Here is a 42,327-nt window from a genome sequence, read left to right as displayed (position 1 = left end):
ACACCCCCCCGCCCCCGCCACAAAACACCGGCGCCCCCCCCCCCCCCGCGGCCGCCCCGGCCACCGCCGCGGCCCCGGGCCGGGCTACCGTTCGCTGTGGAATAGGACGCGGCCGCCGTATTTCTTGTGCACGGCCTGCTTGCTCACGCCGAGCGCGGTGGCGATCTCGGCCCAGGTGCCGCCCTGGGCGCGGGCGCGGCGAACCTGCACCGCTTCCAGGCGTTCGAGTTCGCGGCGGGCGGCGGCGGTGGCGGCGAGAGCCCTTTTCGGATCGTCGTCGCCGGCTACCTTGACCAGGCTCATCAGCTCGTCAGCCTCCATGCCCGACAGTCTGGGCAGACTCCGGGAGTCCGTCAACTTTGGTTGATAAGTCAACGGTAGTTGACGTCCGAAAGGCTGTCAATGAGAGTTGACGTCCGGCCGTGTCAGCTAGCGGGCGTCGAGTTCGGCGACCAGACCCTTCGGCGCGATCACCCGGTAGGCGTCCTCGCACAGCTCGGCGATCTCGGTCCAGTCCACGTCGCCGTCGAGGCGTACGCCGAGCCAACCCCGGTGACCGACGTAGGGCGGGCGGAAGAACCGCTCCGGCTCGGCCGCGATCAGCTCCTCCTGCGCGCCCGCCGGCGCCGCGCACCACAGGTGCGGGAACTGGTTCCGGTGATGGCCGGTCTCGTGCAGCGTCACGAAGGTGCTCTTGCCGCGCACGAACCAGGTCGGTGTGCCGTGGCTCAGTCGCTCGGTGACCTCGGGAAACCCGAGACAGATCTTGCGTACGCCCGCCAGCAGGTCCATCCGTCCGCCCCCTCCGTAGCCGGTCCGGTCAGGCTACGGCGGGGGTCGGACGGAAACCGGGTGATCCGTGGGGCGGTCCGGCCGGTCGGGCCGGCACGGTCAGGCCGGCACGGTCAGGTGGTCGTGGAACCAGGTCGCGGCCTCGTCGGCCACCTGTTCCAGCGCGCCGGGCTCCTCGAAGAGGTGGGTGGCGCCGGGGATGATCCGCAGCTCGGTGCCGGCGCACAGCATCTTGGCGGCCTGCCGGTTCAGTTCGAGTACGTCGTGGTCCAGCTCGCCGACCAGCAGCAGGACCGGTGCCCGTACGTCGCCGAGCGCCGGGCCGGCGAGGTCGGGCCGGCCGCCACGCGACACCACCGCCCGGATGTGGTCGCGTGCCGCGGCGGCGGCGACCAGGGCGGCGGCCCCGCCGGTGCTGGCGCCGAACAGCCCGATCGGCAGCGGCGGCGTGGCCCGGCTGTCGCCCAGCCAGTCCACGATGTTGACCAGCCGGTCGGCGAGCAGCCCGATGTCGAACCGCAGCTCGGCGGTCTGCAGGTCGGTCTGCTCCTCCTCGGGCGTGAGCAGGTCGACGAGCAGGGTGGCCAGGTGGCGTTCGTTGAACACGGCGGCCACCGCCCGGTTGCGCGGGCTGTGCCGGGAGCTGCCGCTCCCGTGGGCGAATACGACCAGGCCCTCGGCGTCGGGCGGCACCACCAGGTCGGCGTCGAGGCGTATCTGGCCGATCTTGATCTGGGTTTCGGTTGTCTGGACGTTCACGACATACCCTCCGGTTCCGCCGATGACGGTCCCGAAGGACGTACCCGGTCCACCGCCGGACTATCCCGTGATCTTCCGGCGGTGGACCGGAACCGGGTCAGAAGGCGTGGGTGACGGTCAGCGTGACGTTGGAGCAGCCGGCGGCGCGACTGGTCAGGGCGTTCTTCTCGGCGGTGTCGACGGTGAGACGCCAGCGGGTCTTCACCGCGGTCCACTCGCCGATGTAGCGGCACAGGTCGCGCGACGGCGTCCACTCGGCCGGGTCCTTGTCGCCCTTCGAGCGGTTGCTGCTGGCGGTGACGGCGACCAGGGACCGGGCGTCGCCGAGGTCGTTGGCGAACGACTGCCGGCGCGAGTTGGTCCAGTTGCGGGCGCCGGAGTCCCACGCCTCGGCCAGCGGCACCATGTGGTCGATGTCGAAACCGCTGGGCGCGGTGGTGGAGACACCGTCGTAGTACGAGTACCAGCGGCCGCCGGACAGCGTGCAGCCGGAACCGACGGAGGGTCGGGTGGTCGCCTCGGCGATGAGCACCTCGTAACGGGTGTTGCAGCCGTTGCTGTTCGCGTCGATCCAGTGCGGGAAGAGGTCCCGGTTGTAACCCGTACGGACCTCGCTGGCGACGGGCAGGTTGGCAATCATCGTACGTAGTGGCTGGGAGATGGTGGCGGCCTGAGCGGGGGCGGCGACGCCGAGTACGGCGACGGTGCTGCCGGCCAGTAGGGCGGCAGCCCAACGGAGGGTCCGTGACATGTCGACTCCATCCACGTCGAGAGATAAATCGTCTGACGCAGATATAGACATACGCGGTTCCCTTGGGGGAAGGGATCTTGCGTAAACAGTGGGAGAAGGTGAGCCGGCCAACCGACGATCATGGCGGTCCCGCCGGTCGCAAGCTGAGGCTATGGTCAGAAATCTGACCGGAGGTCACCCGTTGTGCGGGTGATCCAGGGTGGTTAAGCTCATGCGTGCGCGCCCCAATCGCCCGCTTCCCCCGTGGCAGGCGATCGGGGCGCGCACCTTTTTGCGCCAGATCCGCCTGGTAGGTGCGCCTGATCCTGCCTGTTTGTCGCGCCTGAGCCTGCCGCCTGTCGTGCCTGATGCTGCCGGCCGTTGTGCCTGATCAGCCCGGTGTCAAGCCGGGCGGGGCCGCAGCCCACCGGGCCGGCACGCCGCGGTGGAACCCGTGGCGCCCCGGCCGGTCGACCCGATCAGATCCAGCGACTGCCCAGCCACATCCGCGCCGACCACTCGGCATAGGGCAACAGCTTCCCGACGAACACCGGGTGGAAGTACGCGAAACAGACCGCCACCAGCAGGACGTACACGCCGGCGATGACCGCGCCGACCAGCCGGCGGTCGGAACTACCCGACGACGCCGGCTCCGGCTCGGTGGTCGTCGACTTCTCGCCAACCACGACCACGTCGGAACCCTCAGCCGGCGCGACGCCAGCCGCTTCCGACCCGGGCGGCGGCTCGCTCGGCCGCCCCAACCCCGGGCCGGCGACGCTCTCCGGCGGGCCGGCGTCCGGCGGTCCGCCGGTGTCGCCCGGCTGTGCCGGGGACGCGTCGGCACCGCCGGCCGGCACCGCCGGCCGGGTCTGGCCGATGATCGCCCCGAGCACGTAGACCACCGCCAGCACCAGGAAGGGCTGGGCCGGCGCGGTGTAGAAGTTGAACATCGTGCGGCTGTCGAGCGCGTAGTAGAACCAGGGCAGCAGGCCGGCGGCCAGGGCGAGCAGGATCGTGCCGGCCCGCCAGTCCCGCCGGGCGATGCCGAGCCAGGCCACCGCCACGATCGCCGGCAGGAACGACCACCAGAGCAGCGGCGTGCCGAGCAGCAGGATCTCGGCCGCACAGCTCGCCGCCCCGCAGGCCCCGTCGGTCGACCAGTAGAAGGCCACCGGGCGGCCGAGCAGCAGCCACTGCCACGGCCACGACTGGTAGGTGTGCGGCCGGTCCAGGGTGCTGTGGAAGTTGTACGCCTCGGAGTGGTAGTGCGCCAGGTTGAGCAGCGCCCCGATGATCGGCGGCTCGGACATGCCGGAGTCGGCCCGCCAGTGCCGGTAGTAGCCCTCGTCGCTGAGGAACCAGCCGGTCCAGGTCGCCAGGTAGGTGAGCACCAGCACCAGGGCACCCAGGGCCAGCCAGCCGGTCTCGTCGAGCAGCGTGTCGCGCCACGGCCGCCGTACGCCGGCCGAACGGCGAGCTCCGGCCTCCCACCACACGATCATCAGCACGAAGACCGGTACGAAGGCGAGCGCGCTCCATTTCACCGCGACGGCGCAGCCCATCAGCACGAAGGCGAGCAGCCGCCACCACGGGATCCCGGTACGCCAGTCGAACGCGGGCCGGCCGGCCCGTCCGGGGCGGCTCGGGTCGAGACCCGTCTCCATCGCGTTCAGCCAGCGGCGGCGCCGTACGTCACGGTCGACGACCAGGGCGGCGAACGCGGCGAAGACGAAGAACATGATGAAGATGTCGAGCAGGGCGGTGCGCGACAGTACGAGGTGGAAGCCGTCGAGGGCGACCAGCAGGCCGGCGGCGCAACCGAGCACGGTGGAGTGGAAGAGCCGGCGGGCCGTACGCACCATGATGAGCACGGACAGGGTGCCGATGACCGCCGCCGAGATCCGCCAGCCGACCTCCGGCGAGAGGGTCGCGATGTTGCCGGCGACCGAGATGTTCTGCTCGGTGTCGGCGTAGCCGAAGGCCCACTGGCCGAGCCCGATCAGCCACTTGCCGAGCGGCGGATGCACCACGTAGGAGGCGACGTTGTCCGTGTAGTTCCACTCGACGCCCTTGGTGACCAGGCCCCACGCGTCGCGGGCGTAGTAGATCTCGTCGAAGATCTTGCCCGGCGGATGTCCCAGCCCGACCAGGCGCAGGATCGCGGCGATCGCCACGACGACGCCGGTCGCGACCCAGGACCACGGGTCGAGGCGTGCGTCGAAGGGCGCCAGGCGGCGCCGTACGATCGCCGGGATGCCGCGCGCCGGGCCGTCGTCCGGTCCGTCGCCGGACGCGGTGGGCACCGATTCGTCCGGTTGTTCGCGGACGGTCTGCGCGCTGTCGATGCGCTTCTGCGCTGTCGCCGCCGGGGTCACCCCGCGATCGTAGGCTGCGGAGGCGTAAAACGACGTCCGTTGTCCAACTGTTGTAAGTCACGCGTGTCGATGAAGGGCTCGATTGGTGGGAAATTTGTCCGCAAAAGGGCGACTGGTGCTTGTTGGTGCACCGCTCGGGAACCCCGCCGACGCCTCCAGCCGGCTGCGGGACACGCTCGCCGCCGCCGACATCGTCGCCGCCGAGGACACCAGACGCCTCACCCGGCTGGCCCGCGACCTCGACATCACCGTCGCCGGCCGCATCGTGTCGTACTTCGAGGGCAACGAGGAACGCCGCACCGCCGACCTGGTCCGGGCCATCGTGGACGGCGCGCTGGTCGCGCTGGTCACCGACGGCGGCATGCCGAGCGTCTCCGACCCCGGCTACCGCCTCGTCCGGGCCACCCTCGACGCCGGGGCACCGGTCACCGCCGCCCCCGGCCCGAGCGCCGTCACCACCGCGCTCGCCGTCTCCGGCCTGCCCAGCGACCGGTTCTGCTTCGAGGGCTTCCTGCCCCGCACCGGTGGCCCGCGCCGCGCCCGGCTGCGCGCCCTCGCCACCGAGGAACGCACCCTGATCTTCTTCGAGTCGCCGCACCGGATCGCCGGCGCGCTCGCCGACCTCGCGACCACCTTCGGCCCCGACCGGCCGGCCGCCGTCTGCCGCGAGCTGACCAAGACGTACGAGGAGGTGCTGCGCCAGCCGCTCGGCAAACTGGCCACCTGGGCCGCCGACGGCGAACCGCGTGGCGAGATCACCCTGGTCGTGGCCGGGGCGCCGGCCGGCCCGCCGCCGCGCCCGACCGACGCCGAGCTACGGGCCGAGGTGGCCGGCCACGAGGCCGCCGGTATGACCCGCCGCGACGCCATCGAAGCGGTGGCGACCACCCACGCGCTCCGCCGACGCGACGTCTACCAGATCGTCCACGCCCCGGCCTGACCGTCAAGATCCGCGTGACCAGGGAGTTCGCACCCCGCTGCGCCGACCTGCTCCCTGATCACCAGGATCATGCGGGGCGGGCGGTCAGAACGTCGCGGCCAGGAAGCCGATCGTCAGCAGCAGCGGGGCGGCCAGGCTGGTCAGGGTCGCCAGGCGCCGGGACCGCCGGTCGGTCAGGCGCAGCGCGCCGGTCGCCCAGACGATGCCGACCCCGCACAGCAGCACCAGCGTCAGCCCGAGCGCCCACCGCAGATGCAGCGTCGCCGTGTCACCGGCCACGTACGCCGTACCGCTGTCCGAGCCGACCATCCGCGCCGACACCTGCGTACCGGCACTCCGCTGCTCCTGTGCCACCCCGAGCAGCCGTACCGACCCGCTGGTGAACGTCCCGCCCGCCGACGTGAACGCACCCTCGCAGCGCTGGCCGACACCGTCGCCGGCACAGTTCGTCACGGTCGCCGTACCGGCGCTGCCGCGCCCCAGCGCGAGCCACAGCGGCTCGGCACTCACCCACGCGAAGAACGTCGCCACCAGCGCCAACAGCACCAGCGACGCCAGGCCGGCGATCGGGCGGCGCGGCGGCCGGGGCACCTTGCCCCGTCGCGGCGCGGCCGTCGCCGGCTGCCGCCGGCCGGCCCGCATCCGCTGCCCCGGCCACTCCGGCCCCTCACCGGGCACGTCCTCGGTCGGCAACCAGAACGGTTCGCCGTCCGCCGGGGCCGTCCGCGCGGGCTCCGCGGCGCGCGCGGCAGGGACCGCCGCCCGGGCCGTCGCCCGGCCACCCCCATCCGGTACGGCGGGCACCGGCCGCGCCACCACGACCGGTTGCGCCGGCAGTTCGAGCTGGGCGGACTCCACTCCGATCGTCGGCTCGACCCCGTCGCGCCGGCTGCCGGCGCCGCTGTCACCGTCGACGACGGCCGGCACGGGGGCGGGTTCGGCGCGGACGCCCTCGGGGGTGCCGGCCGGGTCGGGTTTCGTCGCGGGGGTGGAGTCCTCAGCCGGGGGCGGCTCCAGGGCGGCCACGGGTTCGTGCACCGGCTCGTGCACCAGTTCGGGTCCGTGTGCCGGTTCGGGTGCCGGTTCGGGTGCCGGTTCGGGGTCGCCGACCTGCTCGGGCCTTTCGGCGGCCTCGGGTTCCTTGGCCGTCCCCGCTCCGCCAGCCGACCCCTCGTCGGCTGGTTCGGGTTCCGTGGCGGGCTCGGGTGTCTTGCCTGCTTCAGGGGCACCGGCCGGCTCGGGCTCGTCGGCGGCGTCGGGCGCGGCGACGGGTGCACTCGTCATGGCCGGCTCGGTCGGCTCGGTCGTGGCGGTCGGTGCCTCGTCCGGATCCGGGGTGTCCGTGGCCGCCGGGATCGGGGCGGCCGTCCGGGGGGCCGGGAGGTCGGTGCCGGGCCGGGTGGTCGCGTCCGTGGGCGCGGGTGCCGGCTTGACGAACTCGGCGGCTCGGGGCGCGTCGTCGGGCGGTGCCGGCGGATCCGCCGGTACTACAGGGGCGGGTTCGGCCGGAGCCGCAACCCGGCCGGGGACCGCCGCACCCGGGGCGGCCGGACCGGGCGCGACGGGCGTCGGCATCGGGTCCGGCTCGACGGGCTCCCGCACCGGACCGGGCCGGTCGGCCTCCGTCTCGGTGGGTGGCGCGGTCCGGGCCTCCGGCGTCAGGCTGACGGTCGGGGCCGGCGGGACGGCCGGTTCGGATGCCGGTACCGGAGCGAACCTGGCCGCCGTGGCGGCCGGATCGCCTCGCCACCAGGCGGCGTCCGGACCCGTTTCCGCCCAGGGGCCGGCACCGCTGCCGCCCCGGCCGGTCCCGGGTCGGGCCGTCGTGGCCGGTGTGCTGTCGGTGCTGTCGCCCGGCCGCGCCGCCGTAGATTCGCCCGTCACAACCTTCATTGGACTACGCCCCGGTCGGATGGTGGCGCAGCCGGCCGCGCGTGTCGGCCGACAAAGCGGACAAGTCGCCCGGCTGGCGTGAAGAAGGTCGGGAGTCGGTCGGCTCGGCTATCCGTTCGCGTCGTCCCGTACCCGGTCACTAGGCTTGTCCGCCATGAGTCACGTTCTCGCCGCGGTCGCCTGGCCCTACGCCAACGGCCCGCGCCACATCGGCCATGTCTCCGGCTTCGGAGTGCCCTCCGACGTATTCAGCCGGTACATGCGGATGGCCGGGCACGACGTACTCATGGTCTCCGGCACCGACGAGCACGGCACCCCGATCCAGGTCCAGGCCGACAAGGAGGGGGTGACCCCGCGCGAGCTGGCCGACCGCTACAACCGGGTCATCGTCGAGGATCTGCACGGCCTCGGGCTGTCGTACGACCTTTTCACCCGGACCACGACCGGCAACCACTACGCGGTCGTGCAGCAGATCTTCGAGGGGCTGTACGCCAACGGCTACATCGTGCCCAAGGTCGCCATGGGCGCCATCTCGCCGTCGACCGGCCGCACCCTGCCCGACCGCTACATCGAGGGCACCTGCCCGATCTGCGGTTACGACGGCGCCCGCGGCGACCAGTGCGACAACTGCGGCAACCAGCTCGACCCGGTCGACCTGATCAACCCGCGCTCGAAGATCAACGGCGAGACGCCGAAGTTCGTCGAGACCGAGCACTTCTTCCTCGACCTGCCCGCCTTCGCCCAGGCGCTCGGCAAGTGGCTCGACACCCGCGAGGGCTGGCGCACCAACGTGTTGCGGTTCTCCAAGAACCTGCTCGACGACCTCCAGCCGAGGGCGATCACCCGCGACCTGGAGTGGGGGGTGCCGATCCCGCTCGACGGCTGGCGCGACCGTAGCGACAAGCGGATCTACGTCTGGTTCGATGCGGTCATCGGCTACCTGTCCGCCTCCATCGAATGGGCCCGCCGCTCCGGCGACCCCGACGCCTGGCGCCGGTGGTGGGCCGCCGACGGCGAGGGCAGGGACGCCCGCGGCTACTACTTCATGGGCAAGGACAACATCGTCTTCCACTCGGTGATCTGGCCGGCGCTGCTCCTCGGCTACTCCGGCGAGGGCGACCGCGACGGCAACCCCGGCGAACTGGGTCGGCTCAACCTGCCGACCGAGGTCGTCTCCAGCGAGTTCCTGACCATGGAGGGCCGCAAGTTCTCGTCGTCGCGCCAGGTCGTCATCTACGTACGCGACTTCCTGGCCCGCTACGACGCCGACGCCCTGCGCTACTTCATCGCGGTCGCCGGCCCGGAGAGCAACGACACCGACTTCACCTGGGCCGAATTCCGCCGCCGCAACAACGACGAACTCGTCGCCGGCTGGGGCAACCTGGTCAACCGGTCGATCTCACTGGCGGCGAAGAACTTCGGTGCCGTCCCGCCGGTCGACCCGGCCGGGCTCACCCCCGCCGACGAGGCGCTGCTCGCCACCGCCCGCGCCGGCTTCGACACCGTCGGCGACCTGATCGGCCGGCACCGGCAGAAGCAGGCGATCGGGGAGGCGATGCGGGTCGTCGCCGAGGCCAACCGCTACCTGTCCGACCAGGCGCCGTGGAAGCTCAAGGGCGACGACGACAAGCCCCGGATGGGGACCATCCTGCACGTCGCGCTCCAGGTGGTCAGCGACGCGAACACGCTGCTCACCCCGTTCCTGCCGCACTCGGCGCAGAAGGTGCACGAGCTGCTCGGCGGCACCGGCGTACACGCCCCGATGCCGTCGATCGTCGAGGTCGAGGACCTGGACGGCGGGCCGGCCTACCCGGTGCTGACCGGCGACTACACCGTCGGCACCCGCTGGGAGTCGGTGCCGCTGCCGGCCGGCCGTCCGCTGGCCGTGCCGAAGCCGGTCTTCCGCAAGCTCGACCCCTCGATCGTCGACGAGGAACTGGCCCGCCTGGCGGAGTGAACGCCGACGAACTGAGCGCCAGCGGGGTTTCCCAGCCGCGACAACCCCGCTGGCGCTCAGTCCGTGCCGAGGTGTGCAGCGGCGGGGAGGGAGCGGGCGGGTGACGGCGGTGTGTGATGCTGGCGGCGATGACTGAGTCGACCGAGACCCGCCGCCAGCGCGCGGCCCGGCGGGCCGGTGAGTTCCCGCCCGCGCCCGAGCCGCTGCCCCGGCCGGTGATCGACAGCCACACCCACCTCGACATCACGATCACCGAGGCGGGCACGCCCGGCGGATCCGGCACCGCCACCCCGCCGACCGGCGGCGACCCCGTCGCCACCGCGATCGCCGTCGCCGCGCAGGCCGGCGTCGACCGGCTGGTGCAGGTCGGCGTCGACGTGGCGTCGTCCCGGTGGGGCGTCGAGACGGCCGCGAAGCATCCGGCGGTGGTGGCGACCGTCGCGCTGCACCCCAACGAGGCGCCCCGGCTGGCCGACCTCGACGAGGCGCTGCGCGAGATCGAGACGCTGGCCGCCGACGACCGCGTACGCGGCATCGGCGAGACCGGCCTGGACTTCTTCCGCACCGGAGAGGACGGCCGGGCGGCCCAGGAGCGCAGCTTCCGGGCGCACATCGCCATCGCCAAGCGCTTCGGCAAGGCACTGGTCATCCACGACCGGGACGCGCACGCCGACGTACTGCGGGTGCTCGACGACGAAGGGACGCCGGAGACCGTCGTACTGCACTGCTTTTCCGGCGACGCCGAGTTCGCCGCCGAGTGCGTACGCCGGGGCTACGTGCTCAGCTTCGCCGGCACCGTGACGTTCGGCAGCGCCACCGCGCTGCGCGACGCCGCGAAGATCACCCCGCTGGACCAGCTGCTGGTCGAGACCGACGCGCCCTACCTGACGCCGATGCCGCACCGAGGCCGCCCCAACGCGTCGTACCTGATCCCGCTGACCGTGCGGGCACTCGCCGAGACGACCGGCGCCGACCTCGACGAACTCTGCGCGGCCATCTCCGCCACCGGCGACCGCGTCTTCGGCCCCTGGTAACGGGGCAGCGGTCGGGCCCTGGCCCGGCGTACGCTGCCAGGCGAGCATCAGGTGGATCACCGAAGGGCACGCGGATGAGGGCTGACCAGACGGGGCGTCGCCGGCTGCTCCGTGTCGCGCCGTCACACCTGCTGGCCGTGGTGATCTTCGGCCTGGTCGCGGCTGCCGGCGGCAACGGGATCAGCGCGGGCGTGACCGGAATCGGCCTGCCGTGGCTGATCGCCGGACTGGGCGGCGTCGTCGGCTCGCTGACGATCCTGGTGACCGCGCTGCTCGTCAGCCACCCACCGACCCGCGGCGCGGCTGTCCCGACCGGGTCGGCGGGTTCCGTCGCGCCTGGCGTGCCGGTGACCATCGCCCGCTACCTCATGCTGGCCGCCGCACTTGCCACGGCGGTGGCCGGGATCATGTCGGCGCCCGCCGCCACCCACCCCGATCGCCCGCTGGTGATCAGCGTGACCGTCGGCCTCGGCGTCGCGTTGGCGCTGTTCGCGCTGCTGGCCGACGGCCGGGTCCGGCGAGCCGGCCGCACCGCCTGAACCTGCCCCGCCAGCGGCCGACGACGGGGACCGTAGGCTCTGCGGGCATGGGACTGCTTGGGCCGGTGGAGATCCGGGAACTCGCCGCGCGGCTCGGCGTCGCACCGACGAAGAAGCTCGGCCAGAACTTCGTCCACGACCCCAACACGGTGCGCCGGATCGCCGCCGCCGCCGACCTCGACCCCGACGACGTCGTCGTCGAGGTCGGGCCGGGCCTCGGCTCGCTGACCCTCGCCCTGCTGCCGGTGGCCCGGCACGTCCACGCCGTCGAACTCGACCCGGTGCTGGCCGGCGCCCTCCCGGACACCGTCGGGACGTACGCCACGCCGGCCGAGGCCGCCCGACTGACCGTGCACCACGCCGACGCGCTGCGGATCACCGCCGCCGACCTCGCCGCCCCGGCGCCGACGGCACTGGTCGCCAACCTGCCGTACAACGTCGCCGTACCCGTCGTCCTGCACCTGCTCGCCGAGCTGCCGAGCCTGCGGCGCGGCCTGGTGATGGTGCAGAAGGAGGTCGCCGACCGGCTGGTCGCCGGTCCCGGCTCCAAGGTGTACGGCATCCCGTCGGTCAAGCTGTCCTGGTACGCGAGCGCGAAGAGCGCCGGCCGGGTGCCGCCCAACGTCTTCTGGCCGGTGCCGAACGTCGACTCCGGACTGGTCGCGTTCACCCGGCGCGAGCCGCCCCGGGCCGGCGTACCCCGGGAGGTGGTCTTCACCGTCGTCGACGCGGCGTTCGCGCAGCGGCGCAAGATGCTGCGCGGGGCGCTCGCCGGCTGGGCCGGCGGCCCGGACCGGGCCGCGGCCGCGCTGACCCGCGCCGGGGTGGACCCCGGCGCCCGCGGTGAGTCGCTGACCGTCGAACAGTTCGCGGCGATCGCCGCGGCGGCTCCCGGCGGCACGGCGGCCGCCGAGTAGGCTGTCGCCCGTGCCGGACAGGAGATCAACGACCGGGCGGGCCGAGCCGATCAGGCCCCCCGCCCCCCGCCGCCTCGCCGCTGGTCGCGTCCGGTGACCGAGGCGTGGGGACCGGGTGGCGACGGCGACCAGCCACGCCGGTGGGCGACCGGACCGGTCCGGGTACGCGTGCCCGCCAAGATCAACCTGCATCTCGGGGTGGGACCACTACGCCCCGACGGCTACCACGAACTCAACACCGTCTACCACGCGATCTCGATCCACGACGAGCTGACCGCCCGCCACGGCGACACCCTCATCCTCACCATGGAGGGCGAGGGCGCCGGTGAACTCGCCCTCGACGAGACCAACCTGATCATCCGGGCCGCCCGCGCCCTGGCCGCCCACGCGGGAATGCCCGCCCACGCCCGCCTCCACCTGCGCAAGCAGATCCCGCTCGCCGGCGGCCTCGCCGGCGGCAGCGCCGACGCCGCCGCCACCCTGCTCGCCTGCGACACGCTGTGGGGCACCGGCCTCAGCCGCGACGAACTCGCCGACATCGGCGCCGGACTCGGCTCCGACATACCGTTCCTCGTCCACGGCGGAACCGCGCTCGGCACCGGCCACGGGGAGACGGTCAGCCCCGTCCTCGCCCGCCCCAGCACCTGGCACTGGGTCGTCGCCATCGCCGACGGCGGCCTGTCCACCCCGGCGGTCTACCGCGAGATCGACCGGCTGCGCGACACGGGCACCGCACCCGCCGCCCTCGGCAGCGCCGACGCCCTCCTCGCCGCGCTGCGCCAACGCGACCCGGCCGTGCTCGGCGCCGCCCTCGGCAACGACCTCCAACCCGCGGCCGTGTCGCTGCGCCCGGCCCTCGCCGACGTACTCGACGCCGGCCGGGCCGCCGGCGCCCTCGCCGGCCTAGTCTCCGGCTCCGGCCCGACCTGCGTATTCCTGGCCGCCGACGCCGCCGACGCCCGCCGCATCGCCGACGAACTGGCGGCCAGCGGCGTCTGCCGGGAAGCCCGCACCGCCCACGGACCCGTCGCCGGCGCCCGGATCGTCTGACCGCCCGCGTTAGTCTTGGCGGTCGCCCGCACAACCCGCGGTCGCAAATTAGTCTCGGCGGTCGACCGCACCCGCGGACGACCGCACACATGCGCACAGCCAGCAGAGGTGGAGTCTTGGCCAACATCGTCAACCTGGACCGGGTGTCCAAGGGCTACGGCGCGGCCGGCCAGCTCCTCACCGACGTCTCCCTCGGCCTCGACGACAGCGACCGGATCGGCGTCGTCGGCCTCAACGGCGCCGGCAAGTCCACCCTGCTCCGGATGCTGACCAAGATCGAGGAACCGGATTCCGGCCGGGTGACCCACCGCCGCGACCTGCGGGTCGCCTGGCTGCCGCAGACCCTCGACCTGGCCCCCGAAGCCACCGTCCGCGACGTCGTCATCGGCACCGCCTGGCTGCCCGAGGGCTTCGGCGCCGAACACGAATGGGCCGGCGACGCCGGCGTACGGTCGATCCTCGACGGCCTCGGCATGCCCCACCTCGGCCTCGACCAGCCCGTCGGGCCGATGTCCGGCGGCGAACGGCGCCGGGTGGCACTGGCCGCCCTCCTGGTCCGCACCGCCGACCTGCTGATCCTCGACGAGCCCACCAACCACCTCGACGTCGCCGGCGTCGACTGGCTCGCCCGCCACCTCACCGGCCGGCGCGGCGCCCTCGTCGTCGTCACCCACGACCGCTGGTTCCTCGACGCCGTCTGCACCACCACCTGGGAGGTCGCCGACCGCGCCGTACGCGTCTACGAAGGCGGCTTCGCCGCCTGGACGCTGGCCCGCGTCGAACGCGAACGGGTCGCCGCCGCCACCGAGGCCCGCCGGCAGAACCTGCTCCGCAAGGAGATCGCCTGGCTGCGGCGCGGCCCGCCGGCCCGTACCTCCAAGCCGCGCTTCCGGATCGAGGCCGCCAACGCGCTCATCGCCGACGTACCCGAACCGCGCGACACCGTCACCCTGCAACGGCTGGCCACCGCCCGCCTCGGCAAGCAGGTCTACGACCTCACCGACGTCACCCTGCTCGCCGGCCCCAAACTCATCCTCGACGACCTCACCTGGCAGGTCGGCCCCGGCGACCGGATCGCCCTGCTCGGCGCGAACGGGGCCGGCAAGACCACCCTGCTCCGGCTGCTCGCCGGCGTACGCGGACCCGACAAGGGACGCATCGTCACCGGCTCCACCGTCCGGCCCGCGTTCCTCTCCCAGGAACTCGCCGAGCTGCCCCGCGAACTCCGGGTCCTCGAAGCCGTCGAGGAGGTCGCCCGCCGGGTCACCCTCGGCGACCGGGAACTCGCCGCCTCCCAACTCGCCGAGATGTTCGGCTTCGACGACCGGCGGCTCTGGACCCCGGTCGGCGACCTCTCCGGCGGCGAACGGCGCCGCCTCCAGATCCTGCGCCTGCTCGCCGCCGAACCCAACGTGCTGCTCTTCGACGAGCCGACCAACGACCTCGACACCGACACCCTCGCCGCGCTCGAGGACCTTCTCGACTCCTGGCCCGGCACCGTCGTCGTCGCCAGCCACGACCGCTACCTGATCGAACGGGTCACCGACGTCGCGTACGGGATGTTCGGCGACGGCCGGCTGGTCCACCTGCCCGGCGGCGTCGACGAATACCTGGCCCGGGTCACCGGCCCCGCCGCGCGGACAGCTGGTACGTCCGGTGGACGTGCCGGGGACGGTGCCGGCCGCCCGGCCGGTGGAGGAACGTCCGAGGCCGGTGCGCCGGGACTCAGCGCGGCCGAGGTCCGCACCGCCCGCAAGGAACTCACCCGGCTCGAACGCCAGGTCGCCAAGCTCGAACAGAAGGCGGCCGGACTGCACGAGCAGCTCGCCGCCAACGCCACCGACTACGCCAAGGTCGCCGAACTCGACGCCCAACTGCGGACCGTCACCGCCGACCGCGAAGCCGTCGAGGAAGCCTGGCTCGCCCTCGCCGAACAGCTCCCCGACACCTGACCACCAGGGGTGTCCGCCGTCACGCCGGGGCTGTGCGCGAGAATCGTCGGCGACCACCACTGGAAACGGCGTTGGAGACTTCAGACATGGCGCACAACCCCGTCAACCATCCCGCGCGGCCGATCTACCGGGCCATCGGCGCGCTGATCGGCCTCTACCTGATCGTCTTCGGCGTGCTCGGCTTCATCGAGACCGGCAGCGGGGAGTTCTTCGCGCAGGACGGCAGCGCCGTGCTCGGCCAGGGCACCAACCTCGGCTTCTCGGTCGTCTCCGCCGTACTCGGGGTGATCATCCTGGTGGCCACCGGGCTCGGCCGCAACATCGACGCCGCCGTCAACAAGTGGCTCGGCTACCTCTTCATGGCACTCGGCCTCGGCGAACTCGCCGTACTGCGCACCGACGCCAACATCTTCAACTTCACCGTCGCCACCGTCGTCGTCACCATGATGATCGGCATCGTCCTGCTGATGGCCGGCATGTACGGCAAGGTCGGCACCGACGACGAGCACCGCGCCTGGCAGGACGCCCGCCTCATCCTCTAGTCACCCCTCCCGCCGTAGCCACCACGGGCGTCCGCCGTTCGGCGGACGCCCGTGCGCGTCCCGGGTGAGAATCAGGCCGAGCCCCCACGGAGGTACGGCAGGAGAAGACGCGATGGCGCACATACCCGTCAACCACCCGCTGCGGCCGCTCTACCGGACGATCGCCGGACTCGTCGGCGCGTACGTCCTCTTCTTCGGCATCGTCGGCACCGTCCGCACCTGGGGCGACCCGCTCTTCGAACGCGGCCCCGTCTGGGTGCTCGGCCTACGCACCAACCTGGCCTTCGCCATCATGTCGGTCGTCTTCGGCCTGGTCATCCTGATCGGCTCGGTCCTCGGCAGGAACTTCTCCCACTACCTCAACCTCGGCATCGGCATCCTGTTCATGGCCGCCGCCATCGGCATGATGGCCGTGATGCAGACCGACCTGAACTTCCTCAACTTCTCGATGTCGACCGTGATCGTGTCGATGATCTTCGGGCTGATATTCCTCGCGACCGGCCTCTACGACAAGGTCGGCTCACCCGAAGACGCCCACGCCGAAGAGAGGTACCGCAGCCAGCCGTCCTCCCGAAGTTGACCGACCGCCCCGTGACCGTGCTCAGCGGGTGAGCAGGGTGGGCTTGGCCTCCAGATGCGACAGGCCGTTCCAGGCGAGATTGACCAGATGGGCCGCCACCGTCTCCTTGCGCGGCTTGCGTACCTCCAGCCACCAGCGGCCGGTCAACGCCACCATGCCCACCAGCGCCTGCGAGTAGAGTTCCGCCAGCTTCGGGTCGTACCCCCGGCTCTTGAACTCGGCACCCAGAATGTGCTCGACCTGGTGCGCCACGTCGTTCATGACACTGCTGAAATTGCCCGTCGCCGACAACACGGGCGACTCGCGGACCAGCACCTGGAAGCCGTGGGTCTCGTTCTCGATGTAGTCGAGGAGCGCCAGCGCCGCCTGCTCCAGCAGTTCCCGCGGATGCCCGGCGGTCAACGCGGTCGTGATCCGGTCGAGCAGCGCCCGCACCTCCCGGTCCACCACCACCGCGTAGAGGCCCTCCTTGCCGCCGAAGTGCTCGTACACGACGGGCTTCGAAACCTTGGCCCGGGCCGCGACCTCCTCGATCGACGTCGCGTCGAAGCCGCGCTCGGCGAACAGTTGCCGGCCGGTCGCGATCAGTTGCTCGCGCCGCTGGGCGGCCGACATCCGTACCCGGGAACCGCTCTTGGCCGCCGCGGCAGCCGGTCGGGCACGTCCGCCGCCTGTGACAGCCGGACCCTCGCTGCGCTCGGTCACGGTGTCCCCTTGCTGCGCTCGGCGTCACCGTGGTGATCACTGAGCCTGATGGTTCCCTCGCTCCGCTCGGTCACGGCGTCACCTCGCTGCGCTCGGCGCCACCGTGGATCACTGAGCCTGATGGTTCCCTCGCTCCGCTCGGTCACGGGGCCATCCTGCCAGGCGTTAGACATGGGCGGGATGTCCGGGACCGCGCTGCTCACTGCGGTGTGGTTGATTTGACCAGCTTCGCGGCGATCCGCTCCTGCTTCGGCCACCGTACGTCCGACGCGGCGCCCAGCTTCTCGAACAGCCAGATGACCCGGGCCGAGATGTCGACCTGCCCGCGCAGCACGCCGTGCCGGGCACTGGTGGGGTCGGCGTGGTGCAGGTTGTGCCAGCTCTCCCCGAACGACACGATCGCCAGCGGCCAGAAGTTCGAGGCGCGGTCCCCCTGCCGCACCTCGAACGGGCGCTCGCCGTAGACATGGCACACCGAGTTGATCGACCAGGTGACGTGGTGCAACAGGGCGATGCGGACCAGGCCGGCCCAGAAGAACGCGGTCAGCGCGCCCTGCCACGACCAGGTGACCAGGCCGCCGATCAGTGCCGGAGTCAGCGCCGAGATGATCACGAGGACCGGGAAGAGGCGGTCGACGCGCCGGATGTCCTTGTCGGCCAGCAGGTCGGGGGCGAACCGGGCCCGGTTGGACAGCTCGCGGTGGAAGAGCCAGCCCACGTGGGCGTGGAAGAGACCCTTGGTCAGCCCCCAGACGCTGGTGCCGAACCGCCACGGCGAGTGCGGGTCGCCCTCGACGTCGGAGAACGCGTGGTGCCGCCGGTGGTCGGCGACCCACTGCGTGACGTTGCCCTCGACGGCGAGCGAGCCGGCGACCGCCAGGGTGATCCGCAGCCACCGCTTGGCCTTGAACGATCCGTGGGTGAGGTAGCGGTGGAAGCCGACCGTGATACCGAGGCCCGCGACGAGATACCAGACCAGGCCGATCGCCACGTCCGTCCAGCTCAGCCAGCCACCCCAGGCCACGGGTACGGCGGCGATCAGGGCGAGGAACGGGACGATCACGAAGGACCAGAGGGCGATCTGGATGCCGAGCGGCTGCTTGCCCTCGGTGAGCGGCTTGGGGGCGTTGGCGGTCCGGGGCGGTGGTGGCTGGACTGCGGTGGTCATGGCACCTCGATGCGTGCGGGGGAGATCAATAACTTACGCCTACGTTACCGTAACTTACGGTGCCGTAGCTATTCATCGACCATCCTGCGTACGTGGAACCCTCGCTCGAATCCGTACGCCTGTGCGAGCGTCGAGGGCATGACGGATCCCCTGGCCACCGAGGCCCAGCCGACGGAGCGAAGGACCAGAGCCCTGGCGATGCGGGCCGCCGGCCGGTCGGTGCCGAGGATCGCCGACGAGTTGCAGGTCGCCAGGTCCACCGTCTACGGATGGGTGCGGCACATCCCGGTCGACCCGGAGCGTCGGGCCGAACATCGCCGGGCACACGCGAAGGTGATGACGGATGCCCGCTGGGCGGGACATCACGACGAACGGGAGCGGCGGCGGGCCGTGGCCCATGACGCCGCCCGCGCCCGGATCGGCGTCGTCGGCGACCGCGACCTGATGCTGGCCGGCGCCGTCATCTACTGGTCCGAAGGACGCAAGTCGAAGCCGTGGCGACGCGACGAGCGGGTCACCCTGACCAACAGCGACCCGCGTCTGGTGGAGCTGTTCCTACGGTTTCTGGCGGTGTGCGGGATAGGGCGGGACGTGCCGCACTATCGGGTCAGCATCCACGAGTCCGCCGACGTGGCCGCGGCCGAGGCGTGGTGGGCCGAGGTCCTTCGGTTGCCGGCCCACCGGTTCCGGCGGGCCACCCTGAAACGCCACCGCCCGACGACCACCCGCCACAACACCGGCGACGACTACCACGGATGCCTCGTCGTGGAGGTGCCACGCAGCCGCGAGCTGTACTGGACGATCGAGGGAATTGTCGATGCGGCGGTCGGCCGGCACGGTTAAGGTTGCGGCCGGCGGTGGGCGAGGCAGTAGGCTGACACCGTCTCTTTCGGCCGTGGTGTAACTGGCAACACCCGGGTCTTTGGTACCCGTATTTCAGGTTCGAACCCTGGCGGCCGAGCTCAGCCCGTTGGGCGGGTTTCTACTCCGGTGTAACCGGACGGCGTCAGCCCGGTCATGGCTAGCATGGGGCCGCAGACAACCAGTCGCCCCGACGGGAGCCTTTCTCGTGCCTCAGTCCCGTACCCGCACCGTCGTCGTCCTTGCCGCCGGTGAGGGCAAGCGGATGAAGTCAGCACTGCCCAAGGTCCTGCACCCGCTGTTGGGTCGTACCCTGGTCGGTCACGTCCTGGCGGCGGCCGCGCCGGCCGCTGCGGATCGCACCCTGGTCGTGGTCGGCCACGGCGCGGACCAGGTCGCGGCGCATCTCGGCGAGATCGCCCCGGAAGCGGTTCCGGTGCTGCAGGCCGAGCAGCGCGGCACCGGTCACGCCGTACGTATCGCGGTCGAGGCGATCTCTGACGCCGAGGGCACCGTCGTGGTGCTCAACGGCGACGTGCCGTTGTTGCGGCCGGAGACTGTCACCGCGCTGGTCGAGGCGCACGAGACCGCTGGTGCCGCCGCCACGGTGCTTGCCGCCGAGGTCACCGACCCGACCGGGCTGGGCCGGATCGTCCGGGACGCCCGGGGTGGCCTGGAGCAGATCGTGGAGGAGCGCGACGCGACCGCGGAGCAGCGGGCGATCCGTGAGATCAACGCCGGCATCTACGCCTTCGACGCCCGGCTGCTGCGCGGGGCGCTCGGCAAGCTGTCGACCGACAACGACCAGGGTGAGGAATACCTGACCGACGTCTTCGGGCTGCTGTCGGCGGCGGGTGAGGCGGTCGCGGTGCACGTGGCCGCCGACGCGACGGAGACGCTCGGTTGCAACGACCGGGTCGAGTTGGCCGCCCTGCGCCGGCTGCTGCGCGACCGGGTCAACGCCGGCTGGATGCGGGCCGGGGTGAGCATCCTCGACCCGGAGACGACCTGGGTCGACGTGACGGTGCGGCTGGAGCGGGATGCCGTGCTGGACCAGAACACCCAGCTGCGGGGGAGCAGCGTGGTCGGCGAGGGGGCCGTCGTCGGCCCGGACGTGACGCTGATCGACACGACGGTGGGCGCGGGCGCCACGGTGCTGCGGGCGCACGCGGTGCAGGCCGAGATCGGGCCGCAGGCGAGCGTCGGCCCGTACGCCTATCTGCGGCCGAAGTCGCGGCTGGCGCGTAAGGCGAAGGTCGGTACGTTCGTCGAGACCAAGAACGCCGCGGTGGGCGAGGGGTCGAAGGTGCCGCACCTGTCGTACGTCGGTGACGCGACGATCGGCGAGCAGAGCAACATCGGTGCGGCGACGGTCTTCGTCAACTACGACGGGGTGGCCAAGCACCATACGACGATCGGTAGTCACGCGCGTACCGGTGCCGACAACATGTTCGTGGCGCCGGTGACGGTCGGTGACGGTGCCTATACGGCGGCCGGTTCGGTGATCATCAAGGACGTGCCGCCGGGTGCGCTGGGCGTGGCGCGTGGTGAGCAGCGCAACATCCCCGGCTGGGTCGAGCGGCGCCGGCCGGGTACGGCGGCGGCGGAGGCCGCGGCGCGGGCTGCCGGGACGGGGCCGGGGGCCGGTGTCGAGGGTGAGGGATTGCACGTCATGGCCGACGCAAGTGAACGGGATTCGACCTCGGGTGATACTGCACTCGAATAGTCCCGGAGCCACCGGCACCACCGAACGTACGGGAGCAGACGAGCCGATGGGCAGCATCGTCGCCGAAAACCGCAAGAGCCTGATGCTCTTCTCCGGTCGGGGGTTTCCCGACCTTGCCGAGGAGATCGGCCAGGTGCTGGGCGTGGCACCGACGCCGAGCGATTCCTACGAGTTCGCCAACGGTGAGATCTTTGTTCGATACCGGGAGTCGGTGCGTGGCTCGGACGCCTTCGTCGTCCAGTCCGTGACGCACGGTGTCAACAAGTGGGTCATGGAGACGCTGATCATGGTCGACGCGCTGAAGCGCGGGTCGGCCAAGCGGATCACCGTGGTCCTGCCGTTCTATCCGTATGCGCGGCAGGACAAGAAGCACCGCGGCCGGGAGCCGATCTCGGCCCGGCTGGTCGCCGACCTGCTGAAGACGGCGGGAGCCAACCGGATCCTGACGGTGGACCTGCACACCGCGCAGATCCAGGGTTTCTTCGACGGCCCGGTCGACCACCTGTTCGCGATGGACACGCTGGCCGCCTACGTCGAGTCGAAGTTCGCCGGCCGGCCGATGACGGTCGTCGCGCCGGACTCCGGCCGGGTGCGGGTGGCGGAGCGCTGGACGGACCGGTTGGGTGGTTGCCCGCTGGCGTTCATCCACAAGACGCGTGACCCGTCGAAGCCCAACCAGGTGGTCGCCAACCGGGTCGTGGGTGAGGTCGAGGGTCGGGTCTGCCTGATCGTCGACGACATGATCGACACCGGCGGCACGATCACCAAGGCTTCGGAGATCCTCTACGACGCCGGTGCGGCCGACATCGTGGTGGCGTCGACGCACGCGCTGCTGTCCGATCCGGCGACGGAGCGGTTGAAGAACAGCCGGATCAGCGAGGTGGTGGTGACCAACACGCTGCCGCTGCCGCCCGAGAAGCGGCTCGACAAGATCACCGTGTTGTCGATCGCGCCGCTGCTGGCGCGGGCGATCCGGGAGGTCTTCGACGACGGTTCGGTGACCACCCTTTTCGGTGGGCTGAGCTGACTCGAGGCGTCCCCCGCGCCGGTTACCGGCGCGGGGGACGCCCCATCCGGGGGATCAAAGCCGATTGGCCGGGTACGGCGTCAGGGCCGGTCGGTGGCTCGGGTAGACTTATGCGGTTGCCATGGCGAGGGTGCCCTGCGGGCCGCTGCTGACCGAACCAGCGCTTGACGGCACGATGTGACACAGTGCCGGAAGGTGCGGTGTCGACACCGTGCGAAGAGCCGGTGCCGGGAAGGCACAGCCGCATGGGGGCACCGTCATCGACACGGTGCTCCGGGCAGTGCGCCTCTTTCGAGGAGCCCCAGCGAGCCCCCCGCCCGGCACCGCCAGCCGACGTCCCGCCGCAGCCATAGCATCAGGAGTTTCCCCGTGTCCGAGGTAAAGATCAGCGCCGAGCCCCGTACCGAGTTCGGCAAGGGTGGTGCCCGTCGTACCCGCCGGGCCGGCAAGGTTCCGGCCGTGCTTTACGGCCACGGCGAGAAGCCCCGCCACATCGCGCTGCCGGCGCGGGAGTTCGCCGCCGCGATCCGGCACAACGGTGCCAACGCGCTCTTCGCGATCGACGTCACCGACGGCACCCAGGTGCTCGCGGTGTCGAAGGCGATTCAGCGTGACCCGATCCGTGACACGTTCGAGCACGTCGACCTGCTGCTCGTACGCCGCGGCGAGAAGATCACCGTCGACGTACCGGTGCAGCTGATCGGCGAGGCGGCCCGCGACACGCTGATCGTGCACGAGCACGCGACGCTGTCGGTCAACGCCGACGCGACCAAGCTGCCCGACCACCTGGAGGCCTCGATCGAGGGCCTGACGGCCGGTTCGCAGGTCACCGCCGCCGACGTGAAGCTGCCGGCCGGTGCCGAGCTGACGGTCGACCCGGAGCTGGTGGTGGCCGTGGTGACGGTGGCGCCGACCGCCGAGCAGCTCGAGGCCGAGGGTGGCGAGCCGGTCGCCGAGGAGACCGCCGAGGTCGCCGAGGACGCGGCGGAGGAGACGGGCGAGGCCGCCGAGGCCGAGGCCACGGCCGAAGCCTGATCGAAAGCGTTTCAGCCAGGCGTCCCCGATCCGTTCGGGGACGCCTGTTCTGTTTCCGGGTTGTCGGCGAGGATTTCCGGGGAAGTCGGCGAGGAGAAGGACGAACATGTCGGACGTTGCTCACCCGTGGCTGGTGGTCGGGCTCGGCAATCCGGGCCGGGAGTACGCCGGCAACCGGCACAATGTCGGCTTCATGGTCGCCGATCTGCTGGCGGGCCGGGTCGGGGCGAAGTTCGGCCGGCACCGGCGGGCGGTGGCGGACGTGGCCGAAGGGCGGCTGGGGTTCGGCGGGCCCAAGCTGGTGATCGCGAAGCCGTTGACGTACATGAACCTGTCCGGCGGGCCGGTGGCGGCTCTGGCGCAGTTCTACAAGGTGCCGCCGGGGCAGGTCGTCGCGGTCCACGACGAGCTGGACATCGCCTACGGGCAGTTGCGGGCGAAGTCTGGTGGCGGCGAGGGCGGGCACAACGGGCTGCGTTCGATGTCGAAGTCGCTCGGGACGAAGGACTACCTGCGGGTGCGGTTCGGTGTCGGCCGCCCGCCGGGCCGGCAGGATCCGGCCGACTACGTGTTGTCTGACTTTTCGACCGTAGAGCGTAAGGAGTTGGAGTTCCTGGTCGACCGGGCCGCCGACGTGGTGGAGGCGGTGGTGACCCGCGGGCTGGAGTGGGCCCAGAACACCTACCACGCTTCGTAGCGGCGGTCCGGCGACGCCGTGTCGCCTGTCCCGTTTACGCGTTGGTCACGGCAGACGTACCCGTTGTGGTGGTCTGTTCGTGGTTGCGGGTTTTCGGGAGGCAGGGTGCAGCGGTGGTGGTTGAGTGACTTCGATCCGACCGCGGGGGCCCCACCAGGGCGGCAGGACGACACGATCGTGCTGCCGTTCTTCGATTTCTCGGTGGTGCCGACCAGTCCGGCGCCGGCCGGTGGCGCCGCCCGCCCGCTGACGGTCGCCCGGGCCGATCCGGAGTTGGTTCGCGACATCGAGCAGGCGTTCGATCCGGTGGACCGGTCGGGCCTCGATCTCGACGACCGGTTCGATCTTCTCGACGACCCGCATCTTCTCGATGATCAGGGCGCGGGACGGCGGGCACGCCGGGCCCGCGAGTCGGCCGGCGGTGCCCGTCCGGCGCGGCACGCGACGCGGCCGCCGTTCTGGTCGCGCCGGGTGCCGGGGCGTCATGCCGCGGTGCCGCGCCGCGCCGCCTGGGAGTCCCGGTACCGGTCGACGCTGCTGCTCGCCGATCTCGGCGTGGGGCTGGCGGCCGGGGCGCTGGCGTTCGTGCTGCGCTTCGGGCGGGTGACCAGTGTCGAGGACCGGGTCTATCTGTTGTTCTCGGTGCTGTTGCCGGTGGCGCTGGTGGCGGTGCTGGCGCTGGCACGGGCGTACGAGAGCAGGTTCCTCTTCGTCGGGACCGACGAGTACCAGCGGGTGATCCGGGCGGGGCTGGGGCTGACGGCCGGGGCGGCGATCGTGTCGTACGCGTTCGACATCCCGACGGCCCGGTCGTACGTGCTGGTGGCGTTGCCGGCGGCGGCGTTCGCGGCGGTGGTCGTACGGTTCGCGCTGCGCAAGCGCCTGCACCGGGCCCGCGAGCGGGGCGAGTGTCTGCGCCGGGTGGTCGTGGTCGGGCACGAGTTGGCGATCCTGCACGTCACCCGGCAGTTGCGTCGGGAGCGGTATCACGGCATGGAGGTGGTGGGGGCCTGCCTGCCGCCGAGCCGGGCCGGTGACGTGGACCTGCCGGTCCTGGGCACGTTCGACGACGTGGCCGAGGCGGTGCGGGGGTCGGCGGCGGACACCGTGGTCGTGCTGTCCTGCCCGGAGCTGGACGGGCAGGCGCTGCGCCGGTTGGCGTGGCGGCTGGAGCGCGACGAGGTGGACCTGATCGTGGCGAGTGCCTTGATCGACGTCGCGGGTGCGCGTACGACGATCCGGCCGGTGGACGGGCTGCCGATGCTGCACGTCGAGCATCCCCGGCTGGAGGGGGGCGCCCGGGTGGTCAAGGAGGTCGTGGACCGGGTCGGTGCGGCGTTTCTGCTGGTACTGCTGGCCCCGGTGCTGCTCGCGGTGGCGGTCGCCATCCGGCGTGACTCACCCGGCCCGGTATTGTTCCGTCAGGTGCGAACTGGCCGCGACGGCAGTCCGTTCCTGATGTACAAGTTCCGCAGCATGTATCTCGACGCCGAGGCGCGGCTGGCGGAGCTGGCGCATCTCAACGAGCACGACGGGGTGCTCTTCAAGATCCGTGACGATCCGCGGGTCACGCCGGTCGGCCGTTGGTTGCGCCGGCTGTCCCTGGACGAGCTGCCGCAGTTGCTGAACGTGCTTCGGGGGCAGATGTCGCTGGTCGGCCCGCGTCCGCCGTTGCCGCAGGAGGTGGCGGCGTATCCGGACGACGTCCGGCGGCGGTTGGCGGTCAAGCCCGGAATGACCGGTCTGTGGCAGGTTTCCGGCCGATCGGACCTGTCCTGGGAGGAGGCGATCCGGTTGGATCTGCGGTACGTCGAGAACTGGTCGTTGTCCCTCGACATCGTGATTCTGATGCGTACGGTCACCGCCGTCGCCCGAACTTCCGGAGCGTACTGATGTCGGATCCACGGGTCTGCGTGGTTCGGCCGCTGCGAATGGAGGTCTGATAATGGCTACTCCTCCCGTGATCGACGGGGCGTTCGCGAGGTGGCTCGCCGAGCGGGCCGGGCAGGCCCTGCTCGACGTCCGGGCCGAGGTCGGGCACGACGATCCGGCGGCGCTGAAGGCGGCGGGCGACAAGGTCGCGCACGACCTGCTGCGTACGGAGCTGGCCCGCTGGCGGCCGGCCGACGCGGTGCTGTCGGAGGAGGACGACGGGTCGCGGCGGGCCTGGGTGGCCGGTGCCGGCGCGGGCGGCGACCGGGCGCCGGACGGCGACGCACCGCCCGCGCGGCTGTCCGCGGAGCGGGTGTGGATCATCGACCCGCTCGACGGGACCCGGGAGTTCTCCGAGGAGGGCCGGTCGGACTGGGCGGTGCACGTCGCGCTGTGGTCTCGGCAGGGTTCCGCCTCCCACCAGTTGGTCGCTGGCGCCGTGGCCCTGCCGGCGCAGCACCGGGTGCTGGGTACGGACCACCCGCCGGCCTACCCGCCGATGACCGTGGGGACGGCTGGTGCCGGGGGTGCCACGCCGGTCCGGCTGGCGGCGAGCCGTAGCCGGCCGCCGGCGTTCCTCACCGGCCTGGTCGAGGATGTCGGCGCGGTGCTGGTGCCGATGGGATCGGCCGGCGCGAAGATCGCCGCGGTGATCAGCGGCGAGGCCGACGCGTACGTGCACGCCGGCGGTCAGTACGAGTGGGATTCGGCCGCCCCGGTGGCTGTGGCGACGGCCACCGGCCTGCACGCTTCCCGAGTCGACGGATCTGCGCTGAAATACAACGAGCCTGATCCCAAGCTGCCCGACCTCGTGGTATGCCGCAAGGATCTTGCACCAAGGCTGCTTGCGGCGCTGCAACGGCATATCGGAGTATGATGGCTGTCTATGCCCTAGTGGCCTTGGCCGATCGGGAAGGTTGGGAATCCATGGTCGACGAAGCGTCGTCGAGGACGGCCCTGTCGCTGAGGACGGCCCCGTCGGGAGGGACGGCCCTGGCGGGAGGGACGGCCCTGGCGGGAAGGACGGCCCCGTCGGGAGGGACGGCCCTGTCGCGGGCGGGCGGCCCGGCGGGCACCGGGACGGTGCCGGCATGAGCGCCACCGCCGCCTACCGGGTGTCGCACCTGGACGCGCTCGAGGCCGAGAGCATCTTCGTGATGCGCGAGGTGGTCGCCGAACTGGAGCGGCCGGTGCTGCTCTTCTCCGGGGGCAAGGACTCGATCGTCATGCTCAAGCTGGCCGAGAAGGCGTTCGCCCCGGCCCGGATCCCGTTCCCGGTGATGCACGTCGACACCGGGCACAACTTCCCCGAGGTGCTCGACTACCGCGACCGCCGGGTCGCCGACCTCAGCCTGCAACTGGTGGTGGCCAGCGTCCAGGAGGCGATCGACGCCGGCCTGGTCCGCGAGTCCGCCGACGGGATGCGCAACCGGATCCAGACCCCGGTCCTGCTCGCGGCGATCGAGAAGTACCGGTTCGACGCGCTCTTCGGCGGCGCCCGCCGCGACGAGGAGAAGGCCCGGGCCAAGGAGCGGGTGTTCAGTTTCCGCGACGACTTCGGTCAGTGGGACCCCAAGAACCAGCGCCCCGAACTGTGGAGCCTCTACAACGGGCGGCACCACCCGGGCGAGTCGATCCGGATCTTCCCGCTGTCCAACTGGACCGAGCTGGACATCTGGCACTACATCGCGCGGGAGCGGATCCCGCTGCCGTCGATCTACTACGCGCACGACCGTGAGGTGATCGAGCGCGACGGCATGCTCTACGCGGTCAACGAGTTCATCCGGCCGCGTGGCGACGAGACCCCGTTCACCGCCCGGGTCCGCTACCGCACCGTCGGCGACGCGTCCTGCACCGCCGCCGTCCGCTCCGACGCCGACACCGTCGAACTCGTCATCGACGAGGTCGCCGCCACCCGGATCACCGAACGCGGGGCGACCCGCGGTGACGACCGGGTCAGTGAGGCCGCCATGGAAGACCGCAAGCGGGAGGGCTACTTCTGATGACGGCTCCGACGACGGAGGTGCTGACGGGCACCGCCGAGGGACGTCCCATGGACCTGCTGCGGTTCGCCACCGCGGGCAGTGTCGACGACGGCAAGTCGACCCTGATCGGCCGGCTGCTCTACGACACCAAGTCGCTCTTCACCGACCAGCTGGAGGCGGTCGAGGCGGTCAGCGCCGCCCGGGGCGACGAGTACACGAACCTGGCGCTGCTCACCGACGGCCTGCGCGCCGAGCGCGAGCAGGGGATCACGATCGACGTCGCCTACCGCTACTTCGCCACCCCGCGGCGCAAGTTCATCATCGCCGACACCCCGGGGCACATCCAGTACACCCGCAACATGGTCACCGGGGCGTCGACCGCCGACCTGGCGCTGATCCTGGTCGACGCCCGCAAGGGGCTGGTCGAGCAGTCCCGCCGGCACGCGTTCCTCTGCTCGCTGCTGCGGGTGCCGCACCTGGTCCTGTGCGTCAACAAGATGGATCTGGTCGACTGGTCGCAGGAGGTCTTCGAGAAGATCGCCGACGAGTTCACCGCGTTCGCGGCGAAGCTCGACGTGCCCGACCTGACGGTCATCCCGATCTCGGCGCTCAAGGGCGACAACATCGTCAGCCGGTCGGAGAACACCCCCTGGTACGAGGGCTCGTCGCTGCTGCACCACCTGGAGCACGTACACATCGCCTCCGACCGCAACCTGGTCGACGTCCGGTTCCCGGTGCAGTACGTCATCCGGCCGCAGTCGAACACGGTGACCGACTACCGGGGCTACGCCGGCCAGGTCGCGTCCGGCGTACTGAAGCCCGGTGACGAGGTGATGGTGCTGCCGTCCGGCTTCACCAGCCGGATCGCCGCGATCGAGACCGCCGACGGCCCGGTCGAGGAGGCGTTCCCGCCGATGTCGGTGACCGTACGACTGACCGACGAGATCGACATCTCGCGTGGCGACATGATCTGCCGGCCCAACAACGCCCCGGCGGTCGCCCAGGACGTCGAGGCGATGATCTGCTGGATGGACGAGACCCGTCCGCTGCAGGTCGGCGGCAAGTACGCCATCAAGCACACCACCCGGGCGGCCCGGGCGGTCGTCCGTGGTCTGCAGTACCGGCTCGACGTCAACTCGCTGCACCGCGACGAGTCGCCGACCGGGCTGTCGCTCAACGAGATCGGGCGGGTCCGGCTACGTACGACGGTGCCGCTGCTGGCCGACCCCTACCGGCGTAACCGGACGACGGGCGGCTTCATCGTCATCGACGAGACGACGAACCGTACGGTCGGCGCCGGGATGATCGTCGAGGCCAACTGACGGACCGGCGGCGGGGTCGGTCCGGTGTCCGGGCCGGCCCCGCCGCCGTATGTCTCAGGGCAGTGCGGCCGCGCCGGCACCGGGTGCGGCGGAGAACCAGACCGGCGGTGTGAACCCGCGATCCGCGTACGCGGCGGTGACGGCGTCGGCGACGGCGTCGACCCGGTCCGCGTCGACCAGGGCCAGGACGCAGCCGCCGAACCCGCCGCCGGTCATCCGGGCGCCGTACGCGCCGGCGGACAGGGCCGCCTCCACGGCGGTGTCGACCTCCGGCACGGTGATCTCGAAGTCGTCGCGCATCGAGGCGTGCGAGGCGGTCATCAGCGGCCCGATCGCCGGCACGTCGCCGGCCCGCAGCAGCGCCACCGTCTCCAGCACCCGCTGGTTCTCGGTCACCACGTGCCGTACCCGGCGGCGCACCACGTCGTCGTCGAGCCGGGCGAGGGCCACCGGCAGCCCGTCCGTGGTGACGTCGCGCAGCGCCGGCACCCCGAGTGCCCGCGCCGCCGACTCGCAGGCGGCCCGGCGGGCCGCGTATTCGCCCGTCACGTGGCGGTGCGGAGCCCGGCTGTCGATCACCAGTACGGCGAGCCCGGCGCCGGCCGCGTCGAACGGGATGTGTTCGAGGGCCAGGGAGCGGCAGTCGAGGAACAGGGCGTGCCCGGCCCGGCAGCGGATCGACGCGGCCTGGTCCATGATTCCGCACGGCATGCCGGCGTAGACGTTCTCGGCCCGCTGGGCGAGCGCCGGGCGGTCGTCGACCGGCAGGTCGATCCGGCCCAGGTCGGCGAGCGCGGTGAGGACGGCCGCCTCCAGCGCGGCCGACGACGACAGGCCCGCCCCCGGTGGCACGTCGGAGACGACGGTGAGCCGGGCGCCGGGCACCTGGTGCCCGGCGTCGAGCAGCGCCCAGACCACGCCGGCGACGTAGCCGCCCCAGCCGGTGACCTGGCCGGGCTTGCCGGCGTCGGTGCCGTCGAACGTGATCTGTTCGCCGGCCTGCTCCGACCACACCGTCCACAGTGGTGCGTCGACGGGAGTGGCGGCGACGACGGTGCGCTGCGGCAGCGCGAACGGCAGGACGAACCCGTCGTTGTAGTCGGTGTGCTCGCCGATCAGGTTGACCCGTCCGGGCGCCGCCCACCGGCCGGCCGGAGCCTCGCCGTACAGTCGCTCGAAGGCCGCCGCGGCACGCGCGGCGAGGGGGTTCGGCCCGGTCACGGCAACAGGTGGTCGCGGTAGAAGGTCCAGGCGTCGCCGACCATCTCGGCCAGCGTCGGCTTGGCCGGCACCCAGCCCAGCTCGGCGTGGGCCCGCGCCGACGACGCGACCAGCGCGGCCGGGTCACCCTCGCGGCGGGGAGCCATCTCGACCGGCACCGGATGGCCGGTGACCTCGCGTACGACCTCGACGACCTCCCGGTTGGAGAAGCCGTTGCCGTTGCCGAGGTTGAAGATCCGGTGTTCGCCGGGTACGGCGGTGTCCAGGGCGAGCAGGTGGGCGCGGGCCAGGTCCTCGACGTGGATGTAGTCGCGTACGCAGGTGCCGTCGGCGGTCGGGTAGTCGTCGCCGAAGAGCTGCAGCTTCTCCCGGCGTCCGGCGGCGACCTGCAACGCGATCGGGATCAGGTGCGACTCCGGGTCGTGCCGTTCGCCGAGGGCGTGGCCGGGGCGCAGGTAGGCACCGGCCACGTTGAAGTAGCGCAGCGACACCGCGGCCAGGTCGTAGGCGTGCGCCTCCGAGGTCAGGGCCATGTCGACGGCGAGCTTCGTCGCGCCGTACGTGTTGGTCGGGGCCTTGACCGCCGACTCGGTGATCGGCAGTTCGGTCGGGTTGCCGTAGACGGCGGCGGTGGAGGAGAAGACGAACCTGCGTACGCCGGCCGCGCGGGCGGCGTCGATCAGGGCCAGCGACCCGATCGTGTTGTTCTCCCAGTAGATCTCCGGTCGGGCCATCGACTCACCGGCGGCGATCAGGGCGGCGAAGTGCAGGACCCCGTCGAAGCCGGCGTCGGGGGTGAGCACCCGGGCGGCGTCGTGGATGCGGGCCTCGACGAAGGTGGCCTCCGGCGCGAGCGCCTCCCGGTGCCCGGTGCGCAGGTCGTCGAGGACGACGACCTCGTGGCCGGCGTCGAGCAGGAGCCGGGTGACGACTCCGCCGATGTAGCCGGCGCCGCCGGTGACGAGCAGTTTCACGGGTGGGGCTCCTTCTGGTCGCGGCCGCGTTCGGCGCGCGGGTCTTCGGGGGCGGCCGGTGGCCGGCGCGGACCCGGTCAGGCTACGCGCCGGAGCAGGCTGCCGCCGTCCGCCGGCCAGCCGGCCTACTGTCCACCATTGTCTCCCAATAGTCAACATATTCGAACATCAGGCGAAGGTTCCACCCCACCACCGGTCCGGCTGTCTACCATGTGCGACATGCGGGAATCCGCCAGTACCGGGCCCCGACGGTCGAGACCGGCGGGGCGCCCTCCACGAGAACCCGGCCCGATGGCCCGTGGCTTCGCCCGGGTCGTCGTACGTGCCGCGGACGCGGCCACCAAGCTGGTGACGGTCCTGCTCGGCACCGGGCCGGCCGCCGGCCGGGAACGGATCAGCGAGGCCGAGCTGCGCGACCTGGTCGCCGCCAACACCGTGCTCGACCCGGTCGAACGGCGCATCATCGACGAGGTGCTGGTCGCGGGTGCCAGCCTGGTCCGCGAGGTGATGATGCCCCGCACCGAGGTGGTCTTCCTCGACGCCGGGCTCTCCCTCGCCGAGGCCGCCCGGCTGGTGCGCGCCGAGACCCACACCCGCTATCCGGTCGTCGACGGCACCCCCGACGACGTGGTCGGCTTCGTGCACCTGCGCGACGTGCTGATCCGGCCCGACGGTGACCGGCGCGCCACCATCGGCGAACTGACCCGCGAGGTCAAGCGCCTGCCCGGCAGCAAGCGGGTGCTCGCCGCGCTGACCGAGATGCGCCGGGAACGGCACCACCTCGCCGTCGTCATCGACGAGTACGGCGGCACCGCCGGCATCGTCACCCTCGAAGACCTGATCGAGGAACTGGTCGGCGAGATCCACGACGAGTACGACGGCGCGCCCGAGCCGGTGGCGGTCGGTGTCCCGCCGTCGGTCGACGGCCGGCTCAACCTCGCCGACTTCGCCGAGCGCACCGGCTTCGCCCTGCCGGTGGGGCCGTACGAGACCGTCGGCGGCTATCTGATGGCATCGCTGGGCCGGCTGCCGACCACCGGCGACGAGGTGACCGTACCCACCGATTCGCGCACACCGGACGGTGAGCGGGGCTGGCGGTTGCGCGTACTCGAACTCGACGGGCGGCGGGTGGCCCGGGTCGGGATCTCCGCCGTGCCGTCCGCTCCCGGGCCGGGACCGGACGGGGCGCCGGTCGGTGCCGCGGTCACAGCCGTCGTGCCGGCCAGCCGGGGGGTGCCGGCGGCCGAACGGTCGGCACCGAGGGGATGACCGGGACCACGGTCCCGCCCGGACCGGGGCCGTGGGCGGGCCGGCGCCCCGCGTCTTCCGTGATCGGCGGGGGCGTCACCACACGTGCCGGGTGCGGCTGACAGAATCGACGGCATGTCCGACGTTGCCGCCCGGCCCCGGGTACTGTCCGGGATCCAGCCGACCGCCGACTCCTTCCACCTCGGAAATTACCTGGGGGCGGTCCGCAACTGGGTGGCCATGCAGGAGACCCACGACACCTTCTACTGCGTGGTCGACCTGCACGCGATCACGGCCGGCCACGACCCGGAGGTGCTGCGCCAGCGCACCCGGGTCTCCGCCGCGCAACTGCTCGCCGCCGGCCTCGACCCCGACCGGTGCACGCTCTTCGTGCAGTCGCAGGTCCCCGAGCACTCGCAGCTGGCCTGGGTGCTGAGCTGCATCACCGGCTTCGGCGAGGCGAGCCGGATGACCCAGTTCAAGGACAAGTCGGCCAAGCAGGGCGCCGACCGTTCCAGCGTCGGCCTGTTCACCTACCCGATCCTCCAGGCGGCGGACATCCTGCTCTACCAGGCCGACGCGGTCCCGGTCGGTGAGGACCAGCGCCAGCACCTGGAGCTGACCCGCGACCTGGCCCACCGGTTCAACACCCGGTTCGGCAGGGCCTTCACGGTGCCGGCGCCCTACATCGTCAAGGAAACCGCGAAGATCACCGACCTGCAGGACCCGACGGCCAAGATGTCCAAGTCGGCGTCGTCGCCGGCCGGGATCATCGAGCTGCTCGACGACCCGGCCCGGTCGGCCAAGAAGATCCGGTCGGCGGTCACCGACACCGGGCGCGAGATCGTCTTCGACGCCGAGCACAAGCCGGGCATCTCCAACCTGCTCACCATCTACGCCGCACTCAGCGGCCGCACCATCGACGACCTGGTCGCCGCCTACGACGGCAAGGGCTACGGCGACCTGAAGAAGGACCTCGCCGAGGTCGTCGTGGAGTTCGTCCGGCCGATCCAGGAACGCACCCGGGCCTATCTCGACGACCCGGCGCAGCTCGACAAGATGCTGGCCATCGGGGCGGACAAGGCCGGCGCGGTCGCCTCGGCGACCCTGCGCACCACCTACGAGCGGGTGGGTTTCCTCGCCCCGGCCCGCCCCGAGTGACGGCGCACCCGGTCGAGTCGACCCAGATCGGGGTCGCCATCGACATTCCGGAGCCGTGGGGCAGCACGCTGACCGCCCGGCGGGCCGAGGCCGGCGACCCGCGGGCGGAATACGTTCCGGCCCACGTGACGCTGCTCGGGCCGACCGAGATCGCCCGGTCGAGCCTGCCGGCCGTCGAGGAGCACCTCGCCGCGGTCGCCGCCACCCACCCGCCGTTCAGCCTGCACCTGCGGGGCACCGGCACCTTCCGGCCGATCACCGAGGTGGTCTTCGTCGCCGTCGCGGCCGGGATCAGCGAGTGCGAGTTGATCGCCGAGGCGATCAACTCCGCCGAGGAACTGCGGCGGGAAACCCGGTTTCCCTACCACCCGCACGTGACCGTCGCACAGGATGTCGACCCGCAGGCGCTCGACGAGGTCTTCGAGGACCTCGCCTCGTTTTCCGCGCTCTTCGAGGTCGAGCACTTCACCCTCTTCTCGCACTGCGGCGAGGCCCGCTGGAAGCCGCGTCGCGACTTCCGGCTCGGCACCTGACCCGCGTCGCGACCTTTCCGGGGCGGCCGACCGGCCCCGCCGGGCGAGACGCCCCGGCTGACCGGCCCGGCCCGGAAGTCCGGCCGGCGGCCCTGGTGGGGCTCCCGGGCCGTGGGCTGTCCGCCCGGGACCGTGGGGCGCGGTTCCCGATCCGGGCCGGCGTTTTCCGACCCGCTGCCGGGCAACTCGGGACCGCATGGGCAAGGATGGCGGCGTGAAAGCCGTAAGCCGGGCCTGGACGGGCGCGAACCGGCTGCTCATCGCCGGCCGCAATCGCTCCGAGGGCTTCGACCATGTCTGCCGGGCGATCGAGTTGTACGTCAACATGCTCGCCGGGCGGCTCGCGGCGGCCATCGCCTACTACGGGTTCTTCGCCGTCTTCGCCCTCGGCCTCGTCGGCTACTCGGTCTTCGGATTCGTCCTGCAACGCAGCGTCGACGTCCGGGTCGTGGTCAACGACTTCCTCCGGCAGAACCTGCCGTTCCTCGAACTCGACCAGATCGACCAGAGCAGCGGTACGGTCGGCGTCGTCGGCATCACCGTCCTGATCATCACCGGCATCGGCTGGGTCGAGGCGATCCGCTCCTCCCAACGGCTGCTCTACGGCCTCAACCAGCAGCCCGGCTACATCGGACTGCGGCAGATCGTCGATCTCGCCGTACTGGTCGGGGTGTTTCTGCTGCTCGGCCTGTCGGTGGCGGCGGTCGGCGCGGTCGAGGCACTGCTGCGCTGGCTGGTGGGCCGTTCGGTGCCGCCCGCGCTGGCCGTGTCGAGCGTGCTGCTGACCGTCGTGGTGAACATGGTCCTGGCGACCGCCCTGCTGGTGGCGGTGCCCCGGCTGCGGATGTCGCTGCGCCGGCTCGCCGCCCCGGTCCTGGTCGTCGCGGTCGGGATCACCCTGCTCAACACCGCCGGCAACGCCTGGGTCGTACGCACCGAGCGCAATCCGGCGTACACCGTGGTCGCCGGCGCCGTCGGTCTGCTGGTCTACCTGTATCTGCTCAACCAGTTGCTGCTCTTCGGCGCGTCGCTGGCGGCGACCAGTCACCACGGCCGGGTGATCGACCTGACCGAGCGGCCGCGCCGCCGGTCCCCGACCGCCGACGAACAACTCCCGCTCTTCTGATCCGGCGGCGCCCGGGGCCAACGGCGCCCAGGTCCGGCAAGGCCGGGGTCCGGCGGGGCCACGGCACGCGGGCGAGCCGGGGCCTTGCCGTCCCGCCGGGTGACCCCGCGCTCTAGCGGTCCGGTGGGTGGGGGCCGGCGGCCCGGGCAAGGCGGGCCAGCCGGGCGGCGCCGTGCCGGCCGGTGAACCGGTGGAGATAGCCGGCCAACCGGTCCGGGGTGAGCCAGCCGGCCCCGAACGCCTCGTCGAGCAGGGCCCGCGCCGCGCCGTCCGGCAGCAGCCGGAGGCAGTCGAAGACGGTGCGGGCGCGGCCGGTCAGCGGCACGCCGCCGATCCGGGTGACCTCGGCCGGCGGCAGGTCCTCGCGCAGCAGCCGGACCCCGCGCAGCGTGCGCCGGTCGGCGCGGGGCACGAGCAGGCAGGTGGACCGGTCGGGCACGGTGATCCCGTGCCGGCGGGCGGCGGACGGCCCGGCGAGCACCGCCCCGCCGAGGGCCAGCAGGCCGGCGGCGTCGCGCAGCCGCGGACCGGTCCGGACGCCGGCGGGCGCCAGCACCGGGCCGAGCACCCGGCGCCACTGCCCGGTCCGCAGCCGGCGGCGGACCTGGAACGGGGAGAAGCCGGCCCGGTGGGCCTGGTCGCAGGTGAACAGGCCGTGCTGGGCGGCGGCCACGGCGGCGAGGCGGGCGGGTGCGGTCGTCGGGGTCATGGGAAGACTGTGTGGGAGGCCGCCGACAGTCCGGCGAGGTTGTCCACAGTGCCGGGGATGGCGCGGCCGGGCCTGTGGATAGCGGGGAGATTGTGGCGAACCCCTACGCGGACCGGCCGGAACGGTCATTATGACTCGGGTGGGGGCACTAGTGACTTTGGAGCTGCCGGACGACTCGCCGGTGCTCGACCTGCCGTGGATCATCACCATCGGGCCGCTCAGCGACGAGGACGAGTGGGAGCCGGTGGTCTGCGGGCCGTACGAGCGGCCGCACGCGATCGCCCTGGCCGAGGCGGTGGTCGCCGACGAGGAGCTGATGGCGGTGGTCGAGCCGCTGCTCGCGTTGGCCTCCGTCGACGAGATCCGGGGGGAGATCGGGGCGGCCCGGGCGGCGGCGGAGGACGAGGAGGCCGAGGCCGAGGACGCCGAGGTCTACGGCGACTACGACGAACTCGTCGACGTCGGGCTGAACCAGGAGGAGATCGAGGAGCGCCGGCTCGAGCCGGCGGAGCCGCCGACCCCGACCGAGGTACGTGCCGGCTTCGCCCGGATCGCCGAGCAGCTCATCAGCCGGGCACCCTGACCGCGTACGACGGACGGCGGTGCCCCCGGAAACCTCCGGGGGCACCGCCGCCACCATCACCCCCCACCACAAGGGGTCCGGACCAGGTCTTACCCCGCCGACGGCGGTTGGAACCATGCCGCCGCGTCGACCGGCAGATCGAACGCGCCGTCGGCGTCGGTCAGCGGCTCACTGGAGACGACCGGCGAGCCGTACCCGGTGATCTTCACCGGGGTGCCGCTGAGGTTGATCACGCAGACCAGCCCCGCCGGGCCGGCGCCGGCCCGGGCGAAGGCCAACACACCCGGCTCGGTGTCCAGCCAGGTCAACTCGCCGCCCCCGAGGGCGGGATGGGTCCGCCGGATGCCGAGCGCGGTGCGGTAGAGCTCCAGCGTCGAGGCGGGGTCGCCGGTCTGCGCGGCGACGGTCAGACCGGCCCAGTCGGTCGGCGACGGGAGCCAGCCGTCGGCACCGCCGTCCGGGCCGAAGCCGTACGGCGGGACGGTGCCGCTCCAGGGCAGCGGGACCCGGCAGCCGTCGCGGCTCTCCCCGGTGCGCAGGAACGACGGATCCTGGCGTAGCTCGTCGGGCAGGTCGAGGAACTCCGGCAGGCCGAGCTCTTCGCCCTGGTAGAGGTAGGCGGAGCCGGGCAGGGCCAGCATCAGCAGCGCCGCCGCCCGGGCCCGGCGCAGGCCGACCGCGCCGTCGCCGTAGCGGGTCACGTGCCGCTTCTTGTCGTGGTTGGACAGCACCCAGGTGGTCGGGGCGCCGACGATGGCCGACTCGGCCAGCGCGGTGTCGATCACCTTGCGGAACGAGTCGGCGGACCAGGTCGCTTCCAGGAAGTCGAAGTTGAACGCCTGGTGCAGCTCGTCGGGGCCGATGTAGCGGGCCAGCCGCTGCGGGCTCTCCGCCCACGCCTCGGCGACCGCCATCCGGCCACCGGCATAGCTGTCCAGGATCGGCCGCCAGGCCCGGTAGATGTCGTGCACCTCGTCCTGGTCGAAGTAGGGCAGCCGGCCCCGGCCGAGCAGTTCGACCTGGCGCTGGCCGGTGGCGGAGCTGTGCCCGACGTCGGGCAGCCCCTCCTCCTTGATCATCCCGTGTGCGACGTCGATGCGGAACCCGTCGACGCCCCGGTCGAGCCAGAACCGCAGCACGCCCTCGAACTCGGCGCGTACCTCGGGGTTGCGCCAGTCCAGGTCGGGCTGGGCCGGGTCGAAGAGGTGCAGGTACCACTGGCCGTCGGGCACCCGGGTCCAGGCCGGCCCGCCGAAGATGGACTCCCAGTCGTTGGGCGGTTCGGCGCCGTCCGGGCCGCGCCCGTCGCGGAAGAGGTAGCGGCCCCGCTCCGGCGATCCGGGCGTGGCGGCGAGGGCGGCCACGAACCACGGGTGGGCGTTGGAGGTGTGGTTGGGCACGATGTCGACGATGATCCGTACGCCGAGCGCGTGCGCGTCGGCGATCATGGCGTCGAAGTCGGCGAGGGTGCCGAACATCGGGTCGACGTCGCGGTAGTCGGCGACGTCGTACCCACCGTCGATCATGGGAGACCGGTAGAACGGCGTGAGCCACAACGCGTCGACGCCGAGGTCGTGCAGGTAGGGCAGCCGGCTGCGGATGCCCTGGAGGTCGCCCGTACCGTCACCGTCCGCGTCGGCGAAGCTGCGGACGTAGACCTGGTAGACGACGGCGGACCGCCACCAGTCGTCGGTGGTGTCGGACGGCACGCCGGTGGTGGACGTCATGGCTACCTGCTTCTGGGGATCGTGGTGCGCCCGTGCGGCCGGGTTTCGGCCGTGCGGACCCCGATTGTCAATGAGTGCGCCCAGGATGCCCGGCTACGACTGCAAGAGTCAAGCATTTCTTGCGCAAGCAGTGCTGGATCTTGCGCTGTCCGGGATCGTGCCGTGGGCCGTGGTGTGACGCGGCTCTCGTGCGGACGCGCCCGTCCGACGCCCGGCCGCCGGACGGCGGTGCGGTCGCGGACGACGGTCGGGGTGGCGCCGGTCAGGCCGGTACGGCGGACGGCGCGGCCGACGGCGGCGGTGGCGTGGCCGGCCCCGGCGCGATCGCCGTCGAGCCGCGGACGACCAGTTCCGGCCGGAAGACGTACTCCGAGTGTGGCGCGGCGTGGCCGTTGATCTCGTCGACCAGGGCCCGTACCGCCGCCACCGCCATCGAGGCCACCGGCTGCCGCAGGGTGGTCAGCGGCGGGTCGGTGAACGCGATCAGCGGCGAGTCGTCGTAGCCGACGACCGACACCTCGTCGGGCACCGAGAGGCCGCGCTGCCGGGCGGCCCGGATGGCGCCCAGGGCCATCAGGTCCGAGCCGCACACCAGGCCGGTCGCGCCCCGTTCGAGCAGGCGTGCGGCGGCGGCCTCGCCGCCCTCGACGCCGAAGAGGGTGAGCGCGGTCAGTTCGTCGAGTTCGGTGTCGGTGAGGCCGGCCAGGCGGCGCATCGCCGATCGGTATCCGCCGACCTTGCGCTGCACGGGCGAGAAGCGGTCGGGCCCGGTGATCAGGCCGATCCGGCGGTGGCCGAGAGCGACCAGGTGGGCCACGGCCAGCTCGCCGGCCATCCGGTCGTCGCACGAGACGAACGGCGCCTCGATGCCCTCCACGTATCCGTTGACCAGCACGATCGGCAGCGGACGCGCGATCAGCTTGCGGTAGCGGTCGTGGTCGGCGGAGGTGTCGGCGTGCAGGCCGGAGACGAAGACGATGCCGGAGACCTGGCGGTCGAGCAGCATCTCCACGTATTCGTCCTCGGTGACCCCGCCCGGCGTCTGGGTGCACAGCACGGGGGTGTATCCGGACTGGGCGAGTGCCGACTCGATCGTCTGCGCGAACGCCGGGAAGATCGGGTTGTCCAGCTCGGGCACGACCAGGCCCACCAGCCCGGCGCTGCGCTTGCGCAGCCGGGCCGGACGCTCGTAGCCGAGTACGTCGAGTGCGGTCAGGACCGCCTGGCGAGTTTCGGCCGAGACGCCGGGGCGGCCATTGAGGACGCGCGACACGGTGGCCTCGCTGACCTCGGCCTGCTGTGCGATATCCGCTAGACGTGCGCGCATGGCGGCACTGTAGCCCAAGCGGCAAGATCTTGCGTACAGCCCTGCAAGCTCTTCCATTGTCTGCAACGTCTTGCTAACGTCCCCGCAACACATGACCGATGCGGCGTTCGATCTTGGCGCCGGTTGAAAAACCTTACACAGAATTCGGGCTGACCACACGGCGAGCGGGCCGGTCCGCCCATGATCGACAGGAGTTCCGATGCGCATCCGTACCGCGGGTGTGGTCGCCACCGTCGCTCTCGCGATCGCGGCCGCCGGTTGTGGTGGTGGCGGAGACGAGCCCGACGCTTCCGGCTCCACGCCCCCCAGTGCCGACGGCGGCAAGCTGGTGATCTGGGCCGACGACAAGCGCTCGGCCGCGCTCAAGCCCTTCGCCGACAAGTTCGGCCAGGAGAACGGCGTCACCGTCGAGGTGCAGGCGATCTCCAAGGACCAGCAGACCACGTTCGTCACCGCGTCGCAGCAGGGCAGCGGCCCGGACGTGATGGTCGGCGCCCACGACTGGATCGGCAACCTCGTCCAGAACGGCGCCATCGACCCCGTGCAGCTCACCGAGGCCCAGAAGGCCGGCTTCAACCAGGGCGCACTGAAGGCGGTCACCTTCAACGGCCAGGTCTACGCGGTGCCGTACGCGACCGAGAACCTGGCCCTGATCCGCAACACCGAGCTGGCACCCGAGGCCCCGAAGACCGTCGAGGACCTGGTCACCGCCGGCAAGCGGCTCCAGGCCGAGAAGAAGGCGTCCGAGATCCTGTGCCTCCAGGTGGGCCAGAACGGCGACGCCTACCACCTCTACCCGTTCTACACCTCGGCCGGCGGAACGCTCTTCGGCACCAACGCCGCCGGCGACTACGACCCGAAGCAGCTCGGCGTGGGCACGCCGGAGTCGATCGCCGCGTTCGAAAAGATCGCGAAGCTCGGCGAGAAGGGCGACGGCGCGCTGAAGCGGTCCATCACCGCGGAGAACTCGATCGCCACCTTCACCGGCAAGAAGTGCGCCTTCCTGGTTGCCGGACCGTGGGCGATCACCGACGCCAAGACCGCGAACATCAAGTACGACATCAGCCCGGTCCCCGGCTTCGCCGGCGCCAAGGAGCCGACGCCGTTCCTCGGTGTCCAGGCGTTCTACGTCGCCGCGAAGGGCAAGAACAAGGCGCTGGCCCAGGAGTTCGTGACCAACTACCTGACCACGCCCGAACTCGCCGTGGCGCTCTACCAGGCCGAGCCGCGCCCGCCGGCGCTGACCGCCGCCTTCGACCAGGTCAAGGCCAGCGACCCGGACCTGGCCAAGTTCCTGGAAGCCGGTGCCAACGCCGTACCGCTGCCGGCGATCCCGGAGATGGCGGCCATCTGGGACCCGTTCGGCAAGGCCGAATCCGCGATCATCGGCGGTGCCGACGTCACCCAGACGATCACCGCCGCCGGCAAGACGATCTCCGACCAGATCAAGTAGATACCGTGACCGAGCGGAGCGAGGGAGCCATCAGGCTCAGCCTTGTACACGGTGACGCCGAGCGTAGCGAGGCGGCACCGTGACCGAGAACGTGACCGGTGCGGGGCTTGCGACGCAGGCCCCGCACCGGGGTCCGGGCGGGGCCCCGGGCCAGCGGCGTGACCCCGACAAGGCACGCCGGACCGTACGCGACGACCGGCCGGTCACGCTTACCGGGCTCGCCGTCAAGGTCGTGCTCCTCGGCCTCGTCGCCGGGATCGCGCTCTGGGCGGCCTTCCCGCTTATCGAGGCCGAGGCGTGGGTTGGTCTGGGCATCCTCGTGGCCACCACCGCCGGGCTGTTCTACCTCTACCTGTCCCGACGGCACATCCCGGCCAAGTACCTGGTGCCCGGCACGCTGTTCCTGATCGCGTTCCAGGTCTTCCCGGTGCTTTACACGGCCAGCACCGCCTTCACCAACTTCGGTGACGGCCACCGGGGCAGCAAGGACGACGCGATCGTCGCCATCCAGTCCTCGTCGGTGGTCCAGGTCCCTGGATCGATCGAGTACGCCCTCTCGATCGCGACCACCGGTGACGCCGCCACCGGCCCGCTGGTCTTCCTGGTGACCGATCCGGCCACCGGGACGGTCTCGGCCGGCGACGCCGACGGCCTGGAACCGCTCGACGGGGGCAGCGTCACCGTCAACAGCGCCGGCAAGGTGACCGCCGCCGACGGCTACACCGTGCTCAACGCCGGCCAGGCCAGCGCCCGCAGTCAGGAGATCACCGAGTTCGCGGTGCCGACCGAGGGCGGCGCCATCCGCTCGGCCGGGCTTTCGCGGGCGTACGAGGGCAAGGCGACGCGGGCGTACGACGCCGGCTGCGACTGCGTACGCGACGCCGACAGCGGCAAGGTCTGGACCGCCGACCCCGAACGTGGCGCCTTCGTCGCCGCCGACGGCGAGCGGCTGCTCCAGGGCTGGCGGGTCAACGTCGGGCTGAGCAACTTCACCCGGGTGCTGACCGAGCCGTCGATCTCCGGACCGTTCCTGGAGACGCTGATCTGGAACTTCTCCTTCGCCATCGGGTCGGTGTTCGTCACCTTCGCGCTCGGCCTGCTCTGCGCGCTGGCGCTGCACTCGCCCCGGGTACGCGGCCGGACCCTCTACCGGGTGCTGCTGATCCTGCCGTACGCGATGCCGTCGTTCGCGATGCTGCTGGTCTGGCGGGACATGTTCAACACCGACTTCGGCCTGGTCAACAACCTGTTCGGACTCAACGTGGACTGGATGGGCGAGGCCTGGTCGGCGCGGGCCGCGGTGGTGCTGGTGCAGTTGTGGCTCGGCTACCCGTACATGTTCCTGGTCGCGACCGGTGCCCTTCAGGCGATCCCGCGCGAGCTGACCGAGGCGACCTCGGTCGACGGGGCCACGCCGTGGCAGTCGTTCCGGCGGATCACCCTGCCGCTGCTGCTGGTCGCGCTGAGCCCGCTGCTGATCTCGTCGTTCGCGTACAACTTCAACAACTTCAACGCGATCTACCTGGTCACCGAGGGGGGGCCGTTCCCGGCCGACAACCCGAGCGTGGGTGCGACCGACCTGCTCATCACCTACACGTACCGGCTGGCGTTCGGTGCGGCCGGTGCCCAGTTCGGCTTCGCCGCGGCCATCTCGATCTTCATCTTCACCCTCGTCGCGGTCATCTCGGCGATCAGTTTCCGCCGGTCGCGCCAACAGGAAGAGGTGTACGCGTGAGCGCGAGGAGTG

37 protein-coding genes, 1 tRNA gene and 1 pseudogene are annotated in these 42,327 nt (G+C 71.8%); 26 read left to right on the top strand and 13 right to left on the bottom strand.

What is annotated here, in order from left to right:
• Positions 1–84: 84 nt before the first annotated feature.
• The 5 genes and pseudogenes from AB0I42_RS19510 to AB0I42_RS19490 all read right to left on the bottom strand — a co-directional run.
• A complete protein-coding gene (locus AB0I42_RS19510) occupies positions 85–321 on the bottom strand; it encodes a helix-turn-helix domain-containing protein (RefSeq protein WP_357538928.1) in 237 nt (78 codons plus the stop codon).
• A 108-nt stretch (positions 322–429) separates the two neighbouring features.
• The gene (locus tag AB0I42_RS19505; RefSeq protein ID WP_357538927.1) at positions 430–792 is read right to left on the bottom strand and encodes an MmcQ/YjbR family DNA-binding protein; all 363 of its coding nucleotides are present in this window, start codon (positions 790–792) and stop codon (positions 430–432) included.
• A gap of 99 nt (positions 793–891) precedes the next feature.
• The gene (locus tag AB0I42_RS19500) at positions 892–1,551 is read right to left on the bottom strand and encodes a dienelactone hydrolase family protein (protein WP_357538926.1); all 660 of its coding nucleotides are present in this window, start codon (positions 1,549–1,551) and stop codon (positions 892–894) included.
• A gap of 97 nt (positions 1,552–1,648) precedes the next feature.
• On the bottom strand, positions 1,649–2,302 hold the full coding sequence (locus AB0I42_RS19495; RefSeq protein ID WP_357538925.1) for an HNH endonuclease family protein: 654 nt from the start codon (positions 2,300–2,302) through the stop codon (positions 1,649–1,651).
• Positions 2,303–2,760: 458 nt separating this feature from the next.
• Positions 2,761–4,536: pseudogene (locus tag AB0I42_RS19490) on the bottom strand (phospholipid carrier-dependent glycosyltransferase); the annotation flags it as partial.
• Positions 4,537–4,741: 205 nt separating this feature from the next.
• Between AB0I42_RS19490 and rsmI the strand changes: the two are divergent.
• A complete protein-coding gene (gene rsmI / locus AB0I42_RS19485) occupies positions 4,742–5,596 on the top strand; it encodes a 16S rRNA (cytidine(1402)-2'-O)-methyltransferase (protein WP_357538924.1) in 855 nt (284 codons plus the stop codon).
• An 84-nt stretch (positions 5,597–5,680) separates the two neighbouring features.
• Here the strand turns inward: rsmI and AB0I42_RS19480 are convergent, their stop codons facing one another.
• Complete coding sequence (locus AB0I42_RS19480; protein WP_357538923.1) at positions 5,681–7,480, bottom strand: hypothetical protein; 1,800 nt, start codon at positions 7,478–7,480, stop codon at positions 5,681–5,683.
• Positions 7,481–7,643: 163 nt separating this feature from the next.
• On the opposite strand from AB0I42_RS19480, the gene metG reads away from it, so the two are divergent.
• The 8 genes from metG to AB0I42_RS19440 all read left to right on the top strand — a co-directional run bounded on the left by metG (position 7,644) and on the right by AB0I42_RS19440 (position 16,060).
• Positions 7,644–9,446: a methionine--tRNA ligase gene (gene metG / locus AB0I42_RS19475; protein ID WP_357538922.1), complete on the top strand. Its 1,803-nt coding sequence runs from the start codon at positions 7,644–7,646 to the stop codon at positions 9,444–9,446.
• A 116-nt stretch (positions 9,447–9,562) separates the two neighbouring features.
• Positions 9,563–10,480 (top strand): TatD family hydrolase, encoded by a 918-nt coding sequence (locus AB0I42_RS19470; RefSeq protein WP_357538921.1) that lies wholly within the window; start codon positions 9,563–9,565, stop codon positions 10,478–10,480.
• A gap of 74 nt (positions 10,481–10,554) precedes the next feature.
• Positions 10,555–11,019: a hypothetical protein gene (locus AB0I42_RS19465; RefSeq protein ID WP_357538920.1), complete on the top strand. Its 465-nt coding sequence runs from the start codon at positions 10,555–10,557 to the stop codon at positions 11,017–11,019.
• Between the two features lie 47 nt (positions 11,020–11,066).
• The gene (rsmA, locus tag AB0I42_RS19460; RefSeq protein ID WP_357538919.1) at positions 11,067–11,936 is read left to right on the top strand and encodes a 16S rRNA (adenine(1518)-N(6)/adenine(1519)-N(6))-dimethyltransferase RsmA; all 870 of its coding nucleotides are present in this window, start codon (positions 11,067–11,069) and stop codon (positions 11,934–11,936) included.
• Positions 11,937–12,029: 93 nt separating this feature from the next.
• Complete coding sequence (locus tag AB0I42_RS19455; protein ID WP_357538918.1) at positions 12,030–12,986, top strand: 4-(cytidine 5'-diphospho)-2-C-methyl-D-erythritol kinase; 957 nt, start codon at positions 12,030–12,032, stop codon at positions 12,984–12,986.
• A gap of 116 nt (positions 12,987–13,102) precedes the next feature.
• The gene (locus AB0I42_RS19450) at positions 13,103–14,938 is read left to right on the top strand and encodes an ABC-F family ATP-binding cassette domain-containing protein (protein WP_357538917.1); all 1,836 of its coding nucleotides are present in this window, start codon (positions 13,103–13,105) and stop codon (positions 14,936–14,938) included.
• Between the two features lie 86 nt (positions 14,939–15,024).
• On the top strand, positions 15,025–15,480 hold the full coding sequence (locus tag AB0I42_RS19445; RefSeq protein ID WP_357538916.1) for a DUF4383 domain-containing protein: 456 nt from the start codon (positions 15,025–15,027) through the stop codon (positions 15,478–15,480).
• Between the two features lie 112 nt (positions 15,481–15,592).
• On the top strand, positions 15,593–16,060 hold the full coding sequence (locus tag AB0I42_RS19440) for a DUF4383 domain-containing protein (protein WP_357538915.1): 468 nt from the start codon (positions 15,593–15,595) through the stop codon (positions 16,058–16,060).
• Between the two features lie 21 nt (positions 16,061–16,081).
• Here the strand turns inward: AB0I42_RS19440 and AB0I42_RS19435 are convergent, their stop codons facing one another.
• Together AB0I42_RS19435 and AB0I42_RS19430 are read right to left on the bottom strand one after the other, a co-directional pair.
• Complete coding sequence (locus AB0I42_RS19435) at positions 16,082–16,765, bottom strand: TetR/AcrR family transcriptional regulator (RefSeq protein WP_357538914.1); 684 nt, start codon at positions 16,763–16,765, stop codon at positions 16,082–16,084.
• Between the two features lie 199 nt (positions 16,766–16,964).
• A complete protein-coding gene (locus AB0I42_RS19430; protein WP_357538913.1) occupies positions 16,965–17,933 on the bottom strand; it encodes an acyl-CoA desaturase in 969 nt (322 codons plus the stop codon).
• A gap of 138 nt (positions 17,934–18,071) precedes the next feature.
• On the opposite strand from AB0I42_RS19430, the gene AB0I42_RS19425 reads away from it, so the two are divergent.
• The 10 genes from AB0I42_RS19425 (at position 18,072) to AB0I42_RS19380 (ending at position 28,518) form a co-directional block, all read left to right on the top strand.
• Positions 18,072–18,776 carry a helix-turn-helix domain-containing protein gene (locus tag AB0I42_RS19425; protein ID WP_357538912.1) on the top strand — a complete coding sequence of 235 codons (705 nt, stop codon included), beginning with the start codon at positions 18,072–18,074 and terminating at the stop codon, positions 18,774–18,776.
• Positions 18,777–18,822: 46 nt separating this feature from the next.
• Positions 18,823–18,894: transfer RNA gene (locus AB0I42_RS19420), tRNA-Gln, on the top strand.
• Positions 18,895–19,002: 108 nt separating this feature from the next.
• The gene (gene glmU, locus AB0I42_RS19415; RefSeq protein ID WP_357538911.1) at positions 19,003–20,520 is read left to right on the top strand and encodes a bifunctional UDP-N-acetylglucosamine diphosphorylase/glucosamine-1-phosphate N-acetyltransferase GlmU; all 1,518 of its coding nucleotides are present in this window, start codon (positions 19,003–19,005) and stop codon (positions 20,518–20,520) included.
• Between the two features lie 46 nt (positions 20,521–20,566).
• Positions 20,567–21,547, top strand: coding sequence for a ribose-phosphate diphosphokinase (locus tag AB0I42_RS19410; RefSeq protein WP_357538910.1), 981 nt, complete (start codon positions 20,567–20,569; stop codon positions 21,545–21,547).
• Between the two features lie 369 nt (positions 21,548–21,916).
• Positions 21,917–22,582, top strand: coding sequence for a 50S ribosomal protein L25/general stress protein Ctc (locus AB0I42_RS19405; RefSeq protein ID WP_357538909.1), 666 nt, complete (start codon positions 21,917–21,919; stop codon positions 22,580–22,582).
• Positions 22,583–22,688: 106 nt separating this feature from the next.
• Positions 22,689–23,279 (top strand): aminoacyl-tRNA hydrolase, encoded by a 591-nt coding sequence (pth, locus tag AB0I42_RS19400; protein WP_357538908.1) that lies wholly within the window; start codon positions 22,689–22,691, stop codon positions 23,277–23,279.
• Positions 23,280–23,399: 120 nt separating this feature from the next.
• The gene (locus AB0I42_RS19395) at positions 23,400–25,172 is read left to right on the top strand and encodes a sugar transferase (protein ID WP_357538907.1); all 1,773 of its coding nucleotides are present in this window, start codon (positions 23,400–23,402) and stop codon (positions 25,170–25,172) included.
• Positions 25,173–25,224: 52 nt separating this feature from the next.
• On the top strand, positions 25,225–26,088 hold the full coding sequence (locus AB0I42_RS19390; RefSeq protein WP_357538906.1) for a 3'(2'),5'-bisphosphate nucleotidase CysQ: 864 nt from the start codon (positions 25,225–25,227) through the stop codon (positions 26,086–26,088).
• Positions 26,089–26,302: 214 nt separating this feature from the next.
• On the top strand, positions 26,303–27,214 hold the full coding sequence (gene cysD / locus AB0I42_RS19385; protein ID WP_357538905.1) for a sulfate adenylyltransferase subunit CysD: 912 nt from the start codon (positions 26,303–26,305) through the stop codon (positions 27,212–27,214).
• Positions 27,214–28,518: a GTP-binding protein gene (locus AB0I42_RS19380; RefSeq protein ID WP_357538904.1), complete on the top strand. Its 1,305-nt coding sequence runs from the start codon at positions 27,214–27,216 to the stop codon at positions 28,516–28,518. Before cysD ends, AB0I42_RS19380 begins: the two co-directional genes overlap by 1 nt.
• Positions 28,519–28,572: 54 nt before the next feature.
• Here the strand turns inward: AB0I42_RS19380 and galK are convergent, their stop codons facing one another.
• Both galK and galE read right to left on the bottom strand, forming a co-directional pair.
• On the bottom strand, positions 28,573–29,739 hold the full coding sequence (gene galK / locus AB0I42_RS19375) for a galactokinase (protein WP_357538903.1): 1,167 nt from the start codon (positions 29,737–29,739) through the stop codon (positions 28,573–28,575).
• Positions 29,736–30,713: a UDP-glucose 4-epimerase GalE gene (gene galE / locus AB0I42_RS19370; protein ID WP_357538902.1), complete on the bottom strand. Its 978-nt coding sequence runs from the start codon at positions 30,711–30,713 to the stop codon at positions 29,736–29,738. The genes galK and galE overlap by 4 nt, the downstream gene beginning before the upstream one ends.
• Positions 30,714–31,004: 291 nt before the next feature.
• On the opposite strand from galE, the gene AB0I42_RS19365 reads away from it, so the two are divergent.
• The 4 genes from AB0I42_RS19365 to AB0I42_RS19350 all read left to right on the top strand — a co-directional run bounded on the left by AB0I42_RS19365 (position 31,005) and on the right by AB0I42_RS19350 (position 34,781).
• Positions 31,005–31,982 carry a hemolysin family protein gene (locus tag AB0I42_RS19365; RefSeq protein ID WP_357538901.1) on the top strand — a complete coding sequence of 326 codons (978 nt, stop codon included), beginning with the start codon at positions 31,005–31,007 and terminating at the stop codon, positions 31,980–31,982.
• Between the two features lie 114 nt (positions 31,983–32,096).
• Positions 32,097–33,122 carry a tryptophan--tRNA ligase gene (gene trpS, locus AB0I42_RS19360; protein ID WP_357538900.1) on the top strand — a complete coding sequence of 342 codons (1,026 nt, stop codon included), beginning with the start codon at positions 32,097–32,099 and terminating at the stop codon, positions 33,120–33,122.
• A complete protein-coding gene (locus AB0I42_RS19355) occupies positions 33,119–33,655 on the top strand; it encodes a 2'-5' RNA ligase family protein (RefSeq protein WP_357538899.1) in 537 nt (178 codons plus the stop codon). The genes trpS and AB0I42_RS19355 overlap by 4 nt, the downstream gene beginning before the upstream one ends.
• Positions 33,656–33,869: 214 nt before the next feature.
• Positions 33,870–34,781: a YhjD/YihY/BrkB family envelope integrity protein gene (locus AB0I42_RS19350; protein WP_357538898.1), complete on the top strand. Its 912-nt coding sequence runs from the start codon at positions 33,870–33,872 to the stop codon at positions 34,779–34,781.
• Between the two features lie 112 nt (positions 34,782–34,893).
• On the opposite strand, the gene AB0I42_RS19345 is transcribed toward AB0I42_RS19350, so the two are convergent.
• On the bottom strand, positions 34,894–35,490 hold the full coding sequence (locus AB0I42_RS19345; RefSeq protein WP_357538897.1) for a type IV toxin-antitoxin system AbiEi family antitoxin domain-containing protein: 597 nt from the start codon (positions 35,488–35,490) through the stop codon (positions 34,894–34,896).
• 139 nt (positions 35,491–35,629) lie between these two features.
• On the opposite strand from AB0I42_RS19345, the gene AB0I42_RS19340 reads away from it, so the two are divergent.
• A complete protein-coding gene (locus AB0I42_RS19340; RefSeq protein WP_357538896.1) occupies positions 35,630–36,073 on the top strand; it encodes a hypothetical protein in 444 nt (147 codons plus the stop codon).
• 89 nt (positions 36,074–36,162) lie between these two features.
• On the opposite strand, the gene AB0I42_RS19335 is transcribed toward AB0I42_RS19340, so the two are convergent.
• Together AB0I42_RS19335 and AB0I42_RS19330 are read right to left on the bottom strand one after the other, a co-directional pair.
• Positions 36,163–37,800, bottom strand: coding sequence for a glycoside hydrolase family 13 protein (locus AB0I42_RS19335; protein ID WP_357538895.1), 1,638 nt, complete (start codon positions 37,798–37,800; stop codon positions 36,163–36,165).
• A 262-nt stretch (positions 37,801–38,062) separates the two neighbouring features.
• Positions 38,063–39,127, bottom strand: coding sequence for a LacI family DNA-binding transcriptional regulator (locus AB0I42_RS19330; protein ID WP_357538894.1), 1,065 nt, complete (start codon positions 39,125–39,127; stop codon positions 38,063–38,065).
• Positions 39,128–39,326: 199 nt separating this feature from the next.
• Here AB0I42_RS19330 and AB0I42_RS19325 point away from each other — a divergent pair, with 199 nt between their 5' ends.
• Both AB0I42_RS19325 and AB0I42_RS19320 read left to right on the top strand, forming a co-directional pair.
• Complete coding sequence (locus AB0I42_RS19325; RefSeq protein WP_357538893.1) at positions 39,327–40,580, top strand: maltose ABC transporter substrate-binding protein; 1,254 nt, start codon at positions 39,327–39,329, stop codon at positions 40,578–40,580.
• Positions 40,581–40,659: 79 nt separating this feature from the next.
• Entirely contained in the window at positions 40,660–42,315 is a 1,656-nt protein-coding gene (locus tag AB0I42_RS19320) for an ABC transporter permease subunit (RefSeq protein ID WP_357538892.1), read from the top strand.
• The last annotated feature ends 12 nt before the right edge of the window (positions 42,316–42,327 follow it).

Source organism: Polymorphospora sp. NPDC050346 (genome assembly GCF_040655695.1).
Classification (GTDB): Bacteria; Actinomycetota; Actinomycetes; order Mycobacteriales; family Micromonosporaceae; genus Polymorphospora; species Polymorphospora lycopeni.
The sequence above is the reverse complement of the archived record's forward strand: the minus strand, read 5'-3'. Positions and strand labels throughout refer to the sequence as shown.

Excerpts from the sequence above, each read along its gene's own strand:
- AB0I42_RS19510 (WP_357538928.1), bottom strand. The coding sequence starts at position 321 with ATGGAGGCTGACGAGCTGATGAGCCTGGTCAAGGTAGCCGGCGACGAC.
- AB0I42_RS19505 (WP_357538927.1), bottom strand. The coding sequence starts at position 792 with ATGGACCTGCTGGCGGGCGTACGCAAGATCTGTCTCGGGTTTCCCGAG.
- AB0I42_RS19495 (WP_357538925.1), bottom strand. The coding sequence starts at position 2,302 with ATGTCACGGACCCTCCGTTGGGCTGCCGCCCTACTGGCCGGCAGCACC.
- metG (WP_357538922.1), top strand. The coding sequence starts at position 7,644 with ATGAGTCACGTTCTCGCCGCGGTCGCCTGGCCCTACGCCAACGGCCCG.
- AB0I42_RS19470 (WP_357538921.1), top strand. The coding sequence starts at position 9,563 with ATGCTGGCGGCGATGACTGAGTCGACCGAGACCCGCCGCCAGCGCGCG.
- AB0I42_RS19465 (WP_357538920.1), top strand. The coding sequence starts at position 10,555 with ATGAGGGCTGACCAGACGGGGCGTCGCCGGCTGCTCCGTGTCGCGCCG.
- rsmA (WP_357538919.1), top strand. The coding sequence starts at position 11,067 with ATGGGACTGCTTGGGCCGGTGGAGATCCGGGAACTCGCCGCGCGGCTC.
- AB0I42_RS19445 (WP_357538916.1), top strand. The coding sequence starts at position 15,025 with ATGGCGCACAACCCCGTCAACCATCCCGCGCGGCCGATCTACCGGGCC.
- AB0I42_RS19440 (WP_357538915.1), top strand. The coding sequence starts at position 15,593 with ATGGCGCACATACCCGTCAACCACCCGCTGCGGCCGCTCTACCGGACG.
- AB0I42_RS19430 (WP_357538913.1), bottom strand. The coding sequence starts at position 17,933 with ATGACCACCGCAGTCCAGCCACCACCGCCCCGGACCGCCAACGCCCCC.
- AB0I42_RS19425 (WP_357538912.1), top strand. The coding sequence starts at position 18,072 with ATGACGGATCCCCTGGCCACCGAGGCCCAGCCGACGGAGCGAAGGACC.
- AB0I42_RS19410 (WP_357538910.1), top strand. The coding sequence starts at position 20,567 with ATGGGCAGCATCGTCGCCGAAAACCGCAAGAGCCTGATGCTCTTCTCC.
- pth (WP_357538908.1), top strand. The coding sequence starts at position 22,689 with ATGTCGGACGTTGCTCACCCGTGGCTGGTGGTCGGGCTCGGCAATCCG.
- AB0I42_RS19390 (WP_357538906.1), top strand. The coding sequence starts at position 25,225 with ATGGCTACTCCTCCCGTGATCGACGGGGCGTTCGCGAGGTGGCTCGCC.
- cysD (WP_357538905.1), top strand. The coding sequence starts at position 26,303 with ATGAGCGCCACCGCCGCCTACCGGGTGTCGCACCTGGACGCGCTCGAG.
- AB0I42_RS19380 (WP_357538904.1), top strand. The coding sequence starts at position 27,214 with ATGACGGCTCCGACGACGGAGGTGCTGACGGGCACCGCCGAGGGACGT.
- AB0I42_RS19365 (WP_357538901.1), top strand. The coding sequence starts at position 31,005 with ATGGCCCGTGGCTTCGCCCGGGTCGTCGTACGTGCCGCGGACGCGGCC.
- trpS (WP_357538900.1), top strand. The coding sequence starts at position 32,097 with ATGTCCGACGTTGCCGCCCGGCCCCGGGTACTGTCCGGGATCCAGCCG.
- AB0I42_RS19345 (WP_357538897.1), bottom strand. The coding sequence starts at position 35,490 with ATGACCCCGACGACCGCACCCGCCCGCCTCGCCGCCGTGGCCGCCGCC.
- AB0I42_RS19335 (WP_357538895.1), bottom strand. The coding sequence starts at position 37,800 with ATGACGTCCACCACCGGCGTGCCGTCCGACACCACCGACGACTGGTGG.
- AB0I42_RS19330 (WP_357538894.1), bottom strand. The coding sequence starts at position 39,127 with ATGCGCGCACGTCTAGCGGATATCGCACAGCAGGCCGAGGTCAGCGAG.
- AB0I42_RS19325 (WP_357538893.1), top strand. The coding sequence starts at position 39,327 with ATGCGCATCCGTACCGCGGGTGTGGTCGCCACCGTCGCTCTCGCGATC.